Origin of the sequence: Corallococcus caeni (assembly GCF_036245865.1) — a bacterium.
Classification (GTDB): domain Bacteria; phylum Myxococcota; class Myxococcia; order Myxococcales; family Myxococcaceae; genus Corallococcus; species Corallococcus caeni.
Genome location: NZ_BTTW01000001.1, coordinates 1487216 through 1543964, shown reverse-complemented (window position 1 = coordinate 1543964; position 56749 = coordinate 1487216). Strand labels below are relative to the sequence as shown.

The window sequence follows — 56749 nt, the reverse complement described above, 5'->3', positions numbered from 1 at the left end:
CTCCGGCCAGGTGCCCGCGAGCCAGGGCGGCGAGCTCTTCACGCTGGCCAAGGCGGAGCTGCGCGTGCCCGCCGTCGCGGCGGTGGACCTGGGGCTGTTCTTCGAGGCGGGCAACCTGTGGCAGGACCGCACGCTGTTCGACCCGGGCGTGCTGCGCTACGCGGCGGGCGTGGGCCTGCGCTACGTGACGCCCGTGGGCCCGCTGGCCTTCGACGTGGGCTTCAACCTGGACCGCGACGAAGCGCTCAATGAAGCGCCCACGCAGTTCCACTTCAGCATCGGGACGTTCTGACCGGAGGCCTTCGCTTGCGACCCGTCCGTGCGCGCCACCGTGGAATGGCTTGGAGACTGGCTGGGGGACTGGCCCTGCTGGGCGCGTTCGCGCTCGCGTGTCAGCACGGGCCGGACGCCGCCGCGAAGGCGCCGCGGCCCACGTGGATGCCGCCGGAGGGGAGCTGTCCTCGCGGCGCGCAGCTCCAGATGGAGCGGCTGGGGCTGAAGGTGGGGGACCGCATCCCCGTCATCGTGGACAGCATCCAGGACCACCCGGGGCCGGCCCGGTACAACTACAGCTTCGTCATCGCGCTGCCGCAGGCGGAAGGGGAGGCGAAGCTGCCGGGGGCGCGCATCGGCGGGCGGCTCTACGTGACGAAGCACCGCGTGTTCGGCCGGTACGACCGCATCTTCACCCCGGAGAGCGGCGCCACGTCGGTGCCCTTCTGCGGCGTGCTGCTGGACTCGCGCTGGGACCGGGACGGCGAGGGCCTCATCGCGTACCCCAGCCCGATGAAGGGCTTCTCCGTGGTGCAGGACAACACGGGCGTCATCCAGGTGGTGGACCGCTACCCGTGAGGCCCGGGCGCTTCAGTCGACGTGCAGGGAGTAGGACTGCGAGTCGTTGGCCAGCAGGTCCACGGCGCTGATCTGGAAGGTGAAGTCGCTCCCGCTCGTGGGCTTGCCGTAGAGGATGCCCTCCTTCGTGTCCAGGAGGATGCCCGGCGGCAGCGCTCCGTCCTTCACGCTCCAGTTGAACGTGCCGGTGCCGCCGGTCGTCCGGAGGGTGTAGCTGTAGTCGGAGCCCACGCGTCCGGTGGGCACCGCGCGCGACAGCAGCTTGACGTTGCCGGTGGCGTTCGTGAGGGTGATGGAGAGCGTGCCGGTGACGGACTGGGGCGGCGTGTCGCTGTCCGTCACGACCACCGTGAACGTCGCCGTCCCGGCCTGCGTCGTGGTGCCGGTGATGAGGCCGTTGGAGGCGAGCGTCAGCCCCGACGGCAGCGACTGCTCCGGCGCGAGGGCGAAGGTGTAGGGGGCCTTGCCTCCGGTGGCGGAGATGCGCTCGGTATAGGCGCGATTGCTGGGGGCGTCCGCGAGCGGCGCTGGACCCGCGACCCGCAGCAGCGGCCGGGCTCGCAGGGTCAGGCTGCCGCTGGCGCGCTTCGCCGGGGTGCTCCGGTCGGTCACCTCCACCGGGAGGACCAGGTCCCCCGCGCGCGTGGGCGTGCCGGTGACGCGGCCCTCGGTGTCGAGCGTGATGCCCGCGGGCAGCTGGCCGGTGGCGTTGAACGTGTACGGCGGTGTGCCGCCCCGGGCCTGGAGCTGCGCCGAGTAGGCGACGGCCTCGACGGCCTCCGGCAGGTTGGACTCCAGCGAGAGCGCGGAAGGGCCCGCGTCGTTGCTGCCCGCGTCCGCTTCGCCCGCGTCCGCGACCCCGGAGTCCACGGTGCCGGCGTCCACCTCCGCACCCGCATCCACCTCCGTGCCCGCGTCCACCTCGTCCACGGGGTCTGGCCTGTCACAGGGCCCCCCTTCACCACAGGCCGGCAGACAGCGGTTCTCCGAAGGGAGGCACGACGTGCCGGAAGGGCAGCCCCCGGCCGCGTCGCACGGGGCGAAGCGCGACAGGTCCGGCGCGAAGGTGCACGCCCCCACCGTGAGGACGACGGCGCCCGTCAGCGCGGCGAGCCACTGCTTCATGGCAACTCCCAGATGAAGGACACCGCGCCCCCGAGCCCCAGCAGCGCGCCCACGCCCAGCAGCACGTTGGACGTGCGCGCCTGACGCCGGCCCGCGTCCAGCCGCGACGCGAAGCAGTCCGTGAAGGACTCTCCGGCCGTGGCGCACTCGCCGCCGTTGCGCGACACCTTCGACTCCGTGCTTCGCGCCGCCAGCCCGAAGCCCACGCCCGCGATGAGCGCCGCGCCGCCCGCGCCCCACAACACCCTGGGCAGCACGCGCGAACCCTGGGGCTCCCGCACCGCGCGCGCCGTCACCAGCGGCGACCAGACCTGCTGGAGCGCGTGGGTCGCGCGCGCGTCCGCTTCGCCCGGCATCGTGGCCGGCGCCTCGAACTGCGCTCGCGTCTCCGTGCCGCGCGCGTCCGTCACGGTGAGCGCCACGCTGCGCCTGCCTCCCACGCCCAGCGCCACCCCCCGCACCAGCCTGCGCACGCCCAGCGCCGTGGCCTGCGCGCTCCGGCACTCCGCGTCGCCACACGCCGCCAGCGCCGCGCCCGCGCCGCGCAGCCTCGCCAGCGTGTCCTCGCGCGACTCCAGGCACGCGTCCGGCAACGCGGCCACCGCGCGCCGCGTGGCGTCCTCCAGCTCGCGCGCGTCCTCGGACGGCAGGGCCAGCCTCTCGAAGGGCACGAGCACCACGCGCGTCTGCGCGTCGCACGGCGCGGACATCCGCAGCAGCATGAGCAGCAGGGACGCGGGGGGGCTCATGGCACCAGGACCGCGTCGGCCTCGTCCGACGACGGCGTGATGCCGAGGCTCGCCATGTAGCCCCGGTAGAAGCGCGGTCCGAACGGCACGGAGAAGAGCTTGTCGCGCAGCGCGTCCTGCACCGCGCCCCGGGCCGCCACGCTCGCGTCGCTCCAGCGCAGGCCGCCCGCGTCCACCACCTCCGACGCCCGGGTGATGGCGAACGACGCCTCGCGGCCGCTGGCCCGGAGGTAGTAGCCGCGCCCCACGGGCAGCGACACCACCAGCGGCCGCTCGCGCTCCTTGTGCAGCTCCACCACGCGGATGCCGCGCGCGTCCTCCACCCACAGCCGGCCCGCCACGCCCGTGGGCACCAGCAGGTAGCCCAGCGACGCGGCGGACGCCAGGTCCGTCAGGGCGAACGCCCGGTCCAGCGCGGGCGGCTGGATGTACACGCGCGGCTGGCCTCGCACGTCGTCCATGCCCTGGCTCGCGGCGGCCACGAAGGCCCGCAGCTCCGCGTAGTCCACCTTGCCGTCCCCGTTCACGTCCCCCGCGCCCGACAGCGCCGAGCGCACCATGTGGCTGAAGACGCCGGAGCGGATGGCGCTCCACTCGTGGCTCTCCTGCTCCGACGACGTGGACAGCACCACCCCCACCTGCGGGAAGCGCTCCAGCTCGCGGTTGCCCAACAGGCCCTTCACCGCGTCCGCGTACGCCGGGCCCACCGGCAGCGCGCCGCGCGAGTGGACGAAGAAGTACGAATCACACGCGTCCACGATGAGCTGGAGGAAGGACGCCTTGCTCGGCGCCAGCACCCGCGCGTACAGCTCCGTGCGCGTCAGCGGCCCGTCCAGCAGGCTCACCGACCCTTCACCCGCGGCGCCGCGCTTGCCGTGGCCCACGAAGACGAAGGACAGCACCGGCACCGCGCCCTTCGCCCGGTCCTCCGCCATGCGGCCGTTCAGGCGTGCGAGGGCATCCCACAGCGCGGCGTGGGTGGGGGCCCGTGTCCTGGCGGCGAGCCCCGGGTGCAGGGCCTGCGTCTCCGCGTCCAGCACGCTCAGCAGCACCACCTCGCGCGAGCGGGGGGCGAACAGCTCGTAGTAGCGGGCGCCGTCGTCGTCCGCGTAGCGCAGGGGGGCCTGGGACGGCTCGGTGCCCGTGTTGCTGGCCACGATGAGGGCGTAGTGCACCTGCTCCGGCGCGGCGCTCGCAGCGGTACCGGCCAGCAGGAGTACACCCAGGGCCAGGGTCCTGTGAGAGGGCTTTCGCATCAGGGATTGCGCGGTGCGCAGTGCGAAAGAATGCCATGGGGAGCAACCGACAATCCACCGGAGGCCGCTCGCGACAACATGCGGATGACGGGACCGCGACGGACGCGGTAAGCCCTTGAGGGATGGAGTGGGATGACGACACGCTGCGCCGTTTTCGCGAAGGCACCCCGGAGGTGCTGGCGGACGTGTATCGCGCGCACGCGGAGCCGCTCGCCCGGTTGCTCAAGGCGGCCGCATGGCGGGGAGCCTTCACCCGCCTGAGGAACGCGATGGAGCTGGAGAACACGCTGCTGGAGACCTTCGCCCGAGCCTTCGAGCCGCGCACGCGCGCGGCCTACAACGGCACGCGTCCCTATGCCCACTTCCTGATGGGCATCGCGCGCAACGTGCTGCTGGAGCAGTCGCGCGAGCGCGAGCTGGTGGGCCGGGACGAGGCCTTCGAGGGGCTCACCGAGTCCTCCCCCGAGGACGGCGGGCTGGCGGAGTTGCTGGAGGACCGCGAGGTGGAGGCGCTGCTCGCGGCGTTCAAGGGCGGTCTGTCGCGGGAGGAGCACCGGCTGTTCGAGCTGCGCTTCGGCGAGGGCGTGGCCCAGGAAGAGGCGGCCACGGCGCTGGGCCTCACGCGCATCCAGGTGCGGCGGCGCGAGTTCGGCCTGAAGTCCAGGCTGCTGGGGTTCCTCCAGTCGAAGGGGTACCTCGAGGACCTGGAGACGCAGGGCTGGAGCTTCTTCAAGCGGCGGGGTGCGCGATGAGTGGCTGTGACGACCGCCGGATGAAGCGGGCCATGGCCGCCCTCTTCGAGAAGGGCCAGGACGGGCTGGACGCGGAAGGCTTCGAGCGCCTGCGCGCGCACCTGGCCACGTGCCCCGACTGTCAGGAGGCGTACACGCGGCTGTCGCGCGTGGAGTCGGTGCTGGAGCAGCGCGCGCTGCCGCAGGCCCGGAGCGCGCTCCTGGAGCAGGCGCTGTTCGCGAGGCTGCGACCGGCCCCCGCGCGGCCGGCGGTGGTGCCGGAGCGCAAGAAGTGGTTCGCGTCCCCGCTCTTCATGCCCCTGTCGCTGGGCGCCGCCGCGGCGGCCGTGGCGCTGGTGGTCGTGGCGCCGTCGCTGGAGCGCCGCGAGCAGGGCGCGCCGGAGTGGCAGGCGCGTTCGTCCTCCCCGGGCGAAGGAGCCTGGGGCGTGCGCGCCTTCTGCATCGCGCCCACGGGCGCGGTGCTGGCGGAGGCCCGTCCCGGTGGGACGCTGACGTGCGCGGAGGGCAACGCGGTGCAGTTCAGCTACACCGCGCCGGAGCGCGTGCGCCTGTCGCTGGAGGGGCTGCCCCAGGCCGGGGGGGAGCCGCTGCGCTTCTTCCCCACCGAGGGCGCGGCCCCGGAGGTCGCCGCGGGCGTGGATATCCCGCTGCCCTTCAGCACGCCCGTGCAGGGCGGGTGGCTGACGGGCCCCGTGCCGGTGCACGCGCGCTTCACGGACGCGCAGGGCCGCACCGTCGCGGACACGCAGGTCACGCTCACGCCTCGCTGAGCCCGAAAACGAACAACCCCCCTCCCGTGCGAGCACAGGAGGAGGGCGGGGACTGCCGTGCCTTGTGGGGTCCGTGAGTGACTACGGACGCGGGACGCGGCGGTCCACTTCCGCGGTGCCGGTGTACTGCGTGGACACGTTCAGGAAGCCCTTGAGCTGAACGCGCCAGGTGCCGGCGGGAGGGTTCGTGATGGTGACGGCCTCGCCGGTGGAGGTGCCCTCGGCGCTGGTCGCGACGAGCTCCCCGTTGGGGCCAAAGACATACAGGTCCAGGTCGTAGGCCGGGTTGCCCCAGTCCGTCTTGATGCGCAGGGCGTTGGCGCCCGCGGGCACCTCCAGCGCGTGCTCGTGCTTCGCGGCCCGGAGGGACAGGTCCACCACCGGGAGGTTGATGGCGGTCTTCACCGTGCCCGTCCAGGAGGGCAGGACGGTGGTCTGCGTGATGTAGCGGGTGCCCACGGCGTCATTCACCAGCTTCGTCGCCGCGTAGACGTCCGCGTAGCCCGCGCCCACCTCCCACGTCTCCAGTTGGCGCGTGGTGCCCGCCGCGTCCGTCGCGTACATGGGCCGCGCCGTGGCCTGCACCGCCGCGAGCACGCCGTCCATGTTGAGCGCGGGGTTCACCTCCAGGAGCAGCGCGGCGACGCCGGACATGTGCGGCGCGGCCATGGAGGTGCCGGAGCTGGCCGCGTAGAACGGCTCCGGGTGCAGCAGGTCCAGCCCCAGGTACGGCTGCATGATGGTGGCGGTGAGCGCGCGCGCCGCCACGATGTTCACACCGGGCAGCGTGATGTCTGGGTGGTGGAGCTCATCGCCCGGGATGCCGCGGCTGGAGAAGGACGCGAGCTCGCCCGGCCTGTCCTGGCTGAGCAGCGGGTTGGTGGCCGCCGTGGTATCGCGCGACGTGCCGGCCGCGACGGAGATGGCGCACGGCGAGGCGCTGTACGGGTTGAGCGTGTCGGGGGCGGAGCCCTCGTTGCCCGCCGCGAACACCACCACCATGCCCAGGTCGTAGGCGCGCTTCGTGGCAATGGAGATGGGGTCGAACGGCGCGAAGTGGCTGCCGCTGGTGCCCCACGAGTTGGAGATGACGCGCACGTTGTGCGCCTCGCGGACGTCCGGATCCATCAGGAAGTCGAAGCCCTCCAGCGCGAACAGGATGCTCAGCGCGTCGCCGGTGCCCACGCCCAGGAGCTTCGCGTCAGGGGCCACGCCCTTGTGCGCCCCGCCCGAGCGCGCGCCCGAGCCGCCGATGATGCTGGCGCAGTGCGTGCCGTGGCCGCTCGTCAGGTCGCTGTTGGGCGTATCGATGTACAGCGCGCCGCCCACGCCCACGTCGAGCGGGGAGGCGACGACCTTCACGTTGCGCGCCACGTTGGGGAAGTCGCCGTGCGTGCCGTCCAGGCCGGAGTCGATGATGCCCACGCCGATGCCCGCGCCCGTCGTCCCATACGCGGTGCGCGCCGTGTCCGCGTGGATGTACGGCACGCTGGTGTCCAGGAAGTACTGGAGCGGCTTGTCCTCGTAGATGGACAGCAGGCCCAGCGGCTGGAGCTCCTGGCGCAAGCTGTTGATGAGCCGCGGCGTCACCGGGACCTTCAGCGCCACCATGGGCAGCGACTTGAGCGCCAGGACGTTGCCCAGCCCCAGCCCCTGCGTCACCCCGCCCAGCGTCCGCGTCAGGCCGCCCAGGACGGCGTCCAGGTTCAGCACGCCGCCCGTCGCGTTCGCGGTGTTGAAGGAGAGGATGAGCGTGCGCACCGACCCGTCCGTGTGCAGCGCCGGATCCACCACCGCCTGGGTTAGCGCCGCCTGCGCCGCGCTGGACGCATAGAGCGCGTTGCAGGCACTGGGAGTCGCGGCCGCCGCCGTGACGATGGACCGCGAGGCCGACGTGACGGCGGGCTGTGCCTCCTCCTTCGCGCCCCCCTCCTGCGAGGCGCTCGCGCCACAACCCAGGACGGCGGCGGTGGCGGCGGCCCAACCCAGCGACATCAAACGCTTCATGTGGTGTTCCCCCGAGATGTGCGGCGGCCTTTCAGGGGCCGCGCAAAAAAGGTGTGAATCGGGGGCCCCCGCATGGATCGCGGTTCCACCGGATTGTTCTGTAGTGACTGAATCCGGAGGGCTGTCGGGGAAGAGGGTCTTTCCGGCCCCCGGCGGTGACAGTGTCCGGAGCGCGGGCGGGCCCGGGGTGGGGCGCCGGGATACAGTCCGCTCCGTGTTCTACGCGTGTGTGCGGGCGGTGGTGGCGCTGGCGCTGCGGCTCTTCTACCGGGTGAAGGTGAATGCCCCGGGAGAGGCGCCCTCGGGGCCGGTGCTCTTCGTGGGCAACCATCCGAACGGGCTCATCGACCCGGCGCTGGTGTTCATCCTCACGCGGCGCCAGGTGACGTTCATGGCCAAGGCGCCGCTGTTCAAGCTGCCCGTCATCGGCTGGCTCCTGAAGGGGCTGGACGCGCTGCCCGTGTACCGCAAGCAGGACGACCCGACGCAGATGGGGCGCAACGAGGGCACCCTGGACGCGGCGAAGGGGGCGCTGGTGCAGGGGCGGGCCATCACCATCTTTCCGGAGGGCAAGAGCCACTCGGAGCCGGAGCTGGCGGAGCTGAAGACGGGGGCGGCGCGCATCGCGCTCAACGCCGCGCGCGAGGGCGCCGCGGTGCGCATCGTCCCGGTGGGGCTCACCTACGCGGAGAAGAACGTGTTCCGCAGCGAGGTGCTCATCGACCAGGGGGCGCCCATCGACGTGACGGCCTTCCTGCCGGCGGACGCGGCGGCGGAGCAGGACGCGGTGCGCGCGCTGACGGAGCGGGTGGCGGAGGGGCTGCGCGCGGTGACGCTGAACCTGGAGCAGTGGGCGGACCTGCCGGTGGTGCGGGTGGCGGAGCAGCTCTACGCCTTCCGCCAGGGCGGCACGCTGGACGCGGAGCGGCTGCGGCTGTGGGCGCGAGGGGTGCGGCTGTTCCGGACGCAGGAGCCGGAGCGCTACGAGCGCCTGCGGCAGCACCTGTCCTCGTTCGGCCACCGGATGTCGCTGGTGCAGGCCTCGCGGCCGGAGGAGCTGTCCGTGGAGTACCGCCCGGGCAACGTGGTGCCCTTCGCGGTGAAGACGCTCTTGCGGCTGGTGTTCGGGCTGCCGCTGTTCGCGCTGGGGCTGGCGCTGTTCGGCCTTCCGTATCCGCTGCCCCGGATGGCGGCGCGGCGCGCGGAGCTGGACGTCCAGGCCACGGTGAAGTTCCTCACCGCGGTGGTGGTGTCCGTCGTGTGGTGGTGGGGGCTCACGGCGGTCGCGGCGGTGTGGGGCGGCTGGGCGTGGGGGCTCGCGACGTTCGTGCTGGTACCGCCGCTGGCGCTGTTCACGCTGTCGTTCGCGGAGCGCTGGGACGAAATCCGTCACGACCTGGAGCTGTTCTTCACGCTGGGCAACCGGAAGCGGCTGAAGGCCCGGCTTCTCGCGGAAGGGGAGCGGCTGGCGGGCGAGGTGGAGCGGCTGGCGGAGGAGTACCGGCCGAAGCTCGACGCGCCCGGTGCCTCGCCCGTCGCGAGGTAGCGGACCGGAAGATCCGCCGATGCCGTCGAAAGTCCCGCCCTCCTATCGGCCCCGGGCCCGTCGTTAGGTTTCCCCCAGGGAAGCAACGACGGCACGAGGAGCAGGGCAATGGCGGCATACGACGTGGTCATCGTGGGCGGAGGCCCCGGCGGGCTCAACGCGGCGCTGTATCTGGGACGCGGTCGCAAGCGGGTGCTGCTGTGCGACGCGGGCACGCCCCGCAACGCGGCGGCGGAGCACATGCACGGCTTCGGTTCGCGCGACGGCATCCCGCCGCCGGAGTTCCGGCGCATCAGCCGCGAGCAGTTGAAGGCCTATCCCAACGTGGAGGTGCGCGACACGCGCGTGGGTTCCGTGGAGAAGCACGAGGGCGGCTTCCGCGTGGCGCTGGGCGACGGCACCACGGAGGACGCCCGGCGCCTCCTGCTGGCGATGGGCGTGGTGGACGTGATGATGGACATCCCCGGCTACCAGGAGCTGTGGGGCCCCAGCATCTTCCAGTGTCCCTACTGTCACGGCTGGGAGGTCCAGGACCAACCGTTCGCCATGCTGGCGAAGAACCCGCAGTACCTGGACGGCGCACCCATCATCCAGAACTGGTCCAGGGACCTCATCGTCTTCACCCACGGCGCCTTCGAGGTGCCGCCGGAGCAGCGTGAACGACTCCAGGCCCTGGGCATCCCGCTGGAGGAGCGGAGGATCCGCGCGCTGCATGGAAAGAACGGGCGCCTGGCGGAGGTGGAGCTGGAGGACGGGACGCGCATCGCCCGGAGCGTCATGTTCTCCGCGCCGCCGCAGCGGCAGCACGAGTTGGTGACGCGGCTGGGGCTGGAGCTGGATGACCTGGGCTACGTGAAGGTGAACGCCACGGGAGAGACGTCCGTGCCGGGCATCGTCGCGGTGGGCGACATGACGACGCCGATGCAGGCGGCCATCGCGGCGGCCAGCGCGGGCACCATCGCCGCGGCGATGATGAACCACGCCCTCATCCTGGAGGACGCGGACCGTCGCTACACGGCGGTGACGGGGAAGCCCGCGCCCTCACGGCAGAAGGGGCACTGAGCCTCACCACGCGTCAGTGCGCGGACGGCGCGCGGTGCTGCTTGCGCCACGCGGCGGGCGTGAGCCCCTCCGTGCGCCGGAACAGGCGGATGAAGTGCGTGGGGTCCGCGTAGCCCACGCGCTCGGCGATGATGTCCACGCGCTCGTCGGTGGACATCAGCCGCCGCCGCGCCTCCGCCATCCGGCCGGAGATGATCCACTCCACCACGCTGCGGCCCGTGGCCTGCTTCAGCGCGGTGGTGACGTGCGCGGGAGAGCGGCCCACGGCGGCGGCCACCTCGCGCAACGAGATGGGCTTCAGGCAGTTGCGTTCGATGAACGTGAGCGCCTCACCCGCGAGCGACACGCGCGAGTCCGCCGGCGTCCAGGTGCTCGACCGCCCCACCTCCGCCAGCACCAGCGAGAACAGGCTGCGCGTCACCTGCTCCCCCAGCGCACGGTGCGGAGCGCGCGTCTCCGCGTGCAGCTCCGACAGCAACCGCAGCAGGTGCTCCTGGCGTCCGGACGGAATCGGCACGACGGCGGAGGCACCCTGGCGCACGCGCTCGAAGGGCTCCAGCAGCGGGCCCACCTCCGTCTGCGCGAAGGCGGACGGATGGAACCCGAGCCCCCAGACCTCCGCGCCCTCGGCCGACACCGTGCGGTGCTGCTCCCCGGCGGGGATGAGCATCACGTCGCCTGCGGACACCGTCAGCCGGGTGCGCTGGTCGATGACGGCCCGCCCGCCCGTGTAGAGCGCGAGCACCGCCTGCGGATGCGAGGCGGCATGGGGGGAGGGGGCCTGCTGGGCATGTCCGCACGCGACGACCAGGGTGCTCGACGGCGCCTCCCAGACGTGAACCGCGGGCGAATGCACGACAGCCATGGGCGCCTCCGCTTCCTTCCCTGGCGAGCAGCGAACCTGCTCGCCCAACCGGATGGGGCTCGGATGCATTCCGGGCCCGGGCGTTTCCGCACGAGGCTTCAGCCCTGCTGCGCGCGGGGCACGGACTCCCGGAACAGCTTAGCGCCCAGCAGGAGCGCCAGGCCGCCCAGCAGCACCGGCACCGCGTTGATGGCGATGGCGGTGTGGAGGCTGGCCATGTCGGCGATCTGCCCGATGAGCGTGGGGGAGATGGCGTCGCCCAGCATGTGGATGCACAGCACGTTGAGGCCCATGGCGAAGGCGCGGAACGCGGGCGGCACGCAGTTGACGATGGCCGCGTTGATGGGGCCGCTGTTGAGGAAGATGAGGAACTGCGCCACGCCAATGGCCGCGAACGTCAGCGTCGTGTCCCGCAGGTTCACCGCCAGGTACATGCACGGCGCCGCCAGCAGCAGGCCGATACCGGACAGCCACAGGCCGCCACCCGCGCGCTTGCGGTCCATCCTGTCACCCAGCCAGCCGCCGGCCACGGTGCCCGTGAGGCCCGCCACGGCGGTGATGGCGCCGAACACCAGGCCCACGCGGCCCGGGTGCTCCAGCCACAGGTGCCGCTCACGCACCAGGTACGTGGGCATCCAGAACGCCAGGCCGCCAATGGAGAACGTCATCAGCGTGTAGCCCGCCGTCGTGGCCCAGAAGGCCATGTTGCGGCCCAGCCCCTTGAGGCCCTCCATGAACGGCAGCTTCACCGCCGCGTCCGGCCCGTCCATGGCGCCGCGCCGCGGCTCCGGCATGAAGAAGGCCATGGTGCCCAGCAAGAGCCCCGGCACGCCGCCCGCGAAGAAAGCCGCGTGCCACGAATACGTCTGCGTCAGCCACCCGCCCAGGCCGTAGCCCATGGCGGAGCCCACCGGGATGGCGATGTAGAAGTACGACAGCATCCGCGTGCGCTGCTCGCGCGGGTACAGGTCGGAGATGATGGACGGCGCCACCGCGCCATAGCCCGCCTCGCCAATGCCAATCACCGCGCGCGCCAGCAGCAGCGCCGTGAAGCTGGACGCCAGGCCGCTGGCCCCCGTGGCCAGGCTCCAGAGAATCACGCCGCCCGCCACCAGCAGCCGGCGGGGGATGCGGTCCCCCAGGAAGCCGCCCAGGGGCGACGCCAGCATGAAGACGATGATGAAGACGGTGCCCAGCAGGCCGGACTGCGCGTCGTTGATGCCGAAGTCCTTCTGAATCTCCGGCAGCGCGACGGCGATGATGTACCGGTCGAGGTAGTTGACCAGGTTGATCAGCGTGAGGATGAACAGCGCGTAGCCCGCGCGCACGGACTGCGTGGCGCGCGCGCTGGACGGAGCGACGGGGGAGGAGGCGTTCATGAGCGAGAGGAGCCGGAGCCAGAGCCGAAGCGGTGTGCCAGCAGGCCCCAGCGCAGGCCGCGGTCACTCACGCGGCACGCCTCCAGGCCCAGCGCCCTCACCGCTTCGCGCAGGATGAGGGCCCCCGCGGGGATGACGTCCGCGCGCTTGGGCTGGAGGCCGGGCAGCGCCCGCCGCGCGTCCAGGGGCAGGGCGCACAGCCGGTCCGTGAGCGCGTCCAGCTCGCCCCGGGACAGCGTGCCGCCATGGACCGCTTCCGCGTCGTAGGTCGCCATCTGGTGCTGCACGGCGAACAGCGTCGTCACCGTGCCGGCCACGCCCACCAGCATCGCGGCGGGAGGCGGCGGGGGCAGGGCGGAGAAGGTGTCGCGCAGGTGCGCCTCGATGGCGCCGCGCTCGTCGGGGGACAGCGGGTCGGTGCGCACGTAGCGCTCCGTGAGCCGCACGGCGCCCACGTCGAAGCTGTGGCGGAAGGCCACCGTGCCGGCGTCGCTGCCGTAGATGAACTCCGTGGACCCGCCGCCAATGTCCACCACGAGCAGCGGCCCCGCGGCCTCGCTCCCGAAGTCCTGGGCCACCGCGGCGAAGGACAGCTGCGCCTCCATCTCCCCGGGGATGATCTCCACCGTCACGCCCGCGCGGGCCTGGGCCGCGGCGATGAAGTCCGCGCCGTTCTTCGCGTCGCGCGCGGCGCTGGTGGCGGAGACGGCGATGCCCTCCGCGCCCAGCTCGCGGGCCTCGTTGGCGAAGGCCACCAGCACGGACAGCGTGGCCTCCATGCCGTCGGAGGACAGGACGCGGTGGGTGTCCACGCCCCGGCCCAGGCGGGTGATCTCCGCGCGCTCCACCACGGCCTGGAAGCGCCCGTCCGGCAGGCGGTCCGCGACCAGCAGCAGCACGGAGTTGGTCCCGATGTCGATGGATGCGAAGCGCGGCATGCCGCGCACACTACTCAACGCAGCAGCGCTTCCAAAGCCCGCGCCAGGGCCTCGTAGTCCGCCGGGGTGTTGTAGAGCTGCGCGGACAGCCGCAGGTGCCGGCGGGGCGCCCGGGGCCAGGCGGTGACCGGAATCTCGATGTGGTGCTCCTTGAACAGGCGCACATGGAGGGGGTCCAGGTAGAGCGGCGGCTCGGGGTGCTCGGGGAAGCCGTCTGGCAGGGCCACGCACGCCATGCTGCCCACCATGGACTCCGGGCACAGCGGCACAGCGTTGCCCAGCTTCGCGTCCAGCCCGCGCCGCGCGGCCAGCACCTTCTCCCGGTTGGACGCCATCACCTGCGGCCACCCGCCCGGAACGAGGCCCGCCATGAAGCGGAGCACGGTGGGGATGCACAGGAAGGGCGTGGGGTCGACGGTGCCCACCCAGTCGAACTCCAGCCGGAAGCGCGAGCGGTCCGTGCGCGGCGAGTTGTGCCCGTGGCTCACCACCATCGGCTTGAAGCCCCGCTGCAGGTCGCGGCGCACGTACAGGAACGCGGCCCCCTTGGGCGCGCACAGCCACTTGTGGCAGTTGCCCGTGTAGTACGCCGCGCCCAGCTCCTGGAGCGCCAGCGGCACCATGCCCGGCCCGTGCGCGCCGTCCACCAGCGTCTCCACGCCCCGCTCGCGCAGGCGGCGCACCAGCTCCGCCACCGGCATGACCAGCGCCGTCTGGCTGGTGATGTGGTCGATGAGGAGCAGCCGCGTGCGCGGCGTCACCTGGGCCATCACCGCGTCCACCACCGCCTCCGGCGAGGGCACGGGCCAGGGCAGCTTCGCCACCACCACCTTCACGCCCTGCTCGGCGGCGGCCACGTCCAGCGCGTTCCTGGACGCGTTGTATTCGTTGTCGGTGGTGAGCAGCTCGTCGCCGGGCTGGAAGCGCAGGTTGCGCAGCACGGTGTTCACGCCCGTGGTGGCGTTGGGCATGAACGACAGGTCCTCCACGTCCACGCCCACGAAGGCCGCGAGCGCGGCGCGCGCCTCGTCGAGGAGCGGCTCCACCTCACGGGCGAGGAAGCGCACCGGCTCCGCTTCCAGCCGGGCCCGCAGCTCCGCCTGGTGCTGGAGCACCGGCCTGGGGCAGGCGCCGAACGAGCCGTGGTTGAGGAAGACGACCTGGGGGTCCAGGCCCCAGTGAGCCCTGTGGGCGGGGAGGGGAGCGCTCATGGGGCGAGCAATGCACCCCGGCGCGTCCCCCCTGTCAACGGCCGCCCGCCGTCCGTGACTACTTCGCCGCCGGAGCGGTGCCCCAGTCAGGGGTCAGCCAGTTGCCCTTCTCCATGGGGAGCGGCACCTGGTTGTTGCCGTCGGAGGTCATCACCCACAGGTGCGCGGCGCCGTTGCGGTTCGAGCTGAACATGATGAGCCGGCCGTTGGGGGAGAAGGTGGGCTCCTCGTTGTTGCCCTGGTCCTGCGTGAGGCGCGTCACCTTGCCCGTGTCCACGTTGACGGTGAAGAGGTCGAAGGCGTTGCGCTCGTCGCGCGCGGTGAAGGCGATGAGGTCCCCGCGCGGCGACCAGTCCGGCGTCTGGTTGTAGTTGCCCTGGAAGGTGAGCCGCTTCACGCCGGAGCCGTCCGCGTTCATCACGTACACCTGCGGGCTGCCGCCCCGGTTGGACACGAAAGCGATTCTCTTGCCGTCCGGCGACCAGGTGGGGCTGGTGTTGAGGCCGTAGGGCGTGTCGGTGATGGCCTTCGCGCCGGAGCCGTCCGCCGCGGCGACGTAGATTTGCGCGCTCTCACCCTCCGCCAGCGCGTACGCGATGCGCTTGCCGTCCGGCGAGTACGCGATGCCCGTGGCCATCTGCCCGTCCGTCACCAGCGCCTTCGCCTCGCCGCCGGGGGTCTGCACGTAGATGTCCGGCCGGTTCTTCCGGTAGGACGTGAAGGCCACCTGGCCGGACGGGCTGAGCGTGGGGAGGATGTGCGTGCCGCCCTTGGTGAGCGCCTGCGCGCCCATGCCGTCCCAGTCCGCCACGTACACGTCGCGGTTGGCGCCCGCCTTGCGCACGTAGGTGATGCGCGACAGGAAGGGGCTCGCCTCGCGGGTGAAGTGCCGGTAGAGCGCGTCCGCCAGCGCGTGCGCCAGCTGCCGGGGCTCACCGGCCGGCGCGTCCTTGGACACCTTCAGCTCCTCCTTGCCCGTGGCCACGCTGAACAGGCGCAGCTCGCCGCGCAGCGCGCCGCCGTCCTGCGCGAGCGACACCTTCACCAGCGACTCCGCGCCCACGTCCGCCCAGCGGCTGAAGTTGATGCTGCCCGCCGTCATGCCCTCCTTCGCGTCGGCGGTGAAGCCGGCGCGGTCCAGCACCTGGAAGATGCCGGAGGCGGTGAGGTCGTACGTGAAGGCGGCGTCGAACGCCTGGGCGGCCTTCTTGTCCGCGCCCTCCTGCACCACGGGCGCGGGGGCCGCGAGCGGCAGCGGGCGGAAGTTCGCGCCGGAGATTTCGATGACGGGCGCCTGCGCCAGCACCAGCGCGGGGACGAGGAGGAGCGACAGCAGGAGGGCTTTCATGGGCTGAACACCAGGACGACGCCGTTCTTCTGGAGCGCGTCGCGAAGCGCATCGGGGGGAGGAGAGAAGGGAGAGGCCTTGCGCACGGCGGCCACCACCGCCGCGTCGAACAGCTCGTTGCCGCTGGCCTTGGCCAGGCTCACGTCCAGCACTTCACCCGCGCGGCCCAGCTTCATGGCCACCTGCGCCTTGAGGTACAGGCGCTCCGCGTCGGGGATGGTGTCCGCCACGTTGTAGTGACGGCGCACCTGGGACTTCAGGAGGCCGTAGTACCGCTCGCCCTCCGCCACCGCGGAGTCACCGTCGGGGTCGCCGTCCTCGGCCCCCTCCAGTTCCTCCGGCTCCGTGGGCTTCGCGGACTTGTCGAACGCGCCGAACAGCTTCTTGCGCCGGTCCTCCGCGTTCGCTTCGCCCTTCTGGGGCGCGGGCGCCGGCGCGGGCTTCACGCCGGGCACCGCCACCGCGGCGGGGGAGGGCGCGGGCGCGTCCGCGGGCGGCGTGGGCGTGGGCTTCGCCACGACCTCCTTGGGCGGCGGCTGCGCCACCTCCTTGCGCGGCAAAAGCTTGGGGTCGCGCGGCTTGCCCAGCCGCACCAGCGACGCGTTGATGGGCTTCTGGTCCAGGTCCACCTTCGGCGCGGACGTGAAGCGCGCGTAGAGCAGCGCCGCCGCGAGCACCGCCACGTGCCCGCCCACGGAGAAGACAAGGAAGCGGGACAGCCGCGTGGGCCGTGTCACCAGCAGACTGTGGGTCACCGCGGAGCTCATGGGCTAGCGCTTCGCCTCCTTGGGCTTGCCCTTGCCGCTGGACGCGGGGGCGGCCTTGCCGGAGTTGGACGCCTTGGAGCCCGTGGCCGGTTCCGTGATCATCCCCACGTTGGAGATGCCCGCGCGCTGGGCCGCCGCCATCACCTCCACCACCACGCCGTACGGCACGTCCCGGTCCGCGTGGAGGTAGACCTCCTTGTCGGCCTGCGCCTTCGCGTTGGCGGCGAGCTTCGTCTCCAGCTCCTCCAGCGCGACCTCCGCGTCTCCGATGTAGACCTTGCGCCCCGCGTCGATGGAGAGGACGACCTTCTTCTCCGTCGCCTCCACCGGGGCCGCCTTGGTCTCCGGCAGGTTCACCTTCACGCCCTGCTGGATGAGGGGCGCCGTCACCATGAAGATGATGAGCAGCACCAGCATCACGTCCACCATGGGCGTGACGTTGATCTCGCTCATGGTGGTGCGGCCACCGCCGCCCTTGCCTCCGCCCATGCCCATGTGACGGGTCTCCTAGCGGAAGAAGTGCCGCTTGATGATGTTGAGGAAGTCCGCGGAGAAGTTGGACATCTCCGTGTCGAACACCTTGATGCGGCTGACGAACGAGTTGTACGCGACCACCGCCGGGATGGCCGCGAACAGCCCCGCCGCCGTGGCGAAGAGCGCGTTGCCCACCGGCGCGGCCACCGTGGCCAGCGTGGCGTTGCCCTGCTCGGCGATGTTGTTGAACGCGCCCAGGATGCCAATCACCGTGCCGAACAGGCCCACGAACGGCGACGCGGCGCCCACCGTGCCCAGGAAGGACACGCGGTTCTCCAACTCGGTGATCTGCGCCGTGGCCGCGCGGTTGAGCGCGCGCTCCACGTTTTCAATGCCGCCCAGCTTGGCGCTCATCGCGGCCTCGGCGCCGCCGTCCTGCGTGCCCGTCTGCGCCAGCTTGCTCAGCTCCTCGTAGCCCGCGCAGAACACCTTCGACAGCGGCGAGCCCTCCAGCTTCTGGGCGGACTGGTAGATGGCCTCCAGCCGGGACGCCTTCCAGAAGGTGTCGAGAAAGGTGAGCGACTGGGCGCGGGCGCGCGACAGCTGGGTGGCCTTCATGGCGATGAGCGCCCAGGAGGCGACCGAGACGGCCATGAGGAGCAGGAGCACCGCGAGCTCGATGAACGACGCGTCGCGGATGATCTCCACGTAGTTCATGGCGCCAAAGGCCAGGGGCAGGTGGGGTATCATGGGGTCCAGCGCGTAACATCCCGTCCTCGGGTGGGTCAAACCCGCCGTCGCTGCCCGGTTGCTTTGGACGGCACTGAATAATTCCCGGGGTCGGTCGTCTGGAGGGTTGTTCCGGGCCGACGACCTCAACCTTCCCGAACCACGGATGCCCACCATGAACGCGAGAACGCTCGCCGCATTCCTCTGCTTCTCCTCTGGCCTGACCGGCTGCATCGTCGAAAGCAACCACCCGCGCTACCCCGGCGACGTCCGGATGTCGTGGAGCTTCGATGGCGCCACCTGCAGCCAGATGCGGGACATCCGGGGCGTGGACATCTACATCGACGGCGAGATCCTGGAGAACGACGGCCAGTATCCCTGCACGGCGAACGGCTTCGACGGCATCATCCTGCACGACTTCGCGCCCGGCACGTACTCCTTCAACGCGGAGGCGGTCGACTACGACGGCGTGACCGTCTACTCGTACCACGGCAACTTCACGGTGGACGGCAACGTGGCGGTGCCCATCAACTTCCCCACGGGCCACACGGGCGCCACGTCCTACGCGTACGTGAACTGGCTGTTCCCGACGGAAGCGGGCTCCGGCTATCCCACCTGCGGGCAGGCGGGGGTCGCCTATGTGGACGCCCGGGTGGATGACGGCGCGTGGGCGCGCTTCGGCTGCAAGGAGGGCAGCGAGGGCCGCTCGGTGGAGACGCCGGACCTGGCCCCCGGGCAGCACTACCTGGAGATCGTCGCCGTCGACTCGCTCGAGCGGCCCCTCTACTACTACGGCGGCGGCTTCACCTCGCAGGTCGGCATCCCGGCCTCCATCACGGCGAACACCTGGATCATCGGCGGGGCCGCGGTGGGCTGGAAGCTCTACGAAGGGGACGTGTCGCTCAGCTGCGGCCAGGCCGGCGTGAGCGAGGTGGGCCTCAACTTCCAGGACATCCACACCGGCGAGTGGGTCTACGGCAATGAGGGCCAGTGGTTCTCCTGCAACGAGTCCCCGGCCATCTTCGAGTTCCTCCGCCCCGGCGACTACTTCGTCTCCTTCAAGGCCTCGGGCACGGGCGGCCGCGCCTACTCCTCGCGCGGCGACCTGGCTCCCATCCGGGTCTACGCCCATGACTTCCCGGGCGTGAAGGACGCGCTCTACGCCCCCATGTACCGCGTGCAGTAGGCCGCGGTCCCTGCGGCACCGGGCGGCACGAAAAGGGTCGGAGGCCATCCAGGCTTCCGGCCCTTCGTGCGTTCCGGGGGCCGGAGGCCGACAGGGGGCGTTGGCATCAAACGTGATAGGGACACCCCCCATGCGGCAAGACAGCCACGGTCCCATCGGCGTGTTCGACTCCGGCATCGGAGGCCTCACCGTCCTCAAGGCGCTCATGGCGCGGCTCCCCCACGAGCGCACGCTCTACCTGGGGGACACCGCCCGGGTGCCCTACGGAACGAAGTCCGGCGAGGTGGTGACGCGCTACTCGCTGAAGAACGCGGAGTTCCTCCTGGAGCGCGGCATCAAGCTGCTGGTGGTGGCGTGCAACACCGCCTCCGCCGCGGCGCTGCCCGCCCTCCAGGCCGCGCTGCCGGTGCCGGTGCTGGGCGTGATTGAACCCGGGGCCCGCACGGCGCTCCAGCGCACCCGGGGCGGCGGCGTGGGCGTCATCGGGACGCCGGGCACCGTGCGCTCCGGCGCGTACCAGCGGGCGCTGGAGGCGGGCAACCCGAAGGTCGCGGTGAAGGCCACGGCGTGCCCGCTCTTCGTGCCCCTGGCGGAGGAGGGGTGGACCACCGGCGACGTGCCGCTGCTCGTGGCCCGCGAGTACCTGACCGGCTTCGCGCGCGACGGGGTGGACACGCTGGTGCTGGGCTGCACCCACTACCCGCTGCTCAAGGGCGTCATCGCCGAGGTCGTGGGGCCGCACGTGTCGCTGGTGGACTCGGCGGAGGCCACGGCGGAGGCGGTGGCGGAGCTCCTGGGGGAGAAGGGGCTGCTGGCGCCGGCGTCCGTGGGCGCGCCGGAGCACGCCTTCTTCGTCACCGACGTGCCGGAGCGCTTCGTGGAGGTGGGGGCCCGCTTCCTGGGGCGCCCCATCCCTTCCGCGGAGCAGGTGGACCTGCGCTTCTAAGAAGCCTTCCGGCCCCGGTTCCTACGGGACGGGGCGGGTGGACACGGAGGGAGCGGGCTCCTCGGCGGAGGCCTTGAGCAGCTCCTTGGCCGCCTGGAGCACGGGCAGCTCCTGGGCGTCGTCCACGGCGACGAGCGCCTTGGCGGCCTCCGTGCCGATGTCGTCCTGGCGCGGCAACTGGCCGGTAGCCCAGGTGATGAGCCGCTCCATCAGCGGGAAGAAGTGGATCATCCGCAGCGGCCGGTTCATCCAGCCCACGGTGATGCAGTAGTACTGGTTGAAGGGCGCGGTGTGGTGCACGCGGTGGTGGTCCGGCGGCAGGATGAGGTGCACGCGCTGCAGGAAGCCGATGAGCGCGGGCGGCTCATCCAGGTGCGACCACTTGTGGAACTGGTTGGTCGCCATCACCCAGAAGATCATCGCGCCCAGGAACGCGGCCAGGAACACCCAGCCCGGGCCGTTGAGGGGCACCGCCACCGCGAGCGCCGCCACCGGCAGCGACACGAGACAGTTGTTGCCGTTGGTCTCCACGAAGTCGTGGCGGGTGATGGCCTTCTCGTCGACGTGGTGCTCGCGGAAGGGGCGGATGAACGCCTTGCCCAGGACGGGCATCTCCGTGGAGCCCCACGTGTCACCCATCCAGTGGACCAGGCCGGACACGAAGTCCGCGGCCAGGTAGCCCAGCACCACCGCCAGGGTCAAAAGCCACGGCCCGGTGTGGTGGGTGCTCCAGAGCTTGTAGACGAGCGCGGCCTCCAGCCCCACGAACGCGATGATGGAGGCGATCTCCATGGCGCGGATGGCGGGCGAGTACCCCTGCGCGAGCGTCTGGGCGTCCTGCAGGCGGACCTTGTCCGCGATGGTGTCCGGCTTCTTCATCGGTGGTGTTCCGGTCCGCGGCAGGGAGGGTGGGACTGACGGCGCGATCGTCAGAGGGGTTTACGTACCCCAGGCGGTTTCGGCTTTTCAACAGAGCCCCCCTTGCCCGCCAGGCTGGTGTGCCCGTGCGGATCCGTACACGGCGGGTGTGCGGAAGGTGGCGGACGCACACCGCCGGAAGCGGGCAGGCACGCGGAAAGAGGTGCGGGGCGCGCGACGCTTGCCTTGTGAAGCCCGGACCCCGCTGCTACGGTGCCCGACCTCGGCAATGGCGAAAACCTTCGAAAAAGCCGTCACCGGCTTCAATCACAACATCAAGCACAAGGGGAAGGTCTACCACGTCCAGACCGAGGACTCGGGCGTCAACAACCCCCACATCATCACCCACCTGTTCGTGGGCGGGAACATCCTCGCGTCCAAGAAGACGTCCTACGCGGACATCCTCAACGCGGAGAACCTGGCGGAGGTCGTGCGCGAGTTGATGGAGGAGCAGCACAAGGAGATGCTGCGCAACCTCATCAACGGCGTGTACGACAACTACGAGTCCACCGTCCGTTCGTACCAGCCGGGCCAGCTCGCCACGGACGCGGAGATGGCCGCGCAGCCGAAGCTGCCGCAGGCGCCCGTGCAGCAGCCGCGTCCGCCCACGCCGCCGCCTCCTCCCGCCGTGGCCGCCGCCCCGCACCTCCCTCCGGAAGTGGCCGCCGCGCGCGCCCTCAAGGAGAAGCCGCGCATCAACGAGGTGGGCGTGGAGACGCTCTTCGGAGAGGACCTCATCTCCGAGAAGAGCCTGGACGAGGTCATCCTCAGCTACCTGGCGAGCGAGGGCGAGCCCTCGTAGTCCTCGCGTGGTGGCCGCCTTCCAGCGCGCGCCCGGCCCGTTCCTGGGCGGGCCCTGGGGGCGTGGTACGCTCACCGGAAGCCCCTCGCTTCCGGTCATGATCCAGTTCTTCCACGTCTACAAGGCGTATCCCGGCGATCCGCCGGTGTTGCAGGACATCAACCTGAACGTGGAGAAGGGCGAGTTCGTCTTCCTCACCGGCCCTTCCGGCGCGGGGAAGACGACGCTGCTCAAGCTCATCTTCTGCGGGGAGAAGGCCACCAAGGGGCAGATACTGGTGGGCGGCAAGAACATCGCGCGCATCCGCGAGTCGGCGGTGCCGTACCTGCGCCGCAACATCGGCGTGGTGTTCCAGGACTTCAAGCTGCTGCCCCACCGCAGCGTCGCGGACAACGTGGGCTTCACGCTGGACGTGCTGGGAGTGCCCCGCGCGGAGTCGCGTGAGAAGGTGCACCGGATGCTCAAGCTGGTGGGGCTGGAGCACAAGGCGAACTCGCTGCCCCTGCGGCTGTCGGGTGGAGAGCAGCAGCGCGTGGTCATCGCGCGCGCGCTCGTGAATGACCCCACCATCCTCCTGGCGGACGAGCCCACCGGCAACCTGGACCCGGCGCTCACGGTGGAGATCATGGACCTGCTCACGGACATCAACATCCGGGGCACCACGGTGATGGTGGCCACGCACGACGCCACGCTCCTGTCGCGCTACCAGAAGCGCACGGTGCGCCTGGAGCGCGGGCTCATCGTCTCCGACGAGGACGGCGTCAAGGCGGCGCGGCGGATGCTGGTATGAGCGTGCTGTCGAAGGCGGCCTACTTCTGGCGCTCGGCGGCCGGGGGGCTGAAGCACGCGCCCTTCGTGCACTTCATTGCCGTATCCACCATCGCCATCGCGCTGTTCGCGGCGGGGCTGGCGCGGGGCGCGTCGCACGTGGTGGACAACCTGCTCGCGTCGCTGGGCGGCGAGGTGGAGGTGACGCTCTACCTGGCGCCGCAGCTGGGCGAGGACGAGGTGCACGGCGTCCACACGCGCGTGGTGGAGCTCTCCCACGGCGAGGTGACGGTGGTGCCGCCGGAAGCGGCGCTGAAGCGGCTCAAGCAGGAGCTGGGCGACCTGGGCGAGGCGCTGTCGGAGCTGCCGGAGAACCCGCTGCCCGCGACGCTGGAGCTGCGCGTGCCGGAGGCGCGGAGGTCTCCCGAAGCGCTCAAGGCCCTGGCGAAGGAGCTGCGCGCGCTGCCCGGCGTCACCGGCGTGGACTACGGCGAGGCCGCGGTGGAGCGGCTGTCCGCCATCGCCCGGGCGCTGAGCTTCGGGGCGCTGGTGGCGCTGGTGGTGGTGCTGGGGACGACCATCGTCATCGTGGCGGCGACGCTCCAGCTGGCCATCTATTCGCGGCGCGAGGAGATTGAAATCCAGAAGCTGGTGGGCGCCACGGACCGCTTCGTGAAGGCGCCGTTCCTCCTGGAGGGGCTGCTGCAGGGCCTGCTGGGCGCGCTGGTGGCGGTGGGCGGGCTGTGGCTGTTCGGCCGGCTGCTGGGGCCCACGCTGGGGTCGCTGTTCGCGTTCCTCCTGGGGCCGGGCGTGGCCGCGCCGTGGGTGGAGCCGCGCACCGCGCTGGAGCTCTTGGTGGCCGGCTGCGCGCTGGGCCTGGGCGGCAGCTTCGTCGCGGTGGGGCGCTTCCTGCGCGTATGAGACGGCTGGCCTGGCTCATGGTGCTCCTGGGCGCGACCGCCGCGTTCGCCCAGCAGGACGAGGAGGCGGAGCGCGCGGCCATCCGCGAGAAGCTGGCCGCGCAGCGCGCCACGCTCGCGCTGGTGGAGGCGAAGAAGCTCTCCGTGCTGGAGGGCATGGAGCTGATGGAGGACATGGCCGCCTTCTCCCGCCGCCGCGTGCGCGCGCTGGAGGGCGACCTCAACCTCTTCCGCCGCCGCGTCGCGCTCGCGGAGCGCGAGGAGGCCGTGCTGCGCGAAGCCCTGCGCGCCCAGCTGCGCCGGCTGTCCCCGCGGCTGCGCACCCTGTACCGGCTCCAGCGCCGCCGCCCGCTGGAGGTGCTGCTGTCCGCGGAGGACTTCGCCGCGCTCATGTGGCGCGCCCGCGCGCTGGAGGCCAGCATGGCCGGCGACCTGGAGCTCTTGCGCACCGTGCAGCACGTGGCGACCCTCCAGCGCCAGGCGACGCTGGAGCTGAAGCGGCTGCACACCTCGCTGTCGCAGCGCGTGGCCTTCCTCCAGCAACAGTCGAAGCAGGCCCAGGCCCAGCAGGAGGCGCTGGAGGAGGTGGTGGGGAAGCTGGCCGGCGAGGCGGAGCTGGCGAAGCGCGCCGTGCGCGAGCTGGAGGGCGCGGACGCGGAGCTCACCCGCATGCTGGTGGACCTGCACGAGGCCCCCGCGACCAGCGGCTTCGGCGCCCTGAAGGGCAAGCTGCCCCGGCCCGTCGCGGGCATCGTGGAGGTGGGCTTCGGACGCGTGGTGAACCCGCGCTTCAACACCGTCACCGTGCAGAAGGGCGTGGACATCCGCGCGCCCTCGGGCACCCCCGTGCACGCGGTGGCCGAAGGCACCGTCGTCTACGCGGGGTGGCTGCGCGGCTACGGCAACCTGCTCATCGTCGACCACGGCGATGACTTCCACACCCTGGTGGCCCACCTCTCCACCATCGCCGTCGCCGTGGGCGCCCGCGTGGCCCCGGGCGACGTGGTGGGGGAGGTGGGCGACACCGGCTCCCTCAAGGGCGCCTACCTCTACTTCGAGGTCCGCCGCGCCGGGCAGGCCGTGGACCCCGCCCCCTGGCTGGCCCCCGCCACCGCCGCCGCGGGGACGCCCTGACTCTGTCTGTCATGATGCGGTGCGTCCAAGCGGCGGGCGCATTAGAAGGTGCAGGGCAGCGGTCGTTGGTGAGGAAGGAGGCCCGCGCGTGGACCTGATGGGTGGGATGCAGAAGGCGATGCGCCGCATGCTGGTGGCGCGTGGCGTGGTGTCGGAGACGGTGAGCGTGGGCGGTCAGGCGGTGCACCACTACGCGCTGGAGGGGCAGGGCAGGGGCCCGCCGGTGGTGCTGGTGCACGGGCTGGGCGGCTCCGCCAACGGCTTCGGGCGCACGTTCTTCGGCCTGGCGCGGCGCTTCTCCCGCGTGCTCGCGCCGGACCTGCCGGGCCACGGCTTCTCCGGCGAGTACTGCGGCGGCCCCACCTGCGTGCAGGCCCAGTTCGACGTGCTGCGCGCCTACTTCGAGCAGGTGGTGGGGACGCCCGCCCTCGTGGTGGGCAACTCGCTGGGCGGGGCCATGTCCGTCAACCTGGCCGCCGAGCATCCGGCCCTGGTGAAGGCGCTCGCGCTGGTCTCCCCCGCGGGCGCGGAGCTGACGCCCGAGGCGCTGGCGGCGCTGCTGGGCCACTTCGCGGTGAAGTCGAACGCGGACGTCCGCGCGCTGACGAAGCGCCTGTTCCACCGGCCGCCGTGGGCCGCGATGCTGCTCGCGTCGGAGCTGCGGAAGTTCTACACGACGCCCACGGTGCAGGCGCTCGCGGCGGATGCGCTGGCCACGCAGGCGAGCATCGCGCCCCAGGCGGTGCGGGAGCTGAAGATGCCGGTGCTCTTCCTCTGGGGCGGCAGCGAGCGGCTCCTGCCCCCGGAGATCCTCACCTGGTACCGGCAGCACCTGCCCGCCCAGGCGGAGGTCCACGTGGTGGAGGGCTTCGGCCACGTGCCGCAGATGGAGCGGCCGGACGCGTTCGTGTCCCACCTGGTGGGCTTCGCGGACCGGGCCAGCCTCTAAGGGCGGGAATCGTCCGGCGGGCCGGGTGTAGACTCGGGGGCCTTGCGACGGCCTCTCTCACCCGACCCCCAAGGACGCGCCCCCGTGACCCGTTTCCCGAAGCCGTGGCGCATGGGACTCGCCGCGCTCCTCGTGTGGGGCGCGCCCGCGCTCGCGCAGAAGCCAGCGGACGCGGCCAGCCGGGAGGAGTCCGCGTACCGCCAGCTGGAGTTGTTCGCGCGGGTGCTCTCCTACGTGGAGAACAACTACGTGGAGCCCGTGGACAGGAAGACGCTCATCCAGGGCGCCATCCAGGGGATGCTCGACACGCTGGATCCGCACACCGTCTACATGCCCCCGGAGCTCTTCCGGGAGATGAAGATCGACACGTCCGGCGAGTTCGGCGGCCTGGGCATTGAGATCGCGCGCAAGGGCGACCGGCTGGTGGTGGTGGCGCCCATCGACGACACGCCCGCGGCGCGCGCCGGCATCAAGGCGGGGGACGAGCTGCTCGCCATCGACGGGGAGAGCACCCAGGGCATGGACCTGGGCCGCGCGCTCCAGAAGATGCGCGGGCCCGCGGGCGGCCGCGTGCTGCTCACGCTCATGCGCGCGGGCTTCAACGCCCCGCGCGAGCTGGCCATCCTGCGCGACCACATCCGCATCGTGTCCGTGGAAGGCGCGCTCTACGACGGCATCGGTCACGTGAAGGTGAAGAACTTCCAGGACCGCACGGACGTGTCGCTGAAGAAGGAGCTGGACCGGCTGCGCGCGCTCAACGGCGGCAGGGAGCTGGACGGCCTGGTGCTGGACCTGCGCAACAACCCCGGCGGCCTGTTGGACCAGGCCGTGGCCATGAGCGACCGCTTCCTGCCGGGCAACCTGCCCATCGTGTCCACGCGCGGGCGCGACGGCCGCAACGCCTCCGAGGAGAAGAGCCGCGACCGCGACACGGAGAAGGACTACCCGCTGGTGGTGCTGGTCAACGCGGGCAGCGCCTCCGCGTCCGAAATCGTCGCCGGCGCGCTCCAGGACCACGGCCGCGCGGTCATCATGGGCACGCAGACCTTCGGCAAGGGCAGCGTGCAGACCATCATCGAGCTGGAGGACGGCTCCGGCCTGAAGCTCACCATCGCGCGCTACTACACGCCCAAGGGCCGCAGCATCCAGGAGAAGGGCATCACCCCGGACTTCCTGGTGCCGGAGGACTCCTCCGGGAAGACGGGGAGCGACGCGCCCCGGGAGAAGGACCTGCGGCGCCACTTCAAGGCGGAGCCGTCCCAGGCGACGTCGGAGGTCGCCGCGCAGCCGCGCACCCTGCCCACGAACCTGAAGGACTGGGCGGTGACGGCGAAGCTCGCGGATCCACAGCTGAAGGTCGCGCTCAACTACCTCCATGGGTTGGCGCCAGGGCCCGCGTCCCGGGCCTCCGGGAGCACCGCGGGTCGCTGAAACCCCCTTTCGAGGTGGCGTTCCGCCTCGCAGTGCGTGTAATGCGCACAGCAACGAGGGAGACCGGATGCGACGTCCTTTCAATCGCGCGCTGCACGCGACGCTCAGTGGCTGGCTGGTGGGAATGCTGGCCATGGGCCCCGCCGCCGCGCAGCAGCAACACGTACCGCTGCGGCTGATGCCGCGAACGCTGCCGTCGGCGACGGGCCCCCGCGTGGCGGTGGTGGCCATTCCCGTGGATGCGTCGCTGGAGGGTGAGGCGCTGGCGCTGGCGCACTGGGCCGAGCAGGCCGTGGCCCGCTCCGGGCGCCTGGAGCTGGTGCGGCTGACGGACGCGCTGGACCCCCAGGGCGCGAGCGCGCGCCAGGCGAAGGCGGTGGAGGGCAACGCCGCGCTCAAGGACGGCTTGAAGGCGTACGACGAGCTGGACACCGTGAAGGCGCTCCAGAGCTTCGACAAGGCGGTGAAGGACTACGAGCAGGCGGACCTGTCTCGCGCGTTCCCGCTCTTGAGCCGCGCGCGGGTGATGAAGGCCGCGACGCAGGTGGCCAACGGGGAGAACAAGGCCGCGGAGCTGGAGATGCGCGGCGTGCTCGCGGTGGATCCGCGCGCGACGTTCAACCCCAACTTCTTCCCGCCCGAAGAGGTCGCGTTCGTGGAGAAGGAGCGCAAGGCGCAGCTGGACGGCGCGCAGGCGACGTTGTCGGTGCGCACGCAGCCCGTTGCCGCGCAGGTGTTCGTGGACGGGGCCTACCGGGGCGTGTCCCCGCTGGCGCTCACCGGCCTGACGCGCGCGGACCACTACGTGACGCTGGTGGCGCCGGGCTACGTCGTGACGGAGGGCCGGGCGCGCGAGGGCGAGTCCTCCTTCACGCTCACGAAGCTGCCGGTGCAGCAGCGCTACGCCGCGCTCGTGGAGCGCATCGCGAAGAACCCCGATGACGAAGAGCGCGACAAGGCGCTGCAGGAGCTGGGCGCGCTCGCGGGCGTGCCGCAGGTGCTGGCGCTGGTGGTGCGCGGCGGCCCGGGCAACGCGCCGCTGACCGTCACCGGCCTGCGCATGGACGTGGCGGACGGCCACAACCAGGCGTACGCGCTGGGCCAGGTGCCGCGCGGTGACGCGATGGCCACGGGCTCCGAGGCGCTGCTGACGGGGCTGGTGGCCCAGGACGCGGCGCGCGTCGACGGCAAGCCGGTGAAGCACTTCGCCGGTGGCGGGGGCGTGAGCCGCCGCACCGCGGGCTACGTGCTGCTGGCCACGGGCGTGGCGCTGCTGGCGGGCGGCATCTACTTCGGCTTGGAGGCCTCCTCCAAGGCGGACGCGTTCAAGACCGCGCCGCAGGGCAGCACGCGCGCGGAGGACCTGAAGAGCACCGGCAAGACGTACGCGCTGGTGGCGGACATCGGCGTGCTGGCGGGCCTGGTGTCCGCGGGCGCCGGCAGCTACCTGGCGTTCTACAAGAAGGGTGGGGGCTCGTCGTCGTCCAGCCCCCCCGCGAGCACGCCGCCCGCGCGCGCCGCGCCGGCCCGTGAAGAGAAGCCCATGAAGGAGGCGCTGCCCATGCCGCCGCCTCCGCCCGCCGCGAAGACGGAGCCCGCCCCCAAGGCGAACGCCACGTCCACGCCGGCCCCCGAGCAGGCCCCGGCGAAAACGCCCCCGCCGCCCGCCTTCGAGCCGCCCCCGGAGCCCCCACCCGCCCCGCCCGCGAAGAAGCTGACGCGCAAGGAGCGCGAGGCCGAGGCGAAGCGCCAGCGTGAGGAGGCGGCCCGTCTCAAGCGCGAGGAGGAGCAGCGCAAGAAGGACGAAGAGGCCCAGCGCAAGCAGCAGGAGGAGGCGAAGCGCAAGGCGGACGAGGAGGCGAAGCGCAAGGCGGAGGAAGACGCCAAGCGCAAGCGCGAGGAAGAGAAGAAGCGCCCCAAGCTCGACGAAGACGATCTCCGGAACTACTAGCCATGCGCCGCCTTTCATCGCTCATCGTTCCCTCGGCCCTGGTCCTGGGGCTGTCCGCCTGCAGCCTGCTCGTCGACTTCGACCCCGAAGGGCAGCCCTGTGATCAGGGCAAGTGCCAGGAGGGCTACGTCTGCCGCGACCAGGTCTGCACCTCCGACGACAGCGCTCCCTCTGACGCCGGCACGTCCGACGCGGGGACCACCGACGCCGGCCCTACCGACGCCGGTGTCGGCTCGGATGCCGGCACCTCGGATGGCGGTCTGTTGTCCGACGGCGGCCTCCACGACGGAGGCTGAAGTCCCCGCACCGGGCTCGCGTCACCGGTCACCGCACCGGTCGCCGGGCCCGGTCTCCCACGGCGCGGGCCCTCCGGGCCTGCCGCCGCCGCGCCTCGGGTCCGGATCTCCAGGGCCTGGGTGCGGCGCCCTGTAAACACTCCCGCACGTGGCCGCCGGGCCGCGCCGTGTCCCCCCGGACACGGCTGCCTGCCTGCGGGCGTCACCGCGAAACCCCCGTCATTCCAACCACTTGCACGCGACGTCCGCGCCGGGGACCACGGCCGGTGCGTGGCATCATCCGTGCTCTGACGCGAGCCCAAGGAGGCATCAACGACATGGGCAAGCGCGTGGGAGTGCTGATGGGCGGGTGGGGTGAGGAGCGGGAGATTTCGCTCAAGACGGGGGAGGCCGTGGTGGCGGCCCTGGAGACCCTGGGACACACCGTCACCCGCGTCTTCGCGGGCCCGGGCCTGGACCGGGCGCTGCGCGCGGCCGACATCGAGGTCGCCTTCCTCGCGCTGCACGGGCGCATGGGGGAGGACGGCCGCGTGCAGGGCCTGCTGGAGCTGCTGGAGATTCCGTACACCGGCTCCGGCGTGCTGGCCTCCGCGCTGGCCATGGACAAGCCCATGGCGAAGAAGCTCTTCCAGCTGCACAACCTGGCCACGCCCCGGGGCTACCGGGTGGCCCGCGAGGACGCGGAGCGCGCGCTGGAGCTGCACGGCGACAACGGCTTCCCCTGCGTGGTGAAGCCCGCGAAGGGCGGCTCGTCCGTGGGCCTGTCCGTGGTGCACGACGCCGGGGCCCTGGTGCCCGCGGTGGCCCAGGCGTGCCGCTTCGGCGGCGAGGCCCTGGTGGAGCGCTTCGTGAAGGGCCAGGAGGTGACGGTGGGCATCCTCGGCGACAGCGTGCTGGGCAGCTGCGAGGTGGCCTTCCCCCGCGAGGGCTTCGACTACGAGGCCAAGTACAAGGGCGGCACCCAGTACTTCCTCCCGCCCCGCCTGTCCGACACCCGCCGCGTCAACGTGGAGTCGCTCGCGCTGGCCGCGTACCGCGCCCTGGGCTGCCGGGGCTACGGCCGCGTGGACCTGCTCTGCTCCGACACGGAGAACGACGTGGTGCTGGAGGTGAACACCCTGCCGGGCTTCACCCCCACCAGCCTCCTGCCGAAGATCGCCGCCCGCGCGGGCCTGGACTTCCCGGCGCTGGTGCAGGGCGTGCTCGACCGCGCCACCCGCGACGAGTCCCACGTCACCGAGGCCGCCCCCGTCGCGCCCGTGCCCCTGCGCATCGCCCGCTAGGTCCTGCGCCGCTCGGAGCACCCGGGACGTCGTCCCGCAAGCCCCTGGACGCAGGGAAGGAGGGGGTGACATCCTGCGTCAAATCCGCCGTGCAAAGCCTCTCGAATCCGGGGAATAGTTTGACACGACCCGGGTCGCTCCCTATTGTCCGGCGGCGATCAGTAGCCGGAAGGTCAAAGCCCTGTCTTTTCGGGCACATACGGGGCGGGGCTCAGCAGACCCACAGGCGGCGGTCAGCGTGAGCGGTCGGTCGGGCATGCCGCCACGTCTGGTAGGACCGCTGGCGACTGGGCCGGCGGGAGGGGCTGAGCGTCACCGATGACCACCGTCGAGATCATCTTCCTGGCAGTCTACTTCAGCTTGCTGAGCGTGTTGGGAGTCTACGGCTCCCACCGCTACCGCATGGCGTTTCTGTATTACCGCCACAAGTTCAAGCTGCCGACGCCCAATGGCACGCTCCCCGCGCTGCCTCGGGTAACAATCCAGCTGCCCATCTTCAACGAGATGTACGTGGTGGAGCGCCTGGTGGAGTCGGTGTGCCGCATCGACTACCCGCGTGAGCTGCTGGAGATCCAGGTGCTGGACGACTCCACGGACGAGACGTGCGGCATCGCGCGCGCGTGCGTGGAGCGCCACCGCCAGAAGGGCCACGACATCGTCTACATCCACCGCGTCAACCGCCAGGGCTTCAAGGCGGGCGCGCTGGAGAACGGCCTCAAGCTGGCCACGGGCGAGTACGTGGCGGTGTTCGACGCGGACTTCGTCCCCAGCCCCGACTTCCTGATGCGCACGGTGCCCTTCTTCGCGGACGCGAAGGTGGGCATGGTGCAGGTGCGCTGGGGCCACCTGAACCGTGAGTTCTCCATCCTCACGCAGGCGCAGAGCATCTTCCTGGACGGGCACTTCATCATCGAGCACACCGCGCGCAACCGCGCCGGCTGCTTCTTCAACTTCAACGGCACCGCGGGCATCTGGCGCCGCAGCACCATCTCCGACGCGGGCGGCTGGCAGCACGACACGCTCACGGAGGACCTGGACCTGTCCTACCGCGCCCAGCTGAAGGGCTGGCAGTTCATCTTCCTGCCGGAGGTCATCTCCCCGGCGGAGGTGCCGGTGGACATGAACGCCTTCAAGAGCCAGCAGCACCGCTGGGCCAAGGGCTCCATCCAGACGGCGAAGAAGCTCTTGCCCACCATCCTCAAGAGCGACCTGCCGCTGCTGGTGAAGCGCGAGGCCTTCTTCCACCTCACCAACAACATGGCCTACCTGTTGATGGTGCTGCTGTCCGTGCTGATGCCCATCAGCATGGTGGTGCGCTTCCAGCACGGCCTGTACGGCACGCTGTTCCTGGACCTGCCCTTCTTCATCACCGCGACGGCCAGCGTCTGCGTCTTCTACGTGGCCGCCCAGCGCGAGCGCGGCGTGAAGGGCTGGGAGCGCTTCAAGTACCTGCCCTTCCTGATGAGCCTGGGCATCGGCCTGGCCATCAACAACGCGAAGGCCGTGGGCGAGGCGCTGCTCAACCAGCAGTCGGGCTTCGCCCGCACGCCGAAGACGGGCGCCGAGGGCAAGAGCGTCAAGGCCGTGAAGAAGAGCTACCGGGGCAGCAAGACGCTGATGCCGGTGGTGGAGCTGCTCTTCGCCGCCTACTTCACCGGGGCGCTGTGGTTCGCCATCGACGCGCGCATCTACACGTCGGTGCCCTTCATCATCCTGTTCCTGGCGGGCTTCCTCTACGTGGGCGTGTCCAGCCTGCTGCAGGGCTTCGCCGGCAAGGCGAAGGTGGCGGACGCCGTCCCCGCCGTGACGTCCTCCGAGGAGCAGCCGCGCCAGGCGGCCTGAGCCGCTCGAAGCGCTTCACGTTCACCTCGCGCCGCCGCTTCCCACCCGGGCTTCCAGGGCGGGGAGGGCGGCGCGGTGCTTTTCGGCTCTCAGCGCGGGGGTCTACAGGCCCGCGTCGGGGACGCCGCGCAGCAGCACCTGCTCCTGGCGCACCGGGGCGGGGCCGGAGGTCGCGGGGCGGCAGCCCTCGTCGATGGAGGTGCTCGACGCGGCCCGCAGGGTGAGGCCGGCGTCGGTGCAGGCCACTGCCTCCGTAGGGAAGGTGACGGGGCAGGGCGTCCCGGAGGCGCTGAAGCCGGTGGCGCGCGTCTCGCCCACGAAGCCCTCCGGCGTGCGGGTGAGGACGATTCCCACCGAGCCCGCGTCCGGGGACTCCACGCCGCCGTCCGCCCAGGCGCGCACCACCGCGAGCGACAGGGTGTGGCCGTCGTCCTGGCCCAGGTAGCGGAAGGCCGGGTTCTGCGCGTGGTGGTAGTCGCCGGACTGGTCCTTCTCACAGCCGGGCGGCACGTGGATGGGCGGCGGCCGGGAGGCCGTGGCGGTCTCCACCCGGGGTGGGGCCTTGCCCGGACAGGCCGCGAGCGAGAGGACACAGAGGCCGAGGGGGAGGGTGACGAGGGCGCGGTGCATGGGGCGCGGATATTCGCCCAACGGACGGGCCGGTGGGACGGTGTTTGCTTCCCCTGGGATGACTCTCTAACCTTCGGACCGACATGAGTCTTCGCCGCTTCGCCATCCTGTCGCTCGTCGCCACCCTGGCGCTGCCCTCCGCGGCCTTCGCCCAGGACAATGATGATCTCCTCGCCCCCACGGAGGAGACGAAGCCCACGAAGTCCAAGGGCAAGCCCAAGACCGCGAAGCCGAAGCCCACGGTGAAGCGCAAGACGCCACCCAAGAAGGAGAAGCTGGGCGCGCGCAAGGGCAAGACGGGCAAGGGCACCGCGACGGCCACCGCCGAGGACGTGGCGCCCGCCAAGGCCACGCTCGTGCTCAAGCTGGGCAGCAACGCGCGCACCGCGAAGGTGACGGTGGACGGCCAGGAGGTGAACCCGCTGACGCCGCTGGAGCTGGCGCCGGGGGAGCACACCGTCATCGCCCGCCGTCAGAACTACTCGGACTTCAACCAGCAGGTGACGCTGGCGCCGGGCCAGACGGCGGAGCTGACGCTTGCGCTGGACGCGGCGACGGGCTTCGCCACCCTGCGCGCGGACGTGCCCCGCGTCACCGTGTTCGTGGACGGGACGCGCGTGGGCGCCACCCCCGTGGAGAACCACCCGCTGTCCCAGGGGCAGCACGAAATCGAGTTCCGGGGGCCGGCGGGGCTCAAGGACGTGAAGAACATCAACGTGCGCGCCGGCCAGCTCTACGTCGTGGAGGGCCGCCTGCGTCCGTCCCCCGAGCCGGCGGCGACGGCGGCGGTGGCGCAGCCGGACGACACGCCGCGCTCGACGGTGCTGGAGCCCTCGAAGCCCGCGGAGCCGGTGGACCAGCCGGGGCTGGCGCTGGGCACCGAGCAGCCGCCGGAGGTGAAGGAGAGCACCAGCAAGGCCTGGTACCAGAAGTGGTACGTCTGGGTGGGCGTGGGCGTGGTGGCCGCCGCGGCGGGCGCCGGTGCCTACGCCGTGACGAAGAGCCCCGCGGAGCTCACCCCGGGCCAGGTGTGCGGCGGGGAGTGCGACGGCTCCATCGGGTTCTCGGGCCTGCGCCCGGTGATGCCCGCGCCCGGCATGCGCTTCTGACGCCGTGTGGGGCGGACGTCCGCGTCCGCCTCCACGCTTCGTCGGAGCCCCGGAGCCCCTCAGTGGCCGCGCAGGTCGTCCTCGGCGCGGCCCGCGCCCGGCTCCAGTCGCAGGAAGATGTTCGTCACGCGGCCCACGCCCCAGTAGTCCAGCGCGGTGGCGCGGAGGCGGAAGGGCTCGGACTCCGGCAGCAGGGCGGTGACGTCCACCTCGTTGGGCTCGAAGCTGAAGGCGCGCCGGCCCACGTTGTCCACCTGCTCGTTGCCAATGAAGACGCTGTCCGTGAAGCCCACGGCGGCGCGGCGCGACACCTTGCCCTTCGCGTCCAGCACCTCCAGCAGGAGGAAGTTGTCCACGGCGAAGCCCTTCGTGCAGGCCGCGTCCCCGCAGAGGCGGGCCTGGGCGCCGTCCAGCCGCAATGACGGCGTCTCCGCGGTGGCGACGACGCGCGGCGTGCGCTCGCCCTCGCGCGTGTCCACCTCCACGTCCTCGCGCCGCTGCTCCAGGCGCGCCGTCTCTCGCTCCGGCGTGGCGCTCAGCAACTGGACCGAGCGCGGTTCGGGCGGCGCGACGGCGGTGGACGGTGGAACCTGCTTCGCGCAGGCCAGGAGGCTCAGCGCGGCGGCGGAGAGGGTCAACGTTCGCGAGTGGCGCACCCGGAGGCTTGTAGCGAGCGGCGCTGGACGGGGTCAATTAGCATGCCCCCATGCGGACCCTCCCCGGATGGTGGCTGCTGTGCGCGCTGCTCTCAGGCCCTGCCGCCGCGGCCCCTCCTGCCGCGCCCGCCATCCCGGGCGCGGGCAGCGTGGCGCCAAGCGTGGCTCCGGAAGTCCAGCTGTGTCTCCAGCACCTGAAGCCGGGGGAGCGGGACCGGGCCGCGAAGGCGCTGGGGCCGCTGGAGTCCGTGCCGCTCTACCGCGTGCAACTGGAGGTGGAGCCGAAGGAGCGGCGCGTCTGGGGCAAGGTGCAGGTGCAACTGGTGGCGAAGGGGCCCCGGCCGCTGACGGAGCTGTACCTGCGGCTGACGCCCAACACCCGCTCCCGCCAGGTGACGCTCTCCAGCGCGAAGCTCAACGGGAAGGCCGTGGCGCTGGAGCTGGGGCCGGAGCCCACGTTGCAGCGCATCACCGTGGAGCCCCCCGTGGCCCCCGGCGGCACGGTGTCGCTGGAGGTCGCGGTGAAGGGCACGGTGCCCAGGGCGGCGCCGGGCGCGGAGTCGCTCATGGGCCTGGGCGGCGGTGGGAAGACCGGCGCGGATGACCACGGGGCCTTCTCCGCCACGGCGGACGTGGTGAGCCTGGTGGGCGTGGTGCCGCAGGTGCCCCCGGTGGATGACCAGGGCCAGCCGTGGGCCGGCCCGCAGGGCATGGGGGACCTGGCGCTGTACGAGCCCGCGCACGTGCTGGCCACGCTCACCGTGCCGTCGGGCTGGGCGGCGCACGCCACCGGGACGCCCCTGGGGGAAGTGCCCGAGCGCGACGGCCGGGTGCGCTACAGCTTCGCGGCGGCGGCGGTGCGCGACTTCCCGGTGCTGGTGACGCGCGGCTACCAGTCCGCGACTTCGACGGTGAATGGCGTCACGGTGGAGAGCCACTTCGCGGCGCAGGACGCGGCGACAGGCAAGCGCGTGCTCAAGTACGCGTCGCAGGCCCTGACGGAGTTCGAGAAGCGGCTGGGCCCGCTGCCCTACACCCACTTCCGCGTGGTGCAGGCCCCCTTGAGCGGGGGCGCGGGCGGCATGGAGTTCCCGGGCCTGGTGACGGTGGGCACGTCGCTCTACCGCGCGAAGCAGGACCCCTTGAAGATGCTGGCGGGCATGCCCGGCATGGAGGCCTTCCAGGAGCTGCTGGACGCGCAAGGCGCGGGCCTGCTGGCGCAGGTGGGCGCGCAGGTGGGCGAGTCCCTGGAGCGCACGCTGGAGTTCACCGTGGCGCACGAGGTGGCGCACCAGTACTTCGCGGGGCTCGTGGGCTCCGACCCCATCCACGACCCGGTGGTGGACGAGTCGTTGGCGCAGTACGCGGCGCTCCTCTACATGGAGTGGGCCCACGGCCCGGAGGCCGCCGAGTCCCTGCGCAACGAGGCCCTGGTGATGCCGTACCAGTTCTTCCGGCTGTCCGGCGGCAGGGACGGCCGCGCGGACCGACCCACGGGCGACTTCGACGGCGGCGAGCTGGAGTACGGCGCGCTCGTGTACGGCAAGGCGCCACTCCTGCACCACGCGTCGCGCAAGCTCGTGGGGGACAGCGCCTTCTTCAAGGCCCTGCGCGCGTACGTGGACACGTACCGCTTCAAGTGGGCGTGCAAGGCGTGCTTCACGCAGGAGCTGGCGAAGGCGAGCCCCGCGAACGCGAAGGCGCTGGGGCAGCTGAGAGCGCGCTGGTGGGAGGAGGCCCACGGCGACGAGGACCTGGGCGCGGCGGACCTCCAGGGGCTGATGGAGGCCATGGGCGGCGACCTGGGCGACGTGAAGCTGGACGCCCAGACGCAGCAGCTGCTGGAACAGCTCCTGCCCCAGCTCATGGGGCAGTGACGGCGGTCCGTCAGTCGAACAGCGCCTTCACGAACTCGCGCGGCTCGAAGCGGCGCAGGTCGGCGACCTTCTCGCCCACGCCCACCCAGACCACGGGCAGCTTCAGCTCGTCGCAGATGCCGATGATGACGCCGCCCTTGGCGGTGCCGTCCAGCTTGGTGAGCGCGATGGCGCTGACGCCCACGGCCTCGTGGAACTGCTTGGCCTGCTGGATGGCGTTCTGCCCGTTGGTGGAGTCCAGCACGAGCAGGATTTCATGGGGCGCGCCGGGCAGCGCCTTGTCCATCACGCGCTTGACCTTCTTGAGCTCCTCCATGAGCGGGGCCTTGGTGTGCAGCCGGCCCGCGGTGTCCGCGATGATGACGTCGGCGCCTTCCTCCTTCGCCTTCTTCACCGCGTCGAAGATGACGGAGCTCGGGTCTCCGCCCTCTGGCCCCGTCACCAGCTGCGCGCCGGCGCGGCCGGCCCACACATCCAGCTGCTCCGTGGCGGCGGCGCGGAACGTGTCGCCCGCGGCGAGCACCACCTTCTTGCCCTGGCCGGTGAGCTGCGCGGCCAGCTTGCCGATGGTCGTCGTCTTCCCGGCGCCGTTGACGCCCACCACCATCACCACGTGCGGCGGGCCTCCGCCCTCCAGCGAGCGCGGCACGGGCAGGTCCACCATGCGCGCCACCTCGTCGCGGATGGCGCCCTTGATGCGCTCCGGGTCCTTCAGCTCGTTGCGCTTGAGCTTCTCGCGCGCCACCTCCACCAGGTGGTCCGCGGTGCGCACGCCGATGTCCGCGGTGAAGAGGATCTCCTCCAGCTCCGACAGGACGGACTCGTCCATCGTGCGCTGGCCGCCGAACAGGCCGTTGAGCCGCGCCATGAAGCCCTGGTTGCGCGTGCGGTCCAGGCCCTGCGCCAGGGTGCGGCCACCCTCCGCCTCCACCTTGGCGCGCGCCGCGGCGGCCTCCGCCTGACGGGCGGCCTCCGCCTGGGCGGCCTCCTGGGCCACGGCCTCCTCGCGCAGGCGCACCGCTTCGGCCTGCTCCCGCTTGCGGCGCTCGCGCGTCTCGTCGTCGACGGCCTTCTTGGCGCGGTACTCGACGCGCTTGGCGTCCTCCTCCTTCTCCTTGAGGGCGCGGACCTCCGCCTCCAGCCGGGCCTTCTCCGCCGGGTCCTTGGCGGCGTGGGCGGCGAACGAGGCCGTCTCGCGCTGACGGCGCAGCTCGTCCATGCGCGCGTGGGCGTCGTCCAACTCGCGGCGCCGGGCGAGCTCCGCCTCGTTGGGCGGCAGTTCCACGCGCAGCTCGGGGCGCTCCGCGGGCAGCTGGGGCGCCTCCTCGGGCTTCCGGGGGGCCTCCGGCACGCGCTTCCTGCCGAAGAGCTTGCGCGCCGCGACCAGCGCCAGGACGACGAAGAGGGCCGCGCCGCCAATGCCCACCACCTCGCCGCCGGTGAGCCCGGTGTCCGGCGGGGTCCCCGTGCCCGGCTGCGTCGTCCCGCCGCCGGGAGTGGGGGCGGGGGAGGGGGCGGGGGGCACCTGCGCCAGGAGTGCGTCGAGGGAGGTCGGGGTCTTCATCGCCGCTCCGCATACACCAACACGCAGTTGGATGCAGCGCCCGTGGCCGGGTAGAACGGCCCTCCGTCATGCGCCTTCCGCCCCTGAACGTCCTTGTGGCCGCTTCCGTCCTCCTGGGCACTTCCAGTGCCTGCATCGTGGAGGCCCCCGGCGGGGCCAGCCCGGAGGAGCGCCGCGCGGCCACCGTCACCCAGGTGCCCCCGCTGTCCATCCGCAGCGGCGCCAACCTGGGCGGCAAGGTGGAGGTGGTGGGCGCGTCCGTGCAGCCGGGCCGCATCCCCGTGGGGGACCAGGCGCGCGTCACCGTCTTCTTCAAGGTGCTCCAGCCGCTGGAGGAGGACTACCTCGTCTTCGTGCACCTGGAGGACGCGGACGGGCGCATGGAGCGCATGAACGTGGACCACAAGCCCGCGGGCGGCCTGTACCCCACCACGCAGTGGAAGGTGGGGGAGACGGTGAAGGACGAGTTCGTCATCGCCCTGCCGCCGGGCGCGTCGCCGCGCGCCATCAACGTGTGGATGGGGCTGTGGGAGCCGCGCAACGACGCCCGGCTGCCCATCACCAACCCGGAGGCGGTGCGCAACGATGGCCGGGGCCGCCTCTTGCTGGCGCAGGTCCCCGTGGGCGGGTGACAGGGAAAAAAACCGGAGCGGCCCTGTAAGCCGGGTTCTGTCCCCACCCCTTTCGGGATGGGCGGCGAACATTCATCTAGGGCCCTGGTTGCCCAGGGACCTCATCAGCGAGCAACCCGAGCGCGTAGGACGGGCCATCCCTGTCCCCTTTCGGGGACGCGCTCCTATTGGCTCTTGCTCCAGGTGGGGTTTACCGTGCCGTCCGGGTCACCCCGGACGCGGTGCGCTCTTACCGCACCGTTTCACCCTTACCCGCCCCCTTGCGAGGACAGGCGGTCTGTTTTCTGTGGCACTTTCCTGCGAGTCGCCTCGACTGGCCGTTAGCCAGCACCCTGCCCTGTGGAGCCCGGACTTTCCTCCCGCCATCCATGCCTGCGATGGCCGGCGTTCACCCGGACCGCTCCGGCACTCCGGGGATACAACAGCCAGCCGGGGCGGGTCCACCTTCAGGAAGGGACGATGTCGCGTGCCCACCTTGGCGGGGGCCAGCGGGTGAGCGTCCGGGGGCTTGTCGGGTTTCCCCGCGCCTGAGCGTCCCAAGGCCTCCGCGAGCGGCCCTCGCGGGAGGGGAGGGACGGCATGGAAGCGGTCATCTTCACGGGCATCCAGGGCACGGGGAAGAGCAGCTTCTTCCGGGAGCGCTTCTTCACCACGCACGTCCGCCTGAGCCTGGACATGCTCAAGACGCGGCATCGGGAGAAGGTGCTGCTGCGCGCGTGCCTGGAGGCGAAGCAGCCCTTCGTGGTGGACAACACCAACCCCACGGTGGCGGAGCGCTCCCGGTACATCTCCGCCGCGAAGCAGTTCGGCTTCCGCGTGGTGGGGCTCTACTTCCAGTCGAAGGTGGCGGACGCGCTCCTGCGCAATGACCAGCGCCCGGTGGAGCAGCGCGTGCCGCTGGTGGGCGTGCTCGGCACGTACAAACGCTTGCAGGTTCCCAGCCCGGAAGAGGGCTTCGACGCGCTGTTCTTCGTCCGGCTGTCGCAGGACGGTTTCACCGTGGAGGAGTGGCAACGTGAAGTTCGATGAGCTCGACGAGAAGATGCGCGTGTTCGAGACCGCGCACGACCTGTGCGTGCTGCCCGGCGTGTTCATGGTGGCGCGCATCGATGGGCGCGGCTTCACGCGGCTGACGAAGGAGGTGCACGCCTTCGAGAGCCCCTTCGACGTGCGCGTGCGCGACCTGATGGTCGCGACGACCGGGCACCTGATGGACTGCGGCTTCCGGGTCGTCTACGGCTACACGCAGAGCGACGAAATCTCCCTGCTGTTCCACCCGGACGAGGACACCTTCGGGCGCAAGACGCGCAAGCTCAACTCCATCCTCGCGGGTGAGGCGAGCGCGAAGTTCTCGCTGCTCCTGGGGGATCTGGCCGTGTTCGACTGCCGCATCTGCGAGCTGCCCAACGCGGGGCTCGTGCGCGACTACTTCCGCTGGCGCAGCGAGGACGCGGTCCGGAACGCGCTGAACGCGCACTGCTACTGGAGCCTGCGCCGCGAAGGCAAGGGCGTGGCGGAGGCCACGAACACGCTCATGCGTCTGTCGGTGGCGGAGAAGAACGAGCTGCTCTTCCAGCGGGGCGTGAACTTCAACGACCTTCCGAACTGGCAGAAGCGCGGCACGGGACTCTACCGGGAGACGTACGCGAAGGAGGCGCGCAACCCGAAAACGGGCGAGACGGTCCTCGCGGAGCGCCGCCGCCTCAAGGTGGACTACGAGCTGCCGATGAAGGACGCGTACGACGCGTTCATCCTGGCGTTGCTGGAGGGCGTGGCGCATGGAGCACCCGCCGGAGCTGGAGGGCCGTGACGTCCTGCTGGAGTTCCGTGCCGTCGCGTTCGAACATGCCTCGGATGACCTCCTCCCTGTCCCGCCCAGCCGTCGCCGTCCTTGGGCTCGTGGTGGGCTGCGTGCCCGCGAAAGAGGCGACGGCTCCAGGTGGCACCCGCGTGGAGCGCGTGTCGCCACCTGGGTCGGTGTGGCTGCCGGCCGGGCGCTTCGAGATGGGCTCACCGGCGGGCGAGCCGGGGCGGGACGTGGACGAGGGGCCCCGGACGGAACTCACGTTCGAGCGATTCCAGATGGACGTCACGCCCGTGACGGTGAGGGCCTTCGCCGCGCGACGTGAGCAGGTGCGCGCGAAGGATCCCCAGGCGCGCTGGTGGACTGACGCGGAGACCCCAGGGGATTGGCTCGGTCGCTGCAATCTGGGCTCCGAGCGCACGGATCATCCCGTGAACTGCGTGGACTGGCGCGCCGCGCGGGCCTACTGCGAGCTCGTGGGCGGAGCACTGCCCACGGAGGCGGAGTGGGAATACGCCGTGCGTGCCTCGACGGCCTCCGCCTACTGGTGGGGCGAGTCGTTCGAGGCGGAGCGCGTGGTCGGCTCGGTGCCCTGCGCGTCGCGCGGCTGCCGGGGGGGCACGACCCCGGTGGTCCACGCCGGGCCGCGATGCAACGGCTGGGGGCTCTGTGACATGGCCGGGAACGTGTGGCAATGGACCGCCACCGGCTACCAGGAGCGGCTGGGGGAGGACGCGCCCGCGGAGCCCTCCGGCGTGCCCGCGAAGCCCGTCCACCGGGGAGGCTCCTGGCTCAATCACGTGCCCTCCCTGTTCCGGTCCGCACACCGGGGCCTCGCCTATCCGAAGAACGGTCTGACGGGAGTCGGGTTCCGCTGCGTGCGCCGGCCCTGAGTGACGCGGCGTTGGAGCCGGGGGCACTCGCAGTGAGACGCAGCCCATCCTGGCCGCCAGGTCCGTATGGCTTGGATGGCGGTGGCCCTCGGGTTCGTGAGGCGCTGTCCTACCCGGGGCGGGGGATTGCGCGTGTTCGCCCGGGTGCCGCAGGATTCGCGCCCACGCCACCGGGTGCCCCTGAGGCACGGCGTGATGGTTTCGAGGGGGAAGTCATGGTCATTTTCGGTTCGAGGCTCTACGGCAAGGTCGATGCGATTCCAGGCCTGGGCTACGTGGCGACGAAGTTCGGTCACATCAACTTCGTGCCGCTCATCCCGCTGGAGGGCTGGCTCGTCGTCGCCGAGGAAGGCAACGGCTGGCGCGGGCAGGCCATTGGCATGAGCGGCAAGTCCGTGCTCGTGGCGTGGGCGCGCTTGCTGTTCATCGTCGTGGGCCTGGGGTCGCTGCTCTTCGGCTCCATCGCCTTCGCCGAGCACGAGGCCGGGGGCGCCATCCCCCTGGGCCTGATGGCCCTGGCCTGCATCGGGGGGCTCATCACTTCGTACAAGTGGAAGTGGGTGACCCACGCGTCGCCGGAGCGAGCGATGGAGATCGCCCGGGAGGCGGGAATCAGCGAGGAGGGGCTGAGGCAGTTGCACGGGCTGTACTCGGCTCCGGAGCCCGCTGCCGCCGCGCCGGCCCAGCCGTGGACTCCGCCGGAGTCCTGATCCGTCGCTCGCGGTCCTTCGCTGAAAGCCTCCGGGTTCACCTCACATGAGTCATGTCGTTGGCATCGATCTGGGCACCACGCACTCCCTGGTGGCCGCGCTCGACGGCGCGGGCCGTCCGAATCTCCTCACCAACCGGTTGGGGCAGCGGCTCACACCCTCCGTCGTGGGGCTGGACGCGGAGGGCCGCCTCCACGTGGGCGAGTCCGCGCGGGCGCAGTTGCTCGTGCATCCGGAGCGCACCATCGCGGAGGTGAAGCGGCGCATGGGCCGCGACCTGCCGGTGATGCTCGGAGATCGGCGCTACAGCCCCACGGAGATCTCCGCGCTCATCCTGCGCGCGCTGCGCGAGGACGCGGAGCGCGCGCTGGGCGGCACGGTGACGGAGGCGGTCGTCACGGTGCCTGCGTACTTCAGCGATGCGCAGCGCCAGGCGACCAAGGATGCGGGTGAGCTCGCGGGGCTCAAGGTGGAGCGGCTGCTCAACGAGCCCACCGCCGCGGCGCTCGCGTATGGCGTGAACCATCTGGACGCCGAGCAGTACGTGCTCGTGTACGACCTGGGCGGCGGCACGTTCGACGTGTCGGTGCTGGAGATGTTCCAGGGCGTGCTGGACGTGAAGGCCTCCGCGGGAAACAACCAGCTGGGAGGCAGCGACTTCGACCAGGCGCTGGCCGCGTGGCTGGGCGCGGAGTTCGAGCGCAGCCACGGCGTGTCGCTGACCGGGAACCTGGCGGCGCAGGTGCGGCTCAAGGCCGCGGCGGAGGCCGCGAAGATCGCGCTCACGTCCGTGGAGGCCACGCCCGTCATCGTGCCGTTCCTCGCGCCGGGTCGGGGTGGGACGCCCGCGTCGCTGGAGGTGGAGGTGACGCGCGCGAGGTTCGAGGCGCTGATCACGAACCTGGTGCGCTCCACGCTCGAGCCGATGGAGAGCGCGCTGCGCGACGCGAAGTTGTCGAAGAAGTCCATCGCGGAGGTGGTGCTGGTGGGGGGCAGCTCGCGCGTGCCGTTGGTGCGCCGGCTGGTCGCCGAGTACTTCGGGCGCGAGCCACGCGAAGGCGTGCACCCCGACGAGGCGGTGGCGCTGGGCGCCGCGCTGCAAGCGGGACTGAAGACGGGCGCGGTGAGCGCCGCGCACGGCATCATGATCACCGACGTGTGTCCGTTCACGCTGGGCGTGGAGGTGCAGGCGACGGTGGGGCGCGAGCGGGTGGGGGGCGTCTTCTCGCCGCTCATCCCGCGCAACACGACGGTGCCGGTGTCGCGCACGGAGACCTTCGCCACGACGGCGGACGGACAGCGCGCGGTGGAGATCCGCGTGTTCCAGGGCGAGGCGCGGCTGGTGAAGGACAACCTGCTGCTGGACGCGTACACGGTGGAGGGTGTGCCGCCCGGGCGTGCGGGGACGGAGAAGGTCGCGATCACGTTCACGTACGACATCAACGGCATCCTCGACGTCACGACGCGGGTGGTCTCCACGGGCAAGGAGGCCACGCTCGTGGTGGACAAGCGCTCGCAGCGCCTGGGGCCCGAGCAGCGGCTGGAGGCGAAGGAGCGGCTGGCGCGTGAATGGGGCGCGACCCCGGGAGCGCCAGCGCCCGTGGCGGCGGCGACGCCCGTGTCCCCGGAGGCCGACGCGGATGCGCTGCTGACCGCCGCGACCGAGCGGATCGCGACCGCGCCAGCGGGAGTGCGTCCCCGGCTGGAGTCGCTGTGCAACGCCCTGCGTGAGGCCCGTGCGAAGGGGGACCGCGCCGCCGCGGCCCGCCTGGATGCCGAGCTGACCGACCTGCTGTTCGACCTGGGCTGAGCGAGCAAGTGCCGCCGACCGAACTTCCGTGCTGGGGGATGCAGCGCTCCATGGGCGTAGCCCATGCACGTGCTCGGGGGCGCCCAGCGCTGAGCAGGCTCCGGTGCCGACGGGATGGCGCGAGCCTGTTGCTCCAGGAGGGCGCATGCTCCTGACTGAACTCAAGCGCGCGGTGGTGCTGCGTCCGGCCGAGCCATCTGCTCGGCTTGCGCTGGCCGAGGCGCTCTTCCAGGAGCGCGACTTCCGCGGCGCCGCGGAGCATGCGCGCAAGGCCCTGGACCTGGGAGGAGGCGGGCCCGCGCGCCGCCTCCTGTGCGGAGCCTGGGCTCGCGAGGGCAAGCGGGCCGAAGCGCTGAAGCTGCTGGAGACGTCCGTTCGTGAAGCGCCCCGCGATGCATCCGTGCGCGCGGAGTTGATCAACCTCCTGGAAGAGGAACGGCCGGACGACGCGCTCGTGCATGCGTTCGAAGCCGCCGAAGCCGCGCCCGGTGAGCTGGAGGCGTGGCGCGCCATCATCCGGCTGTGCGAACGCACGAACCGTCCTTCCGAAGCCATGCCCGCGCTCAGGCGGGCCCGGCTGCTCGCGCCGGAGGACTCGCGCCTCGCGGAGTCGGTGCTCGGTGCGCGTTCCGCGCTTGGACTTCCTGCCACCACTGCCATGCTGGACGCGCCTCCCCTGGAGCAGGCCGCGCAGGCGCTCCAGTTGCCCACGGCGCGCGCCGCGTTCTCTCAGGTGAAGCTCGACGCCGCCGTTGAATCACTCCGCCGAGGCGCGCTCGCGGAGGTGAAGCGGCACCTCGTGGTCGCGCCCGCTCCGGTCCGGAGCAGCGCCGCCGCGGCCCTGCTTCGCGCGGAGTTGCTGTGGCTGGAGGGACGTCCCGCCGCCCAGGTGGAAGAGGCCCGCCGCGCCGTGGTGGATATGCCCGGTGCACCCGGCGCCGCCGCGCTGCGCCTGGGAGACTTCCGGCTCGAAGCCGGAGCGCTGGACGAAGCGCGAGCGCTCTATGCCGTCGCGGCGGCGAACGGCGAGTCGCTGGTGGCCGCGGGCCGCGAGGCCGAAGTCGCCGAACGCCGCCGACTGCTGGCGCGCGACGTGCCCGCGGTGGGCCGCGTGGGAGTGCTCGGCTGGCATCCGGGGGGCGGGCATGTCTCGCCGCTGGAGGCGGTCGCGGTGCCCGGGCGCGGCGTGCTGCGGTGCAGTGGCCGCGTGGGCCCCGAGGGCCAGGAGGCCGCGGACGTGGCCTTCAGCGTGGTGCGTGCCCGCGCGACCGCGCTGAGCCTGGGAACGCTCACGACCCGCTACGACCTGCACCTGCACTACACGGACACCGAGGTGGGCAAGGACGGCCTCTCCTCGGGCCTCGCGCTCTCGCTCGCGGGCCTGTCCGCGTACACGCAGCGCCCGTTGCCCGCGCGGCTGGCCGTGACGGGCGAGGTGACGTTGAACGGCGAGGTGCGGCGGGTGGGCGGCGTGCACGAGAAGCTGGTGGCCGCGTACCTCGAAGGCATGCGCGTGGTGCTGCACCCGCGCCGCAACCTGGATGACGTGGCGGCGCTGCCGCCCGAAGTGACCGGGCGCCTGCGCCTGATCGCGGTGGACAGCTTGGATGAGGCGTGGCGGCTCGTGAACGCGGCCGCGAACACGCCAGGACTGGAGCGAAGGTGAACAACGAGCCCCGCCAGAACCCCTACGAGGTGCTGGGCGTCGAGAAGGACGCGGACGCCCGCGCCATCAAGAAGGCCTACTTCGAGCGCGTCCGGCAGAACCCGCCGGAGACGCACCCGGAGGAGTTCCGGCGCCTGCGCGAGGCCTACGAGCTGCTCTCCGACGCGGAAGCGCGTCAGGCCTTCGACGCCAGCGCCGCGCAACAGGCGGACGGCCCGGAGGCGGTGAACAACGCCCACCTCCAGGAAGCCATCAACCTGTTCGAAGCGGGAGACAAGGACGGGGGCCGGAAGGTCCTCACCACGGTGCTCACCGAGCAGCCCGACTTCCACGACGCGCGCCTCCTGCTGGGCCGTCACTTCCTCTTCGAGGGTGAGCTCCCGCAGGCGCTGGCGGAGTTCGACGCGCTGCTCTCGCGCGCGCCTGACCACTGGCAGGGGCACCTGCAGCGGGGCTGGGCGTTGGTCCGCCAGGAGCGGCTGAAGGAGGCCGCGGACGCCTTCTGGCGCGCGGGCAAGCATGGCCCCTCGGAGGTGGCTCCGCGCGTGGCATTGGCGGACTGCCTGGAGGCGATGGGACAGGTGGCGGACGCGCTCAAGGTGCTCGAGCAGGCGCAATCGCTGCCTGGCATCTCGCGGATGGACGTGCTCGCCCTCAAGGTGCGGCGCATCGCGACGATGCTGGAGTTCGGCCAGGAAGCCGAGGCCTCGAAGGCGCTGGAACGGCTCGACGCCGAGCTGCCGGAGGGCGCGGACCCCGAGCTGCGCCGCTGGACCGGAGGCCAGCTCTCCTCCGCCGCCGCGCACCTCTTCGCCCAGCAGAAGTCCACGGCCGCGAACCGGCTGCTCGGGTTCGGCCGGCGCTTCAACCCGGAGAGCGCCACCGAGGTCGCGTACCCGACCCGCGTCACCCTGGACGTGGACGCCCTGCCGGCCGCCACCCGTGAATGGCTGCACTCGGAGGCCGAGCGGATTGGCGGGTGGCGCGTCCTGACGACCTGGGTGATGCCGGCGATCGGCACGTTGGCGCTCGCCTCCGCCACCGCCTTCCTCATGGCCTTCATCTACTTCGGCATCTCCGAGCGCGACGTCTCGGATTGGGGCTGGTGCGCGATCTTCGCGGCCGTCTCCTTCGGCGTCACCTGGGCTCAGGCCCGCGACCTCCTGCGGGTGATGGCGAGCCCCTATGGACGCTTCAACACCATCCACCCCCTGCACCTCATCCAGGTGGCCATCGACCGCATCACCGTGTGGCCGCTCGTGCACCTGCAGGACCTGCAGCTGGTGAACCACCAGAACAACGGCGTCTACCAGCACACCGCCATGGAGATGCACTTCAACGGCGAGCGCACGGTCCTGACGGTGCGAGGCAAGGAGAAGGCGGAGGCGCTGGCGCAGGAACTGATTGCCCGGCGCCGCCGCGTGCTGGAGTTGCTCGGCCGGGGCATGCTGGATGCGGAGAGCGGGGTGGAGCACCTGCCCCCGGCGCTGCTGGCACGCGCGGACAAGAAGGGCCATGTGCGCGCGGGGAACGCGCGCTCGCCCTGGCCCGGCGTGTTCGCCGCCGCGTGCGTGGGCGTGTTGCTGGTGGGCGGGGCCGTGTGGCCGCAGAAGCAAGCCGCGGCGGCACACTCCTGGTCGCGCGTCGCATCCCGGGGGGACCTGGGCTCCATGCTCGAGTACCTGCGCGGCCAGCCCGACCCCCGCTTCGCCCCGCAGATCCAGGCCCGGGTGGACGCGGAGCTGGGCAAGGCGCGCGCACAGCTCGAAGCGCGGTTGGATCCGGGCAGCGCCGCCGCGCCGTCCCGCGCGTTCTTCACGAGCCTGCTGGATGCCGTCTCGCGTACGCACAACCGCCGCATCACCGTGACGTGGGAGGCGGCCGCCGGAAGACCGACGTCGCCCCGGGATGATCCCTCGGAGCTGCTCTTGAGCGCCTGGCGACGGACGCTGGATGAGGCGCTGGGGCTGGGCGTCCTCGTCGTGGACGGAGGCCGGGGGGCCCCGCGCGAGGGGCCTCCCCTGTTCACCCTCCACGTGCGGGAGGGATTCCAGGCGGGCCCACCGTCCCAGCGGGTCTGGTCGGTGAAGTACGAAGGGCTGGACGTGCCGGTGCCGCCGCTGGAACTCTCGGCGGACGCGGCGGATCCGCGTGCCATGGAGGTCCTCTTCCACGCGTGGGTGGATCGCTGGCACCTGCCCGGGGCGGGCGACCGCCGCCCGCTGTTGCTGACCGCTTCGACGCTCGCCCAGGAGGTCCAGCCGTGAGTGCACCTTCGACTTCCCGCCGCCAGGGTGTGTTGCTGCTGGGCGGCATCGGTGTCTGCGCGCTCGCCATCGTGGCCGGGGCCCGGTCCCTCAACGCCCACGAGCAGGTGCTCTTCGTCAACGCGTTGGACCTGCCCGTCACCGTCACCGCGGGCGACGAGCACTTCACGCTCGCGGCGAATGATCATCTCTCGCGTCCGATGCCGATCGGGCCGCTGGATGTGGACATCCAGGGTGAGAAGGGCCCGTTGGCCCATGAGACGGTGTTCGTGACCGACGAGGGCGGCCTCTTCGTCTACAACGTGCTGGGCGCCGCGCCGCTCTACAGGACGACGGTCACGTACTCACGGAGCGCGCCCAGCACCCAGCCGGATTCCACGCCCCTGGCCCTGGCGGGCACGACCTTCCAGCGCGTGGGGCCCATCCACTACGTGCTGACCGATCCGCCCGAGCGCCTCACGATGCGCAAGGAGGATGGCAACTCGACGGTTCGCACCCATCTGGGGCAGGCGCCGGGGGGATGGACCACGAGCTACGGCTGGCTGATGTCGCTCCACCGCACGGCCGATGCGGCCCGCCTGGCGGAAGGTCTCTGGCAGGCCCTGCCGGAGACCCCGGCCGCGCGGAATGCGGCGGTCGCGGCGAGGATGGTGGTCGCGCGAGGGGAAGGACTCCTCGCGTCGCTCGCCGCGGCGCGGGCGCAGCGCGACGCGCATCCGGACGACGTGGACGCGCAGCGGATGTGGATGCACGACATGCGTCGGGCCGGGCGCAATGACGAGGTCCGCGCCTACCTCCAGGCAGCGATCGAGCGCGAGCCGGGCTCCGTGGCCATGGCCTCGCTGCTCGCGCGCACGGAGCCGGAGCCCCGGGGAACGGAGCGGCTGGAAGCGCTGCTGCGCAATCATCCAGGGGATCCGCTCCCCCGCCGGGCGCTGGCGGTGCGCTACGTGCGTCAGCAGCGCTGGGCGGAGGCGCTTCCGCTGCTGGACGCGATGGAGCAGGGCGACCCTGAGTACTCGCGCTTCCAGGACACGCATGCGGAGGCGTTGGTGGCCCTGGGCCGCCGCGACGAGGCCGTGCGCAGGCTGTCGGAGCGCTTGCTCCCGCTCGCTGACAAGGAGGATGGGTTGGACCTGGACGACGTGCTGCTCTACGCGAAGCTCGTCGGCCACGCGTCCCAGATGGGCACGAAGAACGAGGTGATGCGGCGGCTCATCGAGAACGTCCAGAAGGATCGGCCGGACGGGAGCGTGGGCGAGTGGCTGGCGGCCTCGCTCGGTCATCACGTGGACGCCGCGAAGCTGCGCGCCGTGCCCGCGGACCACCCGCTCGCGGTTGCCACGCGGGTGTTGATGGCGCTGGCCGAGGAGCCCGAGTTCGCAGCGAGGGCCTCCGCCAACGCGGACTTCCTCGGCTTCCGCCATATCGACACGGAGACGGGCATGCTGTTGGCGGCGGAGTTCGAAAGGCTCGGGGATCCTGCGCTCGCGGTGAGGATGCTGGACAGCTCCGGCGTGGAGCTGGGCTACGGCGAGCTGCGGGACGTGCTGAGCGGCAAGCTGCCGGTGGAGTCCATCACGACGCTGGACTGGGGCGAGCGCGCCGCGCTCCACCTGGTCCTCGCACGCCAGCTGGATGCGCGTGGAGCGGACTCCAAGGCGGTCTACGCGCGCGTGAAGAAGGAGCTCCTGCTGCCCGGCGCGGTCACCATCGCGCTCCAGAGCTGGGACCGCCCCAAGCCGTCCAATGCGGTGGCGGGGGACACGGTGCCCTGACGGAAGGAGTGCTGCCATCCGAGTTGGCAGGGGTGGCTTGGACCCAGCACCCCTCCCTCCGGATCTCGGGAAGCTGTGAACATTCGGTAGAGTTGTGAGGTGCCTGCTCCCCAGCCGCGCTCCGCGAACTTCGATTTCCTGAGTACCCACGACCCGTTGCTCGTCGCGCTAGGGGCTCAGGCAGAGCGTTACTTCGCCGAAGATCCGACCACCTGCCTGATGAAGCTCCGGCAGTTCGCGGAGGTCCTCGCCCAGCGAGCCGCCGCGAACCTTGGCCTGCTCGCTTCACCGGACCAGAACCAGGTGGATCTCATCCGTGCACTGGACTCGCGCGGCGCGCTGACCGTCGAGGTCCGGCAGGTCTTCCATGGGCTTCGGCGAGCCGGGAACGCCGCCGCGCATGAGGTCCGGGGAACGCACAGTGAAGCGCTCCACGGGCTGAAGATTGCCCGGGTGCTGGCCATCTGGTTCCACCGGACCTTCAGCAAGGAGCGCAACTTCAACCCTGGGCCGTTCATCCCGCCCCCTGATCCAGCGCAGGAGAGCAAGGCGCTCGCGCAGGAGCTGGAACGACTTCGAAGCCAACTGGCGCAGGCGAAGCTGGGTGCCGAAGCCTCCCTGGCCGCGGCAGCCGAGGAAGCCCGGCGGCGTCTTTCGGCAGAGGAGAGGGCCCGCAAGGATGCCGAGGAGCGCGAACTCTGGCAGTCGCTCGCCGGGGAGGCCGAGGCGAAGCTCCGCGCCGGGCTCGACGCTGCACAGGTCAAGGCGGAGGCGATGCCTTCCAAGCAACTGGACCTCCTGGTCCAACACGCCCAGTCCGCCGGTGCGGACCTGGACCTGGACGAGACCGACACGCGCAAGCTGATCGACGCGCAGCTTCGTCAGGTGAGCTGGGAGGCCGACTCGCAGACCCTCACCTTCGCGGCGGGCGTCCGGCCGCAGCGTGGCCGCAACCTGGCCATCGCGGAGTGGCCCACCGCGAGCGGTCCTGCGGACTACGTCCTCTTCGCCGGTCTGGAGGTCCTGGCCGTGGTGGAAGCGAAGCGCCGGAGCAAGGACGTGCCGGGCGCCATTCAGCAAGCGAAGCGGTACAGCGAGGGCTATCGGCACCAGGGCGACGAGGTCCTTCCAGGTGGACCCTGGGGCAAATACCAGGTGCCCTTCCTCTTCGCGACGAACGGCAGGCCGTACCTGCGCCAGCTGGAGTTGAAGAGTGGGATCCACTTCCTCGATGCGCGGCGTCCTACCAACCATTCCCGAGCCCTCGTCGACTGGTACTCACCAGAAGGCCTGAAGGGCTTGCTCCAGCAGGACAAGGAGTCGTCCGAAGCGGCGCTGCGCGTGGAACCGACCGAGTACCTCGGCCTGCGCGACTACCAGCTCAAGGCGATTCACGCCGTCGAGGCCGCATTGGCGGACGGTCGCCGTGACTGCCTCATCGCTATGGCCACGGGCACGGGCAAGACGAGGACGTTCATCGGACTCGTGTACCGGCTCGTGAAGACCCGGCGCTTCCGCCGCGTACTCTTCCTCGTGGATCGCAGTGCCCTCGGCGAGCAGGCCATCAACGCCTTCAAGCACGCGCGTCTGGAGGGACTTCAGACCTTCACGGACATCTTCAACGTGAAGGGCATGGAGGACATCCGGCCGGACCCTGAGACCAAGCTCCACTTCGCCACGGTGCAGGGGATGGTGAAGCGGACCCTCTACAGCGACGACGGCGAGCGGCCGAAGGTGGACGACTACGACTGCATCGTCGTGGACGAGTGCCACCGCGGCTACACCCTCGACCGGGAGATGAGCGACACGGAGCTGAGCTTCCGGAGTCAGGACGACTACATCAGCACGTATCGCCGCGTCCTCGACCACTTCGACGCGGTGAAGATTGGACTCACGGCGACACCGGCCCTGCACACCACGCAGATTTTCGGCGAGCCGGTGTTCACGTACAGCTACCCGGAGGCGGTCATCGACGGCTGGCTCGTGGACCATGAGCCACCGGTTCGCATCACCACCGAGCTGTCCGAAGGTGGCATCCGCTGGGCCGCCGGCGAGCAGGCCGCGACGTGGAACGTCCAGGCCCAGAAGTTTGATCTCGTTCACATGCCGGACGAACTGTCCTTCGACGTGGATGCGTTCAACACCCGGGTCGTCACGGAGAACTTCAACCGTGTCATCTGCGAGGAGTTGGCGCGTCAGATTGATCCTGCCGCGGAGGGCAAGACCCTCATCTTCTGCGCCACGGACCATCACGCGGACATCGTGGTCGCGGCATTGAAGAAGGCGTTGGATGCGCAGTACGGGGGCGTGGACGATGACGCGGTGATGAAGATCACCGGCAGCTCGGACAAGCCGCTTCAGCTCATCCGCCGTTTCAAGAACGAGAAGCAGCCGAGATTCGCCGTCACCGTGGACCTGCTTACGACGGGCATCGACGTGCCGCCTATCGTGAACCTCGTGTTCTTGCGGCGGGTGAAGAGCCGCATCCTCTACGAGCAGATGCTGGGCCGGGGGACGCGCCGATGTGACGACATCGGCAAGGAGGTCTTCCGCGTCTTCGACGCCGTGGACCTCTATGCGGCCCTGAAGCCCTTCACGTCGATGAAGCCGGTCGTCGTGAATCCGTCCTTCACGTTCGTGCAGCTCGCCCAGGAGGTCCTGAGCCTCAAGGATGCAGAGGCCCAGCGGCAGGTGATTGACCAGTTCGTGGTCAAGCTCCAGCGCAAGCGGCAGTCCATCGAGCAGAAGTCCGCCGACCACTTCGAGGCCGCAGCCGGAATGCCCGTCGGTGACCTGTTGCTCTTCCTCCGGAGGAAGTCCTCGGCCGAGGTCGCGGCCTGGTTCTCAGCCCACAAGCAGGTGGGCGAGGTGCTCGATACGACCACGGGGCCCGTGCCGCCCATCTACGTCAGTCATCACGCGGACTCGCTGAAGTCCGTGGAGCGGGGCTACGGCGCGGGGCGTGTCAGGCCCGGTGATTACCTGAACGACTTCGGGACCTTTATCCGGAACAACCAGAACGTGCTCCCGGCGCTGATGGTGGTCTGCCAGCGGCCGCGTGAGCTGACGCGCCAGCAACTCAAGGAGCTGAAGCTGGCGCTCGACCGGGCGGGCTACAACGAGACTTCGCTCCAGACGGCATGGAGGGAGACGACCAACCAGGACATCACGGCCTCCATCATCGGTTTCATCCGCCAGCGGGCACTGGGAGAGGCGCTGGTCCCGTACTCCGAGCGTGTGGACCGTGCCTTGCGCAAGGTGCTGGAAGCGAAGGCCTGGACGCCACCGCAGCGGAAGTGGCTGGAGCGGATCGCCAAGCAGCTCAAGGTCGAGTCCGTCGTGGACAAGGACGCCTTCGACCAGGGCCAGTTCGGGGCCAGTGGTGGCTTCACGTACTTCAACAAGGTCTTCGAGGGCCGCTTGGAGCAGGTCCTTGCTGACCTGAACGACGCTCTCTGGCAACAAGGTGGCAAGGCAACCGGATGAACACCAACGCGAACGAACTCGTACAGAAGCTCTGGAACCTCTGCTCCCTCCTCCGCGAAGACGGGGTGACCTACCACCAGTACGTCGCCGAGCTGGCCTTCGTGCTGTTCCTGAAGATGGCGAAGGAGAAGAAGCGAGAGGAACAGCTTCCCAAGGGCTACCGCTGGGATGACCTAGTCAAGCGTGAGGGGATGGATCAGCTCCAATTCTATCGGGAGATGCTCCTCAAGCTTGGTACTCATCATGACAGGCGCGTTCAGGACATCTATGCGGACGCCAGTACATCGCTGAGGCATCCGAAGAACTTGAACGCGCTCGTAAAGGCCCTGGATGCGCTCGATTGGTACGGGGTGGACCGCGAGAACCTCGGCGACCTCTACGAAGGGCTCCTGGAGAAGAACGCCACGGAGGTGAAGTCCGGGGCGGGGCAGTACTTTACGCCTCGGCCTCTGGTGGACGCGATCATCGCCGTGGTGAAGCCTCAGCCCGGTGAGACCGTGCAGGACCCTGCAGCGGGAACGGGCGGGTTTCTCATCGCTGCCGACCGGCACGTCCGCTCACAGACAGACAACTACTTCGACCTCACGGAGAAGCAGCAAGCGTTCCAGCGCAGGCAGGCCTTCTACGGCGTGGAGTTGGTTCCTGAAACCCGTCGTCTGGCGCTGATGAACATGGCCCTGCACGACTTGGAGGGGGAGCTGATTCTCGGCGACACGCTCTCGCCGGTCGGGCGCGACCTCCCGAAGGCTGACATCATCATCACGAACCCGCCGTTCGGGACCAAGAAGGGTGGCGGCAAGCCCGAGCGCGATGACTTCACATTCCCGACTTCGAACAAGCAGCTTGCGTTCCTGGAGCACGTCTACCGGGGCCTGAAGCCCGGTGGTCGCGCAGCTGTTGTCGTTCCGGACAATGTGCTCTTCGAGGAAAACGTCGGCCAAGAGATCCGTGCTGACCTGATGGATAAATGCGACCTGCACACGGTCCTGCGACTGCCGACCGGCATCTTCTACGCGCAGGGGGTGAAGACCAACGTGCTGTTCTTTACCCGTGGCCAAACAGACAAGGGCAACACGAAAGCCGTCTGGTTCTACGACATGCGGACCAATGCCCCCTCCTATGGGAAACGGACCCCGTTCCTACGCGAGCACTTTACTGATTTCGAGAAGGTGTTCGGCGACGATGCTCACGGCAAGAGCAGGCGCAAGGACCAAGGCCCTGAAGGTCGCTTTCGGAAGTTCAGTCGCGAGGACATCAAAGCCCGAGGCGACAACCTTGACGTACTCTGGCTCAAGAATGAAGGACTCAGCCAGGGCGATGATGCGGCCGAGCCGGAGGCCATCGCCGCCGAGATTCGAGAGCAGCTTCAGACTGCAATAGGTGGGATCGAGGTATTGCAAAGGGTGCTTGCGGGTGAAGCCTCATGAAGTCCGAGCTACCTGTTGGCTGGGTGTACGCCAAGGCTTCCGATGTCTGCGTGTCGATTCCGAATGGCTCAACCCCGAAGGCGCACCTTATGGCGACCAGGGGCGATGTGCCCTTCGTGAAGGTTTACAACCTCACCTTCGACGGTTCGCTCGACTTCACCAGGGATCCGACGTTTGTCTCAAGAGAGACCCACGAGACGCTCCTACGACGGTCACGAGCTATGCCAGGGGATGTTCTTATGAACATCGTCGGCCCACCGCTCGGCAAGGTCTCGGTACTGCCCGACACTTTCCCCGAGTGGAACTTCAATCAGGCCATTGTTGCCTTCCGCGCCCGTTCAGAAGCCATTGATAATCGGTATTTGGCGAACTTCCTCAGTCATGAGGCTGAAGCTTGGGCCTCGAAATTCTCGAAGGCGACCGTCGGACAGCACAATGTGGCCGTATCAGACTGTAGGTCGCTGGAGGTTCCTCTTCCCCCCATCAATGAACAGCGCCGCATCGTCGCCAAGCTCGACGCCCTCCTGGCCCGTAGCCGTCACGCGAAGCAGGCCCTGGCCTCTATCCCAGCGCTGATCGAGAGATTCCGACAGTCAGTGCTCGCAGCTGCGTTCCGAGGCGACCTGACGCGAGATTGGCGCGAGCAAAACCCCGAAGTAGAGCCCGTCTCGACTCTGTTAGCGCGTGAAGCTAGAAGCACAAAACGGAGGGTATCACGTCAGGCCATTGCCCAGGCGAGAGCAGCAGGCGCGAAATTCGATGATCTGCCCTCAACGTGGGAGCTTACGTCAGTTGCTCGAGTTGCAGAACTCCAACCTGGATACGCCTTCAAGAGTTCGTGGTTCAGCGCTCAAGGTATTCGATTGCTTCGAGGAACCAACATTGTCCCTGGGGCAACTCGATGGGAAGACACTGTGCATCTCTCCGAGGAGAGAAGGCGAGAGTTTTCCGAATATGAGCTCCGAGCAGGCGATCTGGTTATTGCGATGGATCGTCCATTCGTCTCTGCTGGGTTGAAAATCGCGCGTTTGACCTCCAAAGACGTGCCGAGTCTGCTGCTCCAGCGTGTCGGTCGATTCCGACTCGGCAACGCGATTTATGAAGACTTCTTGCTGGCGTATCTGAATAGCGATCATTTCAAGTCACATATTCGAGATCAGGCAACTGGGACTCAGCTCCCGCATATCAGCGGAAATGACATCGAGTCTGCGCCACTGCCGCTCCCACCACTAGCTGAGCAGGAACAGATTAGCCGCCGAATCGGCGCAGCAATGGCTGCACTCGAACGCATGTCGCACGAGGTTACCTCAGCGACTTCGCGCATTGCTGTGCTCGAATCAACCATCCTTCAGCATGCATTCCGGGGCGAGCTTGTGCCCCAAGAGCCCTCCGACGAGCCCGCTTCAGCACTTCTCCAGCGGATCCGAGCAGAACGAGACAAACCTGGCGACAACGAACCTCGCCCGCGCTCGAAGCGGCGCCGCGATGCCAAGGTCGCCTGACCATGCCCATCCCTGACTTCCAGAGCGCAATGCTCCCGGTCCTTCGGCTCACCCAAGACGGCAAGGACCACACGCTTGGCGAAGCAGTGGAGGCCGTCGCCGTGGAGTTCAAGGCCACCGAGGAGGAGCGCAATGAACTGCTCCCCAGTGGCCGCCAGCGGCGGCTCCACAACCGCGTCGGTTGGGCGAAGACCTACTTGCAGAAGGCTGGCCTCGTTGAAGCCAACGGACGCGGGCGCTTCCGCATCACCCCGCGTGGCCGGCAGGTCCTTCAGGGCAAGCCGACGCGCGTCGACATGAAGTTCCTGGAGCAGTTTCCCGAGTACAACGCCTTCGCCGCCCTCAAGCACGACGCTCCGGACGCCGGGCCGTCGTCGGCAGAGCTTCCTGTCTCCAACGAGACTCCGGAAGAGATCCTCGAAGAGAGCTACCAGGAGCTGCGCCGCCGCCTCGCGGAAGAGCTGCTGGAGCGCATCAAGGCCTGCGACCCCCGGTTCTTCGAGAAGCTGGTCGTCGATCTCCTCGTCGCCATGGGCTACGGCGGCTCCCGCAAGGACGCGGGGCAGGCCGTTGGCCAGAGCGGCGACGAGGGCATCGACGGCATCATCAAGGAAGACCGCCTGGGGCTCGACGTCGTCTACATCCAGGCGAAGCGGTGGAACAACACCGTGGGCCGCCCCGT

General features: G+C 70.6%; 49 protein-coding genes and 1 other RNA gene (2 of these 50 cut by a window edge). 33 read left to right on the top strand and 17 right to left on the bottom strand.

Annotated elements, in window-relative coordinates; all coding sequences use genetic code 11:
• Together AABA78_RS06205 and AABA78_RS06200 are read left to right on the top strand one after the other, a co-directional pair.
• A protein-coding gene (locus tag AABA78_RS06205) for a BamA/OMP85 family outer membrane protein (RefSeq protein ID WP_338262050.1) crosses the window boundary here: on the top strand, window positions 1-292 show its end. The gene continues 2777 nt to the left of window position 1, outside the view; only the last 292 of its 3069 coding nucleotides appear in the window; its start codon lies beyond the left edge, outside the window; the stop codon is at window positions 290-292.
• Window positions 293-336: 44 nt separating this feature from the next.
• The gene (locus AABA78_RS06200) at window positions 337-852 is read left to right on the top strand and encodes a hypothetical protein (protein ID WP_338262049.1); all 516 of its coding nucleotides are present in this window, start codon (window positions 337-339) and stop codon (window positions 850-852) included.
• Window positions 853-864: 12 nt separating this feature from the next.
• Here the strand turns inward: AABA78_RS06200 and AABA78_RS06195 are convergent, their stop codons facing one another.
• From AABA78_RS06195 to AABA78_RS06185, 3 genes are read right to left on the bottom strand one after another with little or no spacing between them, the layout of a single operon-like run.
• On the bottom strand, window positions 865-1977 hold the full coding sequence (locus tag AABA78_RS06195; protein WP_338262048.1) for a putative Ig domain-containing protein: 1113 nt from the start codon (window positions 1975-1977) through the stop codon (window positions 865-867).
• On the bottom strand, window positions 1974-2726 hold the full coding sequence (locus tag AABA78_RS06190; RefSeq protein WP_171414766.1) for a hypothetical protein: 753 nt from the start codon (window positions 2724-2726) through the stop codon (window positions 1974-1976). The genes AABA78_RS06195 and AABA78_RS06190 overlap by 4 nt, the downstream gene beginning before the upstream one ends.
• Entirely contained in the window at window positions 2723-3982 is a 1260-nt protein-coding gene (locus AABA78_RS06185; protein WP_338262047.1) for a hypothetical protein, read from the bottom strand. The genes AABA78_RS06190 and AABA78_RS06185 overlap by 4 nt, the downstream gene beginning before the upstream one ends.
• A gap of 122 nt (window positions 3983-4104) precedes the next feature.
• On the opposite strand from AABA78_RS06185, the gene AABA78_RS06180 reads away from it, so the two are divergent.
• Complete coding sequence (locus AABA78_RS06180) at window positions 4105-4734, top strand: RNA polymerase sigma factor (protein WP_171414770.1); 630 nt, start codon at window positions 4105-4107, stop codon at window positions 4732-4734.
• A gap of 32 nt (window positions 4735-4766) precedes the next feature.
• Window positions 4767-5504, top strand: a complete 738-nt coding sequence (locus AABA78_RS06175; RefSeq protein ID WP_338262046.1) for an anti-sigma factor family protein — start codon at window positions 4767-4769, stop codon at window positions 5502-5504.
• An 81-nt stretch (window positions 5505-5585) separates the two neighbouring features.
• Here the strand turns inward: AABA78_RS06175 and AABA78_RS06170 are convergent, their stop codons facing one another.
• Window positions 5586-7511, bottom strand: coding sequence for a S8 family serine peptidase (locus tag AABA78_RS06170; RefSeq protein WP_338262045.1), 1926 nt, complete (start codon window positions 7509-7511; stop codon window positions 5586-5588).
• A 214-nt stretch (window positions 7512-7725) separates the two neighbouring features.
• Here AABA78_RS06170 and AABA78_RS06165 point away from each other — a divergent pair, with 214 nt between their 5' ends.
• Both AABA78_RS06165 and AABA78_RS06160 read left to right on the top strand, forming a co-directional pair.
• Window positions 7726-9057 carry a lysophospholipid acyltransferase family protein gene (locus AABA78_RS06165; protein ID WP_338262044.1) on the top strand — a complete coding sequence of 444 codons (1332 nt, stop codon included), beginning with the start codon at window positions 7726-7728 and terminating at the stop codon, window positions 9055-9057.
• A gap of 108 nt (window positions 9058-9165) precedes the next feature.
• Window positions 9166-10119: an NAD(P)/FAD-dependent oxidoreductase gene (locus AABA78_RS06160; protein ID WP_338262043.1), complete on the top strand. Its 954-nt coding sequence runs from the start codon at window positions 9166-9168 to the stop codon at window positions 10117-10119.
• A gap of 13 nt (window positions 10120-10132) precedes the next feature.
• On the opposite strand, the gene AABA78_RS06155 is transcribed toward AABA78_RS06160, so the two are convergent.
• The 8 genes from AABA78_RS06155 to AABA78_RS06120 form a co-directional block, all read right to left on the bottom strand.
• Window positions 10133-10984, bottom strand: coding sequence for an AraC family transcriptional regulator (locus AABA78_RS06155; protein ID WP_338262042.1), 852 nt, complete (start codon window positions 10982-10984; stop codon window positions 10133-10135).
• Between the two features lie 98 nt (window positions 10985-11082).
• On the bottom strand, window positions 11083-12363 hold the full coding sequence (locus AABA78_RS06150; protein ID WP_338262041.1) for a spinster family MFS transporter: 1281 nt from the start codon (window positions 12361-12363) through the stop codon (window positions 11083-11085).
• The gene (locus AABA78_RS06145; RefSeq protein WP_338262040.1) at window positions 12360-13301 is read right to left on the bottom strand and encodes a Ppx/GppA phosphatase family protein; all 942 of its coding nucleotides are present in this window, start codon (window positions 13299-13301) and stop codon (window positions 12360-12362) included. Before AABA78_RS06145 ends, AABA78_RS06150 begins: the two co-directional genes overlap by 4 nt.
• 14 nt (window positions 13302-13315) lie before the next feature.
• Window positions 13316-14512 carry an aminotransferase class V-fold PLP-dependent enzyme gene (locus AABA78_RS06140; protein ID WP_338262039.1) on the bottom strand — a complete coding sequence of 399 codons (1197 nt, stop codon included), beginning with the start codon at window positions 14510-14512 and terminating at the stop codon, window positions 13316-13318.
• A 58-nt stretch (window positions 14513-14570) separates the two neighbouring features.
• Window positions 14571-15860 (bottom strand): LpqB family beta-propeller domain-containing protein, encoded by a 1290-nt coding sequence (locus tag AABA78_RS06135; protein ID WP_338262038.1) that lies wholly within the window; start codon window positions 15858-15860, stop codon window positions 14571-14573.
• Complete coding sequence (tolA, locus tag AABA78_RS06130) at window positions 15857-16627, bottom strand: cell envelope integrity protein TolA (RefSeq protein WP_171418761.1); 771 nt, start codon at window positions 16625-16627, stop codon at window positions 15857-15859. The genes AABA78_RS06135 and tolA overlap by 4 nt, the downstream gene beginning before the upstream one ends.
• Before the next feature lie 3 nt (window positions 16628-16630).
• On the bottom strand, window positions 16631-17122 hold the full coding sequence (gene tolR, locus AABA78_RS06125; protein WP_171418759.1) for a protein TolR: 492 nt from the start codon (window positions 17120-17122) through the stop codon (window positions 16631-16633).
• A gap of 12 nt (window positions 17123-17134) precedes the next feature.
• Window positions 17135-17851 (bottom strand): MotA/TolQ/ExbB proton channel family protein, encoded by a 717-nt coding sequence (locus AABA78_RS06120; protein WP_120527931.1) that lies wholly within the window; start codon window positions 17849-17851, stop codon window positions 17135-17137.
• A 154-nt stretch (window positions 17852-18005) separates the two neighbouring features.
• On the opposite strand from AABA78_RS06120, the gene AABA78_RS06115 reads away from it, so the two are divergent.
• Both AABA78_RS06115 and murI read left to right on the top strand, forming a co-directional pair.
• A complete protein-coding gene (locus tag AABA78_RS06115) occupies window positions 18006-19016 on the top strand; it encodes a hypothetical protein (RefSeq protein ID WP_338262037.1) in 1011 nt (336 codons plus the stop codon).
• Window positions 19017-19146: 130 nt separating this feature from the next.
• Window positions 19147-19962: a glutamate racemase gene (gene murI, locus AABA78_RS06110; RefSeq protein ID WP_338262036.1), complete on the top strand. Its 816-nt coding sequence runs from the start codon at window positions 19147-19149 to the stop codon at window positions 19960-19962.
• 21 nt (window positions 19963-19983) lie between these two features.
• Here murI and carF read toward each other — a convergent pair whose 3' ends face one another.
• Complete coding sequence (gene carF / locus AABA78_RS06105) at window positions 19984-20841, bottom strand: plasmanylethanolamine desaturase (RefSeq protein ID WP_338262035.1); 858 nt, start codon at window positions 20839-20841, stop codon at window positions 19984-19986.
• Between the two features lie 268 nt (window positions 20842-21109).
• Here carF and AABA78_RS06100 point away from each other — a divergent pair, with 268 nt between their 5' ends.
• From AABA78_RS06100 to AABA78_RS06055, 10 genes are all read left to right on the top strand, one after another.
• Complete coding sequence (locus AABA78_RS06100) at window positions 21110-21682, top strand: RomY N-terminal domain-containing regulatory protein (RefSeq protein ID WP_171418752.1); 573 nt, start codon at window positions 21110-21112, stop codon at window positions 21680-21682.
• 97 nt (window positions 21683-21779) lie between these two features.
• Entirely contained in the window at window positions 21780-22472 is a 693-nt protein-coding gene (gene ftsE / locus AABA78_RS06095) for a cell division ATP-binding protein FtsE (RefSeq protein ID WP_171418750.1), read from the top strand.
• The gene (locus AABA78_RS06090; protein ID WP_338262034.1) at window positions 22469-23371 is read left to right on the top strand and encodes a cell division protein FtsX; all 903 of its coding nucleotides are present in this window, start codon (window positions 22469-22471) and stop codon (window positions 23369-23371) included. Before ftsE ends, AABA78_RS06090 begins: the two co-directional genes overlap by 4 nt.
• Window positions 23368-24504, top strand: a complete 1137-nt coding sequence (locus AABA78_RS06085; protein WP_338262033.1) for a murein hydrolase activator EnvC family protein — start codon at window positions 23368-23370, stop codon at window positions 24502-24504. Before AABA78_RS06090 ends, AABA78_RS06085 begins: the two co-directional genes overlap by 4 nt.
• Window positions 24505-24592: 88 nt before the next feature.
• The gene (locus AABA78_RS06080; protein WP_338262032.1) at window positions 24593-25453 is read left to right on the top strand and encodes an alpha/beta fold hydrolase; all 861 of its coding nucleotides are present in this window, start codon (window positions 24593-24595) and stop codon (window positions 25451-25453) included.
• An 84-nt stretch (window positions 25454-25537) separates the two neighbouring features.
• A complete protein-coding gene (locus AABA78_RS06075; RefSeq protein WP_338262031.1) occupies window positions 25538-26884 on the top strand; it encodes a S41 family peptidase in 1347 nt (448 codons plus the stop codon).
• Window positions 26885-26951: 67 nt separating this feature from the next.
• Window positions 26952-28835, top strand: coding sequence for a PEGA domain-containing protein (locus AABA78_RS06070; protein WP_338262030.1), 1884 nt, complete (start codon window positions 26952-26954; stop codon window positions 28833-28835).
• Between the two features lie 2 nt (window positions 28836-28837).
• Complete coding sequence (locus AABA78_RS06065) at window positions 28838-29131, top strand: hypothetical protein (RefSeq protein ID WP_338262029.1); 294 nt, start codon at window positions 28838-28840, stop codon at window positions 29129-29131.
• Window positions 29132-29448: 317 nt separating this feature from the next.
• Window positions 29449-30414, top strand: coding sequence for a D-alanine--D-alanine ligase (locus tag AABA78_RS06060; RefSeq protein ID WP_338262028.1), 966 nt, complete (start codon window positions 29449-29451; stop codon window positions 30412-30414).
• Window positions 30415-30732: 318 nt separating this feature from the next.
• Window positions 30733-32256, top strand: coding sequence for a cellulose synthase family protein (locus AABA78_RS06055; protein ID WP_338262027.1), 1524 nt, complete (start codon window positions 30733-30735; stop codon window positions 32254-32256).
• Between the two features lie 102 nt (window positions 32257-32358).
• Here the strand turns inward: AABA78_RS06055 and AABA78_RS06050 are convergent, their stop codons facing one another.
• Window positions 32359-32886 carry a hypothetical protein gene (locus AABA78_RS06050; protein WP_338262026.1) on the bottom strand — a complete coding sequence of 176 codons (528 nt, stop codon included), beginning with the start codon at window positions 32884-32886 and terminating at the stop codon, window positions 32359-32361.
• 83 nt (window positions 32887-32969) lie between these two features.
• On the opposite strand from AABA78_RS06050, the gene AABA78_RS06045 reads away from it, so the two are divergent.
• On the top strand, window positions 32970-33995 hold the full coding sequence (locus AABA78_RS06045) for a PEGA domain-containing protein (protein WP_338262025.1): 1026 nt from the start codon (window positions 32970-32972) through the stop codon (window positions 33993-33995).
• Between the two features lie 59 nt (window positions 33996-34054).
• Here the strand turns inward: AABA78_RS06045 and AABA78_RS06040 are convergent, their stop codons facing one another.
• Window positions 34055-34651, bottom strand: a complete 597-nt coding sequence (locus tag AABA78_RS06040; RefSeq protein ID WP_338262024.1) for a hypothetical protein — start codon at window positions 34649-34651, stop codon at window positions 34055-34057.
• 50 nt (window positions 34652-34701) lie between these two features.
• Between AABA78_RS06040 and AABA78_RS06035 the strand changes: the two genes are divergently transcribed.
• Window positions 34702-36528 (top strand): M1 family aminopeptidase, encoded by a 1827-nt coding sequence (locus AABA78_RS06035; protein WP_338262023.1) that lies wholly within the window; start codon window positions 34702-34704, stop codon window positions 36526-36528.
• A 10-nt stretch (window positions 36529-36538) separates the two neighbouring features.
• Here AABA78_RS06035 and ftsY read toward each other — a convergent pair whose 3' ends face one another.
• Complete coding sequence (gene ftsY / locus AABA78_RS06030; RefSeq protein WP_338262022.1) at window positions 36539-38092, bottom strand: signal recognition particle-docking protein FtsY; 1554 nt, start codon at window positions 38090-38092, stop codon at window positions 36539-36541.
• Between the two features lie 68 nt (window positions 38093-38160).
• Between ftsY and AABA78_RS06025 the strand changes: the two genes are divergently transcribed.
• Window positions 38161-38724 (top strand): hypothetical protein, encoded by a 564-nt coding sequence (locus AABA78_RS06025; RefSeq protein ID WP_338262021.1) that lies wholly within the window; start codon window positions 38161-38163, stop codon window positions 38722-38724.
• Window positions 38725-38734: 10 nt separating this feature from the next.
• On the opposite strand, the gene rnpB is transcribed toward AABA78_RS06025, so the two are convergent.
• An RNA gene (gene rnpB, locus AABA78_RS06020) (RNase P RNA component class A) lies at window positions 38735-39128 on the bottom strand.
• Between the two features lie 175 nt (window positions 39129-39303).
• On the opposite strand from rnpB, the gene AABA78_RS06015 reads away from it, so the two are divergent.
• The 12 genes from AABA78_RS06015 to AABA78_RS05960 all read left to right on the top strand — a co-directional run.
• Window positions 39304-39753, top strand: a complete 450-nt coding sequence (locus tag AABA78_RS06015; RefSeq protein WP_338262020.1) for an AAA family ATPase — start codon at window positions 39304-39306, stop codon at window positions 39751-39753.
• Window positions 39740-40534, top strand: a complete 795-nt coding sequence (locus tag AABA78_RS06010) for a tRNA(His) guanylyltransferase Thg1 family protein (RefSeq protein ID WP_338262019.1) — start codon at window positions 39740-39742, stop codon at window positions 40532-40534. The genes AABA78_RS06015 and AABA78_RS06010 overlap by 14 nt, the downstream gene beginning before the upstream one ends.
• 44 nt (window positions 40535-40578) lie before the next feature.
• Window positions 40579-41421, top strand: coding sequence for a formylglycine-generating enzyme family protein (locus tag AABA78_RS06005; protein ID WP_338262018.1), 843 nt, complete (start codon window positions 40579-40581; stop codon window positions 41419-41421).
• 215 nt (window positions 41422-41636) lie between these two features.
• Window positions 41637-42131, top strand: a complete 495-nt coding sequence (locus AABA78_RS06000; RefSeq protein WP_338262017.1) for a hypothetical protein — start codon at window positions 41637-41639, stop codon at window positions 42129-42131.
• 46 nt (window positions 42132-42177) lie between these two features.
• The gene (locus AABA78_RS05995) at window positions 42178-43941 is read left to right on the top strand and encodes an Hsp70 family protein (protein WP_338262016.1); all 1764 of its coding nucleotides are present in this window, start codon (window positions 42178-42180) and stop codon (window positions 43939-43941) included.
• Between the two features lie 145 nt (window positions 43942-44086).
• A complete protein-coding gene (locus AABA78_RS05990; RefSeq protein ID WP_338262015.1) occupies window positions 44087-45607 on the top strand; it encodes a S16 family serine protease in 1521 nt (506 codons plus the stop codon).
• A complete protein-coding gene (locus AABA78_RS05985) occupies window positions 45604-47874 on the top strand; it encodes a J domain-containing protein (protein WP_338262014.1) in 2271 nt (756 codons plus the stop codon). Before AABA78_RS05990 ends, AABA78_RS05985 begins: the two co-directional genes overlap by 4 nt.
• On the top strand, window positions 47871-49652 hold the full coding sequence (locus AABA78_RS05980; protein WP_338262013.1) for a tetratricopeptide repeat protein: 1782 nt from the start codon (window positions 47871-47873) through the stop codon (window positions 49650-49652). The genes AABA78_RS05985 and AABA78_RS05980 overlap by 4 nt, the downstream gene beginning before the upstream one ends.
• Before the next feature lie 99 nt (window positions 49653-49751).
• Window positions 49752-53138: a type I restriction-modification system endonuclease gene (gene hsdR, locus AABA78_RS05975; protein ID WP_338262012.1), complete on the top strand. Its 3387-nt coding sequence runs from the start codon at window positions 49752-49754 to the stop codon at window positions 53136-53138.
• A complete protein-coding gene (locus tag AABA78_RS05970) occupies window positions 53135-54565 on the top strand; it encodes a class I SAM-dependent DNA methyltransferase (RefSeq protein ID WP_338262011.1) in 1431 nt (476 codons plus the stop codon). Before hsdR ends, AABA78_RS05970 begins: the two co-directional genes overlap by 4 nt.
• A complete protein-coding gene (locus tag AABA78_RS05965; RefSeq protein WP_338262010.1) occupies window positions 54562-56067 on the top strand; it encodes a restriction endonuclease subunit S in 1506 nt (501 codons plus the stop codon). The genes AABA78_RS05970 and AABA78_RS05965 overlap by 4 nt, the downstream gene beginning before the upstream one ends.
• A gap of 2 nt (window positions 56068-56069) precedes the next feature.
• Window positions 56070-56749: the 5' portion of a restriction endonuclease gene (locus AABA78_RS05960; RefSeq protein WP_338262009.1), read on the top strand. It continues 238 nt past the right edge of the window; 680 of the gene's 918 nt are visible here — the first part of the coding sequence; it begins with the start codon at window positions 56070-56072; its stop codon lies beyond the right edge, outside the window.

What these genes read in the sequence shown, in the direction of transcription:
- AABA78_RS06200 (WP_338262049.1), top strand. Translation starts at nt 337, where the DNA reads ATGGCTTGGAGACTGGCTGGGGGACTGGCCCTGCTGGGCGCGTTCGCG.
- AABA78_RS06195 (WP_338262048.1), bottom strand. Translation starts at nt 1,977, where the DNA reads ATGAAGCAGTGGCTCGCCGCGCTGACGGGCGCCGTCGTCCTCACGGTG.
- AABA78_RS06190 (WP_171414766.1), bottom strand. Translation starts at nt 2,726, where the DNA reads ATGAGCCCCCCCGCGTCCCTGCTGCTCATGCTGCTGCGGATGTCCGCG.
- AABA78_RS06185 (WP_338262047.1), bottom strand. Translation starts at nt 3,982, where the DNA reads ATGCGAAAGCCCTCTCACAGGACCCTGGCCCTGGGTGTACTCCTGCTG.
- AABA78_RS06180 (WP_171414770.1), top strand. Translation starts at nt 4,105, where the DNA reads ATGGAGTGGGATGACGACACGCTGCGCCGTTTTCGCGAAGGCACCCCG.
- AABA78_RS06175 (WP_338262046.1), top strand. Translation starts at nt 4,767, where the DNA reads ATGGCCGCCCTCTTCGAGAAGGGCCAGGACGGGCTGGACGCGGAAGGC.
- AABA78_RS06170 (WP_338262045.1), bottom strand. Translation starts at nt 7,511, where the DNA reads ATGAAGCGTTTGATGTCGCTGGGTTGGGCCGCCGCCACCGCCGCCGTC.
- AABA78_RS06160 (WP_338262043.1), top strand. Translation starts at nt 9,166, where the DNA reads ATGGCGGCATACGACGTGGTCATCGTGGGCGGAGGCCCCGGCGGGCTC.
- AABA78_RS06155 (WP_338262042.1), bottom strand. Translation starts at nt 10,984, where the DNA reads ATGGCTGTCGTGCATTCGCCCGCGGTTCACGTCTGGGAGGCGCCGTCG.
- AABA78_RS06150 (WP_338262041.1), bottom strand. Translation starts at nt 12,363, where the DNA reads ATGAACGCCTCCTCCCCCGTCGCTCCGTCCAGCGCGCGCGCCACGCAG.
- AABA78_RS06145 (WP_338262040.1), bottom strand. Translation starts at nt 13,301, where the DNA reads ATGCCGCGCTTCGCATCCATCGACATCGGGACCAACTCCGTGCTGCTG.
- AABA78_RS06140 (WP_338262039.1), bottom strand. Translation starts at nt 14,512, where the DNA reads ATGAGCGCTCCCCTCCCCGCCCACAGGGCTCACTGGGGCCTGGACCCC.
- AABA78_RS06135 (WP_338262038.1), bottom strand. Translation starts at nt 15,860, where the DNA reads ATGAAAGCCCTCCTGCTGTCGCTCCTCCTCGTCCCCGCGCTGGTGCTG.
- tolA (WP_171418761.1), bottom strand. Translation starts at nt 16,627, where the DNA reads ATGAGCTCCGCGGTGACCCACAGTCTGCTGGTGACACGGCCCACGCGG.
- tolR (WP_171418759.1), bottom strand. Translation starts at nt 17,122, where the DNA reads ATGGGCATGGGCGGAGGCAAGGGCGGCGGTGGCCGCACCACCATGAGC.
- AABA78_RS06120 (WP_120527931.1), bottom strand. Translation starts at nt 17,851, where the DNA reads ATGATACCCCACCTGCCCCTGGCCTTTGGCGCCATGAACTACGTGGAG.
- AABA78_RS06115 (WP_338262037.1), top strand. Translation starts at nt 18,006, where the DNA reads ATGAACGCGAGAACGCTCGCCGCATTCCTCTGCTTCTCCTCTGGCCTG.
- murI (WP_338262036.1), top strand. Translation starts at nt 19,147, where the DNA reads ATGCGGCAAGACAGCCACGGTCCCATCGGCGTGTTCGACTCCGGCATC.
- carF (WP_338262035.1), bottom strand. Translation starts at nt 20,841, where the DNA reads ATGAAGAAGCCGGACACCATCGCGGACAAGGTCCGCCTGCAGGACGCC.
- AABA78_RS06100 (WP_171418752.1), top strand. Translation starts at nt 21,110, where the DNA reads ATGGCGAAAACCTTCGAAAAAGCCGTCACCGGCTTCAATCACAACATC.
- ftsE (WP_171418750.1), top strand. Translation starts at nt 21,780, where the DNA reads ATGATCCAGTTCTTCCACGTCTACAAGGCGTATCCCGGCGATCCGCCG.
- AABA78_RS06090 (WP_338262034.1), top strand. Translation starts at nt 22,469, where the DNA reads ATGAGCGTGCTGTCGAAGGCGGCCTACTTCTGGCGCTCGGCGGCCGGG.
- AABA78_RS06085 (WP_338262033.1), top strand. Translation starts at nt 23,368, where the DNA reads ATGAGACGGCTGGCCTGGCTCATGGTGCTCCTGGGCGCGACCGCCGCG.
- AABA78_RS06070 (WP_338262030.1), top strand. Translation starts at nt 26,952, where the DNA reads ATGCGACGTCCTTTCAATCGCGCGCTGCACGCGACGCTCAGTGGCTGG.
- AABA78_RS06065 (WP_338262029.1), top strand. Translation starts at nt 28,838, where the DNA reads ATGCGCCGCCTTTCATCGCTCATCGTTCCCTCGGCCCTGGTCCTGGGG.
- AABA78_RS06060 (WP_338262028.1), top strand. Translation starts at nt 29,449, where the DNA reads ATGGGCAAGCGCGTGGGAGTGCTGATGGGCGGGTGGGGTGAGGAGCGG.
- AABA78_RS06055 (WP_338262027.1), top strand. Translation starts at nt 30,733, where the DNA reads ATGACCACCGTCGAGATCATCTTCCTGGCAGTCTACTTCAGCTTGCTG.
- AABA78_RS06050 (WP_338262026.1), bottom strand. Translation starts at nt 32,886, where the DNA reads ATGCACCGCGCCCTCGTCACCCTCCCCCTCGGCCTCTGTGTCCTCTCG.
- AABA78_RS06045 (WP_338262025.1), top strand. Translation starts at nt 32,970, where the DNA reads ATGAGTCTTCGCCGCTTCGCCATCCTGTCGCTCGTCGCCACCCTGGCG.
- AABA78_RS06035 (WP_338262023.1), top strand. Translation starts at nt 34,702, where the DNA reads ATGCGGACCCTCCCCGGATGGTGGCTGCTGTGCGCGCTGCTCTCAGGC.
- ftsY (WP_338262022.1), bottom strand. Translation starts at nt 38,092, where the DNA reads ATGAAGACCCCGACCTCCCTCGACGCACTCCTGGCGCAGGTGCCCCCC.
- AABA78_RS06025 (WP_338262021.1), top strand. Translation starts at nt 38,161, where the DNA reads ATGCGCCTTCCGCCCCTGAACGTCCTTGTGGCCGCTTCCGTCCTCCTG.
- AABA78_RS06015 (WP_338262020.1), top strand. Translation starts at nt 39,304, where the DNA reads ATGGAAGCGGTCATCTTCACGGGCATCCAGGGCACGGGGAAGAGCAGC.
- AABA78_RS06005 (WP_338262018.1), top strand. Translation starts at nt 40,579, where the DNA reads ATGACCTCCTCCCTGTCCCGCCCAGCCGTCGCCGTCCTTGGGCTCGTG.
- AABA78_RS06000 (WP_338262017.1), top strand. Translation starts at nt 41,637, where the DNA reads ATGGTCATTTTCGGTTCGAGGCTCTACGGCAAGGTCGATGCGATTCCA.
- AABA78_RS05995 (WP_338262016.1), top strand. Translation starts at nt 42,178, where the DNA reads ATGAGTCATGTCGTTGGCATCGATCTGGGCACCACGCACTCCCTGGTG.
- AABA78_RS05990 (WP_338262015.1), top strand. Translation starts at nt 44,087, where the DNA reads ATGCTCCTGACTGAACTCAAGCGCGCGGTGGTGCTGCGTCCGGCCGAG.
- AABA78_RS05970 (WP_338262011.1), top strand. Translation starts at nt 53,135, where the DNA reads ATGAACACCAACGCGAACGAACTCGTACAGAAGCTCTGGAACCTCTGC.
- AABA78_RS05965 (WP_338262010.1), top strand. Translation starts at nt 54,562, where the DNA reads ATGAAGTCCGAGCTACCTGTTGGCTGGGTGTACGCCAAGGCTTCCGAT.